We start from the raw sequence: 56077 nt of genomic DNA, 5'->3' as shown, positions 1-56077 counted from the left end.
GTCTTCATCTTGCCGCACAGGAAATTACCGCCAAAACCCAGTCGCAGGATTTTGCCCGCAACCGTCAAATTCATAACTGCTGGCTGATTACTCACGCCGGTAAGGAATAAGTTTTATGTCACTGATCAGTATTCATGGTGCTTACCTGTCATTCAGCGATGCACCGCTGTTGGATAACACTGAGCTGCATATCGAAGAAAATGAGCGAGTCTGTCTGGTTGGCCGTAACGGCGCGGGCAAATCCACGTTGATGAAAATCATCAACCGTGAGCAGCCGCTGGACGACGGCAGAATTATTTATGAGCAGGATCTGGTGGTGGCGCGTCTGCAACAGGATCCACCGCGTAATGTGGCGGGGTCTGTTTACGACTTCGTGGCGGAAGGTGTGGAAGAGCAGGCTGAACACCTGAAGGCATATCATGCCATTTCACATCTGGTGATGGAGGATCCCAGCGATAAAAATCTCAATGAGATGGGACGTCTGCAAAGCATCCTCGATCACCAGAACCTGTGGCAGCTGGAAACGCGCATCCAGGACGTGCTCAAGCAGATTGGCCTTGATGGCGATGTGGCGCTCTCCTCACTGTCCGGCGGCTGGCTGCGTAAAGCGGCGCTGGGTCGGGCATTGGTCAGCAATCCGCGTGTGCTGATGCTGGATGAACCAACCAACCATCTGGATATCGAAACCATCGACTGGCTGGAAGGGTTCCTGAAAACCTTCCAGGGCAGCATTATCTTTATTTCCCACGACCGTTCGTTTATCCGCAACATGGCTACCCGCATTGTCGATCTCGATCGCGGCAAGCTGGTCTCCTGGCCGGGTAACTACGATCAGTATCTGCTGGGCAAAGAAGAAGCGCTGCGCGTGGAAGAGATGCAGAATGCTGAATTCGACCGCAAACTGGCTCAGGAAGAAGTGTGGATCCGCCAGGGTATCAAAGCACGTCGTACCCGTAACGAAGGGCGCGTTCGTGCTCTGAAGGCCCTGCGCCGCGAGCGTTCAGAACGCCGTGAAGTGATGGGCAAAGCCAACATGCAAGTGGAAGAAGCAAGCCGCTCCGGAAAAATCGTCTTCGAACTGGAAAACGTCTGCTACGGTGTGGGCGGTAAACAGCTGGTTCGTGACTTCACCTCTCAGGTTCAGCGCGGCGACAAGATCGCCCTGATTGGCCCGAACGGCTGCGGCAAAACCACCTTGCTGAAGCTGATGCTCGATCAGCTTAAACCAGACAGTGGCCGCGTTCATATCGGTACCAAGCTGGAAGTGGCTTATTTCGATCAGCATCGCGCCGAGCTGGATCCGGACCGTACGGTGATGGATAACCTCGCCGAAGGCAAACAGGAAGTGATGGTCAACGGTAAGCCGCGCCACGTGCTGGGCTATCTTCAGGAGTTCCTGTTCCATCCAAAACGGGCTATGACGCCGGTGCGGGCACTGTCCGGTGGTGAGCGAAACCGCCTGCTGCTGGCACGTCTGTTCCTGAAGCCAAGCAACCTGCTGATCCTCGATGAACCAACCAACGATCTGGACGTGGAAACGCTGGAGCTGTTGGAGGAACTGATCGACGGCTATCAGGGTACGGTACTGCTGGTGAGCCACGATCGTCAGTTCGTTGACAACACCGTTACCGAATGCTGGATCTTTGAAGGCAACGGCGAAATCGGTGCCTTTGTTGGTGGCTATCACGATGCGCAGTTGCAGCGTGCGGCCTACAGGCAGACCCGCCACGCAGCGAAAACCAGCAGCTCTCCGGTCCGTCAGGAAAGTGTAAAAAACGAGCCGACAAAACGCCCTGCTGCCAGGATGAGCTACAACCTGCAGCGCGAGCTGGAACAGTTGCCGGAAAAAATGGAAGCGCTGGAAGCTCAGCTCGCTTCACTACAGGCTAAAGTGGCGGATGCGACATTTTTCAGCCAACCTCATGAAGAGACCCAGCCGGTTCTGGATGCGATGGCGCAGGCAGAGCAGGATTTGGAAGTCGCCTTTGAACGCTGGGAATATCTGGAATCTCTGAAGAACGGTTAATGAGGTAATTTATGTGTTCATCGCAGCAGGCCGATCAATGGATGCTTTGCCCGAAGTGTGACCTGATGACACAGTTGCCGGAACTGTCGGCGGGCAACAAAGCCAGCTGCCCGCGCTGTGAAACAACGCTGGTGTCCAGCTGGCATGAGCCGCAAAAGCGGCCCACCGGTTATGCGCTGGCAGCGTTGTTTATGCTGGTTCTGGCGAACCTGTTTCCCTTCGTGAATATGCACGTGGCAGGGTTGAGCAGTGAAATAACGCTGATGCGCATTCCTCAGGTGATGGTGTCTGAGGATTACAACAGCCTGGCGACGCTGTTCATGCTGTTTGTACAGGGCGTGCCTGCGGTCTGCATGGTGGTGATCCTGCTGCTGGTTAATCCCGTGCGAATGCCGTTGCCGCTGAAGCGCAACATGGCGCGGGTGTTGTTCCAGATTAAAAGCTGGGGGATGGCGGAAATCTTTCTCGCCGGGGTACTGGTCAGCTTCGTTAAGCTGATGGCCTACGGCGACATTGGCATTGGCACCAGTTTTGTTCCCTGGTGTCTTTTCTGTATGCTGCAGGTGCGTGCATTTCAGTGCGTGGACCGTCGCTGGCTGTGGGCTCGCATTGCGCCGGTGCCAACTTTACCAGCCCGCCCGGTCCCGGCAATCAGTGGCCTGCGCCAGGGCCTGCGCTCCTGCCATTGCTGTACGGCAGTGCTGGCCGCTGACCAGTTCACCTGTCCGCGTTGCGGCACCGGTGGTTACGTCCGTCGTCGCCACAGCCTGCAGTGGACGCTGGCGCTGCTGCTGACCTCCTTCCTGTTATATATCCCCGCCAACCTGATGCCGATTATGATCACTGAAGCGCTAGGGACTAAAATCACCTCAACCATTATGGCTGGGGTGGTTTTGCTGTGGAGTGAAGGTTCCTATCCGGTGGCGCTGGTGATCTTTATCGCCAGTATTATGGTGCCTTCGCTAAAAATGCTGGCGATTGGCTGGCTGTGCTGGGACGCCAACGGCAAGGGCAAGCCTCATCAGGACAGTGAGAGGATGCACAAAATTTATGAGGTGGTGGAGTTTGTTGGCCGCTGGTCAATGATTGATGTCTTTGTTATCGCGGTCCTCTCTGCGCTGGTGCGCATGGGGCAGTTGATGAGTATTTATCCCGCAACGGGAGCGTTGCTGTTTGCCATGGTGGTGATCCTGACCATGTTTGCTGCCATGACATTCGACCCCCGTCTGACCTGGGATCGTGTACGTGAAAAGAGTATTGAGGAGCCGAGCATTGAAGGAAAATAATCACGGCGTGGCGACGGTTGATCAAATCAAACGCTGGTCACCTGTCTGGATCATTCCCATTGTCACCGTGCTGATCGGTGCATGGATACTGTTTTATCACTTCAGCCATCAGGGCCCCGAGGTCACGCTGATCACCACCAATGCCGAAGGTATTGAGGGAGGTAAAACCGCCATTAAAAGCCGCAGCGTGGATGTTGGGGTCGTTGAGAGCGCGGTGCTGACCGATGATCTGCACCATGTGGAGATCAAAGCCCGCCTGAATTCCGGTATGGAGAAGCTGCTGAAGGGGGACAGTGCCTTTTGGGTGGTTAAACCGGCGATCGGCCGTGAAGGCGTGACCGGACTGGGCACTTTGCTCTCCGGAGCTTACATCGAGCTGCAGCCGGGCAACAAAGGCGAAAAGCCTGAACATTACAGCCTGCTGGATGCGCCGCCGCTCGCGCCACCAGACGCGAAGGGTATCCGTATTACGCTGGACAGCGCCAAAGCCGGTCAGCTGAATCCTGGCGATCCGGTCCTGTTCCGTGGCTACCGCGTGGGTTCTGTCGAGACCAGTAATTTTGATGCTGATAAACGCATGATGACCTATCAGCTGTTTGTGACCGCCCCTTATGACCGACTGGTTACCACTAATGTCCGCTTCTGGAAAGACAGCGGAATAGCTGTAGATATGTCGGCCTCGGGCATGCGTGTTGAAATGGGGTCGCTGACTACGCTGTTCAGCGGTGGGGTAAGCTTTGATGTGCCGGATGGCTGGGCTCTGGGGCAGCTGGCGGAGAACAAAGCCGAATACAAGCTGTTCGACGATCAGCGCAGCATTCAGGATTCGTTGTACACCGTGCACAAAGACTTCCTGATGTTCTTCAGCGATTCAATCCGTGGCCTGCAGCCTGGCGCACCGGTTGAATTCCGCGGCATCCGTCTGGGCACCGTGGCTGCCGTTCCGTTCCAGTCGAAAGATGTGGCTCAGCGGTTGAATAACGATTACCGCATTCCGGTACTGATCCGCATTGAACCAGACCGCTTCGAAAGCATGCTGGGCAAGGACTTCAATATCGAGCAGCACCTGAAAGACGGCATCAAATCGGGACTGCGTGCCTCGCTGAAGTCGGCTAATCTCCTGACCGGCTCGTTGTACGTCGATCTCGATTTCCATGACAATGCCAGGCCTTATACCGGCCCGGCAGAGTTCGCTGGTTATGAGTTGATCCCGACCACCAGTGGCGGGCTGGCCCAGATCCAGCAGAAACTGATGGAAACGCTGGATAAGATCAACAGTATGCCGCTGAATCCGATGATCAATCAGGCCACCGGAACGCTGAAAGAGAGCCAGACTACGCTGCGTAACTTGCAGAAAACGCTGGATAACATCAATCAGATCACCGGTAGCCAGCAGATGCAACAGTTGCCGGCGGATATGCAGAAAACCCTGCGCGAGCTGAACAGCAGCATGAAGGCCTTCCAGCCCGGCTCTCCAGCCTACAGCAAAATGGTGGGTGATATGCAGCGCCTGGATCAGGTGCTGCGTGAACTGCAACCCGTACTGAAAACGCTCAACAACAAGAGCAATGCGCTGGTGTTTGAGGCGAAACCCGGACAGGATCCACAGCCTAAGAGGGCGAAACAATGATGAAATGGATACCCATTGCGCTGGCTCTGGCCGTGACGGCTTGTAGCACTACGCCAGAAACAACTTACTATCAGCTGCCCGCTGCAGAAAAAAGCTCTGCGGCTGCGGCCAGCAGCTCTGATGCACTGCGCCCGGCGGTGTTCGTACAGCATGTCTCGGTGCCCGACTATCTGGCGGGCAACGGCCTGGTCTATCAGAGCAGTGACGTGAAGTATGTGATTGCCAGCAATAATCTGTGGGCCAGCCCGCTGGATCAGCAGCTGCAACAGACGCTGGTGGCGGATCTGAGTGATGCGCTGCCGGGCTGGCTGGTTTCCGCATCGCCACTGGGCGCACAGCAGGATACGCTGAACGTCAACGTGACTGGCTTCCACGGGCGTTATGACGGCCAGGCAGTGATCAGCGGTGCCTGGGTGCTTGAACATCAGGGGCAGATTATTAAGCGTTCATTTGCACTGACGTTGCCACAAACGGAAGATGGTTACGATGCGTTAGTTAGAACGCTGGCTAAAGGTTGGCAGCAGGAAGCCCGGCAGATGGCCGATGCGATCCGCAGTAAAAGTTAATAAAAATTAATATAAAGAGCTAAGCCCTTGATTGTCGCAAAATCAGATTTATGCGCAATCAGGGGTTTTTTTTGACATTACAGCGGGTTATTCATCATCTTTTGGGTTTTTTGGGCGAAAAAGCACCCGCATATTCTCACGGTAATATGACATTGGCGTGAAATTTGCGGATTGATTTTTAGCCCGGATGGCGTTAGAAATTGAAGTGTGGTTGCAAACAATGCAATCACTGATTTCTTTCCACCAGATTCCACCTGACCTGAAGAGGGGATTACAGGCATGATGAAGAGACAGAAACGAGATCGACTCGAACGGGCACATTCCAGAGGTTATCAGGCCGGTATTACCGGACGTTCGAAAGAAATGTGTCCCTATCAAATGATAGACGCGAGGTCTCACTGGTTGGGAGGTTGGCGACAAGCCATGGAGGACAGGACGGTTAGCGTATAACCCGATTGTTCACGTTATATAATCTGAACATCCGGTTCGTGAAAACAGCACTATCAGGTTTGTGAAACTGGATAACTCAGATTTTAAAAGGAAGAACCTCCGCCGAAGCGGAGGTTTCCGTTTTAAGGGAGGCTTAAAAAGCAGTGGTGTCTTTGAACAGACCTACTTTCAGGTCGGTCGCGGTATAGATCACATGACCGTCCACCAGCACTTCACCGTCTGCCACACCCATCACCAGCTTGCGATTGATCACACGCTTGAAGTGAATGCGGTAAGAAACTTTTTTCGCGGTTGGCAGAACCTGGCCAGTGAATTTCACTTCACCCACACCCAGTGCACGGCCTTTGCCTTCTGCGCCTAACCAGCCCAGATAGAACCCAACCAGCTGCCACATGGCATCCAGACCCAGACAGCCTGGCATTACCGGGTCGCCGATAAAATGACAGCTAAAGAACCACAGGTCCGGATTGATATCCAGCTCGGCTTCAACAAAACCTTTGCCGTAGTTACCGCCGTCTTCGGTCATTTTCACCACGCGGTCCATCATCAACATGTTTCCGGACGGCAACGGTGGGCCTTCAGCACCAAACAGTTCACCACGGCCGGAGGCAATGAGGTCTTCTTTTGTATAGGATTCGCGTTTATCTACCATGTTCTCAATAAGCCTTATTTTAATGAATCACGAAGATTAGCTAACAGGTGTAAGCTGAACAAGTCCGATCAGCTCTGGTTGAACCAGTTAAGCCAGCGCAGCGGCCACGGACGCTGACGCCCGTCCTGCTGATTAATTTGCGCAATGCGCTCCTGTATTGAGCGTAGCAGACAGGCCGCATTTTCCTTTTCCCATTCTTCACCGGTCAGCAAGGGCAATGCTTCATCCACGCTGCTGACTGCCCAGAGGTTGAATTTGCCTTCACGCACCGCATCCACCACTTCCTGCTGTAGCGAGAGATGGCGCACATTGGCAACAGGGATAATGACGCCCTGGTTGCCGGTCAGATTGCGCTGGTTACAGATGTGGAAAAAGCCTTCAATTTTTTCGTTCAGCCCGCCAACCGGCTGCACGCGACCAAACTGGTCGACCGATCCGGTCACGGCGATTTGCTGATTGATCGGCTGGCTGGCCAGCGCGCTGATCAGCGCACAAAGCTCGGCGAGGGAAGCGCTGTCGCCATCCACTTCGGAATAGGATTGCTCAAACACCAGAGAGGCGGAAAAGGGCAGCTGCTGTTCCAGTTCCAGTTCGGCGATCAGCCAGGCCTGCATGATCATCATGCCTTTGGCGTGAATATTGCCCCCCAGCTCGGCTTTGCGCTCAACATCAGTGAACTCGCCGTCGCCGACATGCACCACGCAACTAATACGGGAAGGTTCGCCAAAGGCACGCGGATGGCCAGGGAATTCGATAACTGACAGCGCATTGATCTGCCCGATCATTTCTCCTTCGGTTTCAATCAGGATCTGGTCGAGCAGGATTTCATCGCGTACTCGCTCAGCCAGGAAACCTTCCCGCCATTCGCGGGTTTCCAGCGCACTTTGCAGATGTTCACCGCTGATGTTTTCATCCGGGCTGTACATCACTGCATCCTGCAGCTGGCGTGTAATCCATGCAGGGCAGAGCGGCAGCGTATCCTGATCGCCGGTATAGCGAACCGCTTCACGGATCAGCACCGGCCAGAAATCGTCGGCAATCGCTTCAATACCTTCACTGGTAGCCAGAGTGCGAACCCATTTTACCCACAGGCTGAACTCTTCTGCGTCGACAATCTGGATGTTTTCTTCGAACTCTGAGTAGAGCGCCAGTGCTGAAAGCTCCGGCTCTATTTCCTGGAAGTCGGCCAGCGCGTCGCGCTCGCCGGTCAGGATCAAACGGAACTGGAGTGGCATGGCAGGGATCGCCACAGGCAAAGGTCGCGTTTCATCCGGGGAGTACCAGTCAAACTGCTGAGTGGTGAGGATTTTCCTCATTCGCAGCCACAACAACGGCTGTGCCAGCAGGGTGCGCAGGGAGAGGATCAGCGTACCGCCGTTGGCCTGATGTACCAATCCGGGTTGCAGCGTCAGGGTATTGTTATACCAGCGCACACAGCCGAACAGCTGCTCTGTCTCAATCCAGTCCGCACAATGAATGCCGCCAACGCTGGCGAAATTATCGTGCCCAGACTCAGCGGGACGCCAGCTTATCGACAAACCTTCGATCAGGTAGTGACCGCCATGCAGTTCTGCTTCATCCTCAGCAGTGATGCTGGCGAGCTGGTCCTGAAGTAAAGCGAGATATTCAGCGTTTTCAGCCGTTTTAATCAGCATCAGGGGCAATTTAGCCGGCGTTTGCTGCAGCAGATTCAGCCCGTTGAACAGGCGTGACTGCACTGCGGCAAAGCAACTGGAATCGTCTTCAGGTACCTGAGAGAAAAGGGACTGAACGCTGTCGGTATCGGGCTGTAGGGCGCGCCATTCTAGTCGGTTGTTGGTCAAAGTTATCGTATTTTTCTGAAATGAGTAAAAGCGGCATTATACAAGATTTCAGCCTGTTAAGCACCGTAGACATGCACTTCACCCCGGTCAGAGGTCGAGATTGCGATAACAACCCCGTTTTCTATGCGGCAGGGCTAAAAAAAGCTGTTATTCTAAACGGGTTATATGAAAAGCATGAGATTCCGATGAAATATCAGCAACTGGAAAATCTTGAAAGCGGGTGGAAATGGAAGTACCTGGTTAAAAAACACCGGGAAGGTGAAGCGATCACGCGCTATCTGGAATTCAGCGCGGCACAGGTTGCCGTGGATGAACTGCTGTCGATGGAGAATCGTCCGGTAGACGTGCTGCAGTGGATATCGCGTCATATCAATCCGGCGCTGGAAAACCGGATGAAGCAGACCATTCGGGCCCGACGTAAACGCCATTTTAATGCTGAACATCAGCACACGCGCAAAAAGTCGATCGACCTTGAGTATTTGGTATGGCAACGCCTGGCTGGTCTGGCGCAGCGCCGCAACAGCACTTTATCAGAAACGATCGTACAGTTGATTGAAGATGCAGAGCGCAAAGAACAATATGCCAGCCAGATGTCCTCGCTGAAGCAGGATCTTAAGGCCATTTTAGGCAAGCCGGACTGACGGGAAGGGCAGAAACGTAAGACAAAAAAGAGTTTATCGGGCTGTATCAGTCAAAGAAAAACCCCACCGGAGCGGGGTTTTTTTATCAAAGCGAAACTTAACCCTGAGGCTGAGTTACAACGTCTTTGATACCTTTAACCTGAATTTCTACACGACGATCCGGTGCCAGGCAATCGATCAGGGCTTTACGGCCTTTCACGCTGTCACAGGTGTTGCCGGTAACTGGGTTAGATTCACCCATACCACGTGCAGAGATTTTGCTGGAAGGGATGCCTTTAGAAACGAGGTAGTCAACTACAGACTGAGCACGTTTTTCAGACAGCTTCTGGTTGTACTGCTCTGAACCGATACGGTCAGTGAAGCCCAGAACAACTACGTTGCCGTCTTTAGGATCCAGGGAGCTCAGCTGGGTGTACAGCTGATCCAGAGCCTGCTGACCTTCTGGCTTAAGAGTTGCCTTGTTGAAGGTGAACAGCACGTCAGATTTCAGAGTGAAACGCTTGGTTTCAACAACTGGAGCTGGCGCTGGAGCCGGAGCTGGTGCTGGAGCAGCAGCTTCGTCCTGACCGAAGCGATAAGAAACGCCCACGCTCAGCATGCCGTTATCCGGACGGGTACCAACGGTGTTTGCATCACCGATGTTGTTAACCCACTGGTAGTCCAGACGGGTAGCCCAGTTTTTGGTCAGCGCATATTCAACACCAACTGCAGCCAGTGGAGAAACACCGGTGTCGTGGTCGCTGATGCGGCCAGTAGTTGGGTTAGTCTGCGTTGAGTCTGCACGCCATACCATGCCGCCCAGACGAGTGTACACGTCCAGATCGTCCATGATTGGGTAGCTCAGTTTAGCAGCCAGCTGAACGCCCTGTGCTTTAAATGCGCCGTTAGTCACGGTGCCTTTGTTAGGCATGCGACCCAGCCAGTCATAACCCAGTTCAAAGCCCAGGTACTGGTTAGCCTGGTAGCCACCGAAGGCACCGGCACCCAGCTGGCTTTCATGAGTTGGACCGTTGTTGTTCTCATAACCGTTACCGTAGTAACCAGTGTCATGGTACTGAGACCAGCCCAGTTTTGCACCGGTATACCAGGTGTTATCTTTAGGGGCGGCCTGCGCTACGGTAGCGAAGCCAGCCAGTGCCACTGCAATTGCGATAGCTGTCTTTTTCATTTTTGCGCCTCGTTATCATCCAAATAGGCAATGAGCTTTCATTAGCTCTTTGATTAATCCTTCGCCGGGTTATGACGCTCGATTATGGCTCATCCAAAAAAGGGAGGTTATTGAGCACCCTGGCGACGTAAAGTCTACAACGTACTAGCAAACTTACAAGTATGATGTGACGCACGTCAGCAAAAAAACAGGCATTCGTACACAATTTTACACATTTGCGGACAGGTTATGTGTAGAAACAGTGTGGTAAAAACGCTTCTAAACCATTGTCCCACCACGTCATAGCATAATCAGATGGTTATCGCGGCTTGCCAGGAAAATCCTTATGAGATTATTCCTATTTTTACTTAATGATACAAACTAGACTGAATTTTTAGGCCGCTGAAGGGTCTGGCTGAAGTGATATTGACCGGATCGGGACGCATTATCAGTCCTAACGCCTGTCCACAGGAAGCTGCTTCCTGGAGTCGGCGGCGATCTTTTTCGGTGACTTCTCCTGGTAACCAACCTAACACCACACTGTAATTCCCTGTCTGCAAAGCTTTGATCATGGCTTCAACGGTGGTTATCGCCCCGGAAGATTGCACCTGCATAACTTTATCCAGTGGTAAACCAGATTGCAGCAGCCAGCTGCGGCTCAACTTCTGCTGCGGAGTCAGCCACAGCTGCCAGCGTGACTGAGTGCCCAACTGCTGTAAAAGGGGCAGCAGCAGCATCTGGGTCATGCCGGGTTGATTCTCACTGTAGATCAGCTCACTAATAAGTCCAGCCGCATGGGTTTTCTGTGGGGCAGCACAGGATGAGGCCGGACGAAAACTGGCGTTAACAGATTGAGATTTAAGAAAATGAGTTTGCATAATGGCGTCGCTCGCAGGTCACTGTATGGATATACAGTATAAGCCTGTTGAGTAAAGATCAACCTTATTTTTTTGGGAACGTCTCGCAAATTCACAATGTAAGGGGCCGTAACACCATTTATTCATTGAACCTGTTACGGCGATTGCCTATTTTCCCTGTGCTGACAGGGTGCTTCAGGGACATTATCAGGTTAAGGAAATTTTTATGGATGACTCAAAGAACAGGATCGCCAGCACCATAGCCAAGCTGGCACAACTGGGTGAAATCGATTGTCGTAGCCAGTTTGGAGGGTACAGCCTTTCGGTGGAGCGCGTGGTCTTCGCATTGGTTGCAGAAGGGGAATTATATTTACGGGCCTGTGAGGAAGTCAGACCCTATCTGACCGAAAGGAAAATGAAAGCTTTTACTTTTAACAGAGGAGGGATCCCGGTTGAACTCAATTATTTTCGCGTTGATGAATCTTTGTGGCAGGAAACCCAACAACTGGTGGCGCTTTCACAACTTTGTCTGACGGGCGCGCGGCAGCAGCGGGTAAACCGCTATGAGAACCGCCGGTTGAAAGATTTGCCTAACCTGACGATGCGGCTTGAAGTCCTGTTGCGGCATGTGGGGATCTGTTCGGTGAGGATGCTGAAAGAACAGGGAGCCAAACGTAGCTGGCTGAAGTTGCATGCCAGGAATAAAAACCTCGGCATCAACGTTTTGTTTGCGCTGGAGGGGGCGATTCTGGGGCAGCACCATGAAGCGCTGCCGCAGGCTTTAAAAGCGGAGCTTCGCCACTGGTACAGCGAAACTCTGCAGTTAAAGAATTACGTTGAAAAGCTGAGGACTACTCTGTAGAGACCTGATGTTTCAGCTGCGCTATTTCTGGCAGCAGCGCGACCAGCAAGCCGACCTGCTGCAGCACAAGCGGTTCTTTTGTGTCCGGGTCGGCTTCAATCGCTTCAATACGCTCAGAGAGGTTGTTGAGCAGTCGTTGTGCCTTCGCCTCATCAACCAGTTCAATATGCAGGATGTCATCAACGTAGCAAACGGCATCGTCCATCAGTTGCAGCATCGCCGGGCTGCTAATCCTCTCGCGGTGAGCACCCAGCGCTGAAATGTAGCTCAGAAAAGAGTGGTTCAGGGAGAGCAGGCGAAAAGCATCTTCCCTAAGCGCGGCGCTGACATGTTTTTCGGCAGAGAGGTTTGAAACCACCGAAGCCAGTTCTGCATCACCGTTATGCGCGTCACGCCGGGCAACGCGATAGTCCAGCCGGTTATCTTTCCCCTGGTGATACTGGACAAGAATGGCATCCAGATAGCGGCAGTTGGCATTCAGCGTGCGCTCTGCCACGAGTGACAGGCGGCGGAAGCGCCAGTCTGGCCAGATAAAGGCGACGGCCAGCCAGGCAATGCCACAACCTATCAGCGTATCGATAATCCTCGGGAGCGCCACTTCAAAGCCTTCACCCAGCAGGTTAAAGCAGCACAGGACCAGCAGCGTGATAAACAGCGTGGCATTGGCATAGCGGGACTGACGAAAAGCGAAAAACAGAACGCCACTGAGCACAATCATCACCAGCTGGCCCTCAACTGAGGGGACCAGCCACAGCAGCGGCAGGCCAATCACGATGCCGGCCAGCGTACCGGCTATACGCAGCGCCAGCCGTCTTTTGGTGGCATTATAATTAGGCTGACAGACAAACAGGCTGGTCAGCAAAATCCAGTAGCCATGCTCCAGCCCGGTCAGCTGTATAAAGGTATATCCGGCACACAGCAGCAGAGACATACGCACTGCGTGACGAAACAGGGCGGACTCCGGGGAGAGGTGACGGCTGATCCGCAGCCGAATATCGGCCCAGCCGGTCAATCCTTCACTGGATAATGTTTGATCGTTGCTGCTCTCTTCCAGGCTCTGTTCCGATTCGATGGTGGCGAGCTGGGCATCAATAGCCTTCAGGTTATTCAGCAAATAATTCATTGCTTTTAAGTCACTGCTGCCCGGCTGGGCGGCATTCAGACGATCCAGCGCGGCATGAAGATGCACGAAGGCCCGTTCGAAGCGGGCATCATGCTGCCAGGGCTCACGCAGCAGAATGCCGTTTGCCAGCTGCTGACAGGCTTTGGCCTGTAGCGAGAGTAAACGCTGAAAGCGAAACAGAATATCGCTGTAGCGGTATTCCCGGCGCAGGGCATGATACTGGGCATGAGAGGAACTGGCCCGCTCGTGAATATCCTGCGCCACAAAGTAATAATGAAGGGTCCGGCGAGTGCCGCGTTGCCCACGGTCGCCGCGCAGACGGGACTGAATAGAATTTTTTGCCTGATTTAGCGTGGCGACCAGTTGACTGTTAGCCATCGCTACTTCAATCAGCGCAGCATTATCCTGCTCTTCTGTATCAGGATCGAACAGACCTGCCTTGGCTTCCAGATAAACGGCCAGTTTCTCAAAACAACGGGCGATGTTTTCCTGCAGCGGGCGGATCGGAAAAATAACGTGCCCGGTCAGCGTCAGAAGGTTATACCAGACTGCACCCACCAGCAGCAGTGAAGGCTGCAGATACCATTGTGGGAACAGGCCGATGCCCAGCAGGGTATAAATGGCAATCAGTAGTGCACCAAAGGCAATGGTGGCATATCGTTGCCCTAACGCGCCAAGCAGAATAAAACACCAGGTTGACACAGCCAGCCCGACTGTGAACAGCCACGGGTAAGGATAAAGAAGCTCGATTGAAACCGAGGCCACGCAGAAACAGACGAGAGTGATCAGCAAGTTGCGCAGCCTGCCGCTTAAACGGTCATCCAGATCCGCCAGCGCAGCGGCCACCACGCCCAGCGTTAACGGGATGGTCCAGGTAATCTGCCCCAGCCACCAGGGCACACCGGCAGTGCCCGCCAGCGCAATTAAAATACGCAGGTTATACAGCAGGGCGCTGTTATAAGCGTAGCGGCGCAGGCCGGGCGTCAGCGTCAGGCGCATCAGGTTCAGCTAAACCGGCCGCGGGCATTGGCTTCGCGAGCGGCTTTTGCCACCTCAACGCTGACCACGCGACGACCTACCGGCCACAGAGCAATCGCCGCAATTTTGAAGTTCGCAATCCCGGTGGGGATACCAATGATGGTAATGCACTGGGCAATCCCGGTCATGATGTGCATGATGCACAGCCACCAGCCGAAAAAGATCAGCCATAAAATATTCAGCAGCGTGCCGCCTGAATTCATCAGCGCATTTTTTTTGCCCGGATAAAGCTCATCGACGTGGATGGCTTCATTGCCGTAAGGCAGCAGCGAAAGCTTAGTGATCTCCCAGCAGGAGCGGGTTAATGGCAAAGTGAAGATAAAAATGATGCTGACCAGTGTTGCCACCAGCCAGGAAAAAGTGGTGAGAAAACCACCCAAAACGAAATTCAGAACGTTTAAAACAGTACGCATCGGATAGTTTCCCTCGCGGTCAGCTGTACGAACAGGTCAATTCGTTGATTGTACCGCGTTTTAAGGCTGGAGCGGTACAGTCTCGCCAGTTAAACTACTGCCTGATGATCATCGCACCTGGGGAAGGTAATGGAACTGAAAGCAACGTCGCTGGGCAGGCATCTGGCGCAACATCCCTATAACCGGGTGAGGTTGCTGTCCGCTGGCGTCGAAGTCAGTGGGGAAAAGCATGAATACCTTATTCCATTTAATCAACTTTTAGCCATCAAATGTAAGCGCGGCCTGGTCTGGGGCGAGCTGGAATTTACCCTGCCCGATGAGAAAGTCGTCCGCCTGCACGGCACGGAATGGCAGGAGACCCAGCGTTTCTTCCATTATCTGCAGCAGGCCTGGCAAAGCTGGAGTGAAGAGATGAGCGCGGTTACCGCCACGGTGCTGGATGAGCAGGTGGCGAAAATCCGCGAGTTCGAACAGCAGGATAAATGGCTGAAGCGCAGCGATATGGCAGGCTGGCGCAAAGCCATCCATGAAGCATTTGCAGCTCAGCCTTTGCCGGTGCCGCGGCTGGAAGAATTTGATAACTGTCAGGAAGCTTATCACTTTTGCCTGCAGTGGCTGGATAACAGTGACGCTCAGCGCCAGAAACGCAATGCACAGTGGTCGGAGAAAATGCTGAAACAGTATGCCGACTTCTTCAATACCGTTGAAACGTCCCCTCTTAATCCTTCTCAGGCGAAAGCCGTGGTCAACGGAGAAGAGGCATTGCTGGTGCTGGCCGGTGCAGGAAGCGGTAAAACATCGGTGCTGGTTGCACGAGCTGGCTGGTTGCTGATGCGTAAACAGGCGGCACCGGAACAGATCCTGCTGCTGGCATTTGGTCGCCAGGCGGCAGAGGAGATGAACGATCGCATCAAAGAACGGCTGAATACGGAGGGTATTCAGGCCCGTACGTTCCACTCTCTGGCTCTTAACATCATCCAGCAGGGCAGCAACAAATCCCCTGCTATCAGTAAACTGGAAACGGATACCACCCTACGCCATAAGCTGTTGATTGACGTCTGGCGGCAGCAATGCAGCGAGAAAAAAGCCCACGCCAACGGCTGGCGTCAATGGCTCAATGACGAACTGGAGTGGGCGCTGGACGAAGGTGATTACTGGAAAGATGACCGGCTGGCTGGCCGTCTGGCAAGCCGCCTTGAACGCTGGCTGGGGCTGATGCGCATGCACGGCGGGGCTCAGGCGGCAATGATTGAATCCGCTCCGGAAGACGTTCGTGACCTGTTTTCAAAACGGGTTAAATTGATGGCACCGTTGATGAAAGCGTGGAAGAGTGCGTTGAAAGAAGAGGGGGCAGTCGATTTCTCCGGGCTGATCCATCAGGCAGTGAATATTCTGGATAAAGGCCGGTTTATCACGCCCTGGAAGCATATTCTGGTGGATGAGTTTCAGGACATCTCGCCACAGCGAGCGGCATTACTGGCCGCGCTGAGAAGGCAAAATAAGCTAACCTCGCTGTTTGCGGTAGGGGATGACTGGCAGGCCATTTACCGCTTCAGCGGCGCGGAAATGAGCCTGACCACGGCGTTCCATCACCATTTTGGTGAAGGCGACCGTTGCGTGCTGGATACGACCTATCGTTTCAACGACCGTATTGGTGAAATTGCCAATAAGTTTGTGCAGAGTAATCCGCACCAGTTAAAAAAACCGCTCAACAGCCTGAGCAAGGGAAATAAAAAATCCGTTTCGCTGATGCCTGAAACACAGCTTGAAGCCTTGCTGAACAAAATCAGCGGCTATGCAACGGCTGACGAACGGATCCTGCTGCTGTCCCGGTACCATCATTTGCGTCCGGAGCTGCTGGATAAGGCCAAAACGCGCTGGCCAAAACTGAAAATCGATTTCGCGACCATCCATGCCAGTAAAGGGCAGCAGGCAGATTACGTGGTGTTAATGGGGTTGCAGGACGGCAAAGACGGTTTCCCGGCGGCGGCGAGAGAGTCGGTGATGGAACAGGCTTTGTTACCGCAGCCGGAGGATTTTACCGATGCGGAAGAGCGGCGGCTGGCCTATGTGGCCATCACCCGCGCGAAACAGCAGGTATGGATGCTTTTCGATCCTGAAAATCCTTCGGTATTTGTGGAGGAGTTTAAGCGGATGGGCGTGCCGGTACTGCGGAAGCCGTAAAAAACATGAGCGTGAGGGAACACACTCAGTCAGATTACTGCAGGCGCTCCTGCAAATAGCGCTGGTAGTCAGGGATGATAATGTCCACCGGCTGCGAAAACATCGGCGAATGGATAATAAAATCAGCGGTTGAACGGTTGGTGGCAACCGGAATATTCCAGACGGTCGCCAGACGCAGCAACGCTTTGACATCCGGATCGTGCGGGACGGCATTCAGCGGATCCCAGAAGAAAAACAGCACATCAATTTTTCCTTCCGAAATCAGTGCGCCCACCTGCTGGTCGCCGCCCATCGGACCACTCAACATTGCGGTTACCGGCAGTCCGGTGGCTCGCTGGATCAGATTACCTGTGGTACCTGTTGCATACAGCGTATGAGCTTTTAACACCTCTTTATGGGTTTCCACCCACTGCATCAGCGATGTTTTGCAGTGGTCATGCGCAACCAGCGCGATATGTTTTTTTTCCTGAATTTTACGGGTGGTTTGATCCATTCCGGCTTCCTGGTTCTGCGTCAGATAAGGGTTAGGTCAGTGAGGTAAAACGTACCGAGTGTAGGCTGACGGCATAAAGACATCAACTGGTACGCAGCGCCCGTAGCAACATCACCAGTCGCTGACGTGTGGCGGAGTCAACCTGCTGATACCACAGCTGCAGTACCCGACTGCCGGAGTGGCTTCCATTTGCTGCGTCACTGGCATAATCCAGCGCGTTAATGTCCGCCGGTAAGTTACTGGTAGTATGAGGCTGGGCAAAGCGGGGTACTGAGGCGACGTTACTTTTCATGTTGTAGGCCACCATCGCCTGTTCGTAGTTCTCACCCGATACGGTTAACAGGCGATCCTGCTGGTTTTCAATCAGCTGATGATGTTCATCGTAGAGCTGAAATTCCGGACGCTTGTCAAACATTTTACCCTGCTGAGCAGTGGTCAGTTCCGGAAGGGTAATAGTGATGGATTGTGCCTGAGCTTTGAAGGTGACGATCAACGGGGTGGAAACCCATGATGAGGCCATCTGCGGGCTGATTTTCAGGTTTTTTTCCACGCGAAATAGCACCTGATGCTGACCGCGATCGAGTTCAAGCCCGTCGGCACCTTTCAGTAAAGAGCCGGAAATTTTACGTCCATCCAGCACTAACAGGTCAATATCAGGCGACAGTTTCAGGGTGGTTGCCTGAGCAGAGGCCGCAACCAGCAGGGTGAACAGTCCTGTTATGACCAGACGCAGCTTCATTTTTTCTCCAGATGCACGGGAACGCAAAAATACCGAATGTATCAAAGTCTTTCAGTATGGCAGCATATTAACATTTTAACATATTTATTCGTGCTATATCTCCGCATTCTCCCTGATTGTCGCCGGGTTATTTTCCAGTTGTTCTGCCAGCGTTTAAAATAGGGTATCTGACTGATAAGGAGAGGCCTGTGCAAGATCAAAAAATTGCCGATGTGTTGACATCAACCCGCCATATTGCTCTGGTGGGAGCCAGTGAAAAACCCGCCCGGGCCAGCTATGGCGTGATGGCGTACCTGCTTGAGCAGGGCTATAAAGTGACGCCAGTCAGCCCAAAACTGGCCGGGCAGACGCTGCTGGGGCAGCAGGTGTATGCGACTCTGGAGGCGATTCCGGAGCCAGTGGATATGGTGGACGTTTTCCGCAATGCTGAGGCTGCATATGGTGTGGCACAGGAGGCAATTGCCATCGGTGCGAAATCTTTATGGCTGCAACTTGGAGTAATTAACGAACAGGCGGCCGTTCTGGCTGGAGAAGCCGGGTTGACCGTGGTGATGGATCGCTGTCCTAAGATTGAAATTCCGCGGCTTGGGCTGCAAAAGAACTAAAAAAACCCCGCATTGGCGGGGTTTTTTACTAATTTCTCAGGCGCGGTGCCTGAAGCTGTTCGCGAATCGAGGCGGCCAGCTCGTCCATCGAAGGCTGTTCCGGGTGGTCGCCCGGTAATTCCCACGAAAGTTGGGCTTCTGCCAGATAGGTATGCACCGTATCGCCGTCTTCATCTTCCATCACGACATGATACCAGGGAGCAGACCTAAACGATTCGCTACCGGCTGCTTCTTCGACATCCGGATCGTCTAATGAGTATTCCGGATCAACATCTACCACCACGCCAAGAAAACCGAGCAGCTTATGCCGCACCTGTTGGCCGAGTCCAAACTTGCTGGCAATCATCGTGACCTCCTGAGAAACTTTGCCCTGCTACCAAAATGGGGGCAGGGAAAGGGTTTTCAAGTCACAGAACGCGGCAGGCAAAACCTTTCAGGTACATACCTTCCGGGTAGCTGGCGATCACCGGGTGATCGGCGGCCTGCCGGAACTGCTCTATAAATTGTACATCACGCTGTGCATCAAGTGCGGCATCCGCGATGATTTTCTGGAATAAATCCGTTGGCATCAGGCCGGAACAGGAGAACGTCAGCAGCATCCCACCAGGATTGAGCAGCTGCATCGCCAGCATATTAATGTCTTTATAGCCTCTGCACGCACCGGTCAGTTGATTTTTGTTTTCAACGAATTTCGGCGGATCCATTACGATGAGATCGAACTTCTCTCCGTTATCACGATAGCGGCGTAGCAGTTTAAAGACATCGTCTCGCAGGAATTCAGCTTTTGACACATCCAGCCCGTTCAGCTCGACGTTCTGCCGGGCGATATCCAGTGCCGCCTGCGAAGTATCCACGCTGATCACCTGCTTACAGTTACCCATCAGGGCCGAAACCGCAAAGCCACCGGTGTAGGAGAAGCAGTTCAGCACCCGGCCACCTGTTGCGTAGCGGCGGGTGGCAAGACGGCTGTCACGCTGATCAAGGTAGTAACCGGTTTTATGGCCGGTCTGAATATCTACCAGCAACTTCATGCCGTGTTCGGTGATCGGCAGCAGTTCCGGCGGTGTTTCACCCAGCACCACGCCTTGTGTTAACTCAAGGCCTTCTTTTTTACGCACGGCTACGTCGGAGCGATCGTAAATGGCGCATTCCGGAAAGCATTGCTGCAGGGCGGTAATCAGGGTCGCACGCTGAAATTCCGCGCCTGCAGAGAGCAGTTGCAGCACCAGGAAGTTGCCGAAGCGGTCAATGGTGATCCCCGGCAGGCCGTCAGATTCTCCGGCAATCAGGCGGTAGCTGTCTAAATCGTCACGCTGGACCAGCCAGTCGCGCAGCTGCTGTGCCGCCTGCAGGCGTCTGACGAAAAAGTCGATATCAATGGACTCATCCTGCTGCCAGCTCCAGACGCGGGCGCGGATTTGGGACTCCGGGGACCAGGCGGCACGCGCCAGCCAGTTACCAAAGCTGTCGCAGACGTCAATGGTTTCACCCGACCGGGCTTTTCCTTCCATCCGGGCAACGGCACCGGAAAAGACCCAGGGATGGCGGCGGAGCAGAGACTTCTCACGCCCTTTGGCAAGAATCAAACGAACAGTCATATTTGCTATGCTTACAGTCAGAAAATCAGGCGTCATTGTCCGGTGACCGCCGCAAAATTGCAATCTGCGTCTCTGCAGGAGGGGAAAAATGGCAACTATCTGTACCCGAGCCTGGGTTCACGGTCTGGTTCAGGGCGTGGGCTTTCGTTACAGCACCCAACACGAAGCTAAGGCGCGAGGGCTGAAAGGGTATGCCCGTAATCTGCATGACGGCAGCGTGGAGGTGCTGGCATACGGTGAGGAAAGTGATGTGGAAGCGCTGATGCAGTGGCTGAAGGCGGGAGGGCCGCGCAGTGCCAGAGTGGACAAAGTGCTGGCCGAACCTTTTCAGCCGCGGGAAGAGCCGAAGGGCTTTACTACGGGGTAGCGCCCGGGGCCACGTTTCAGCCCGTTGTAAGGCTGAGTGGCAAGGGGCAGATAACTACGGGATGTGATGGTTACAGGCATTTTGCCGGTTTGGGCAGGCCAGCTATTTTGGTGGCCTGTTTGGCTGGCCCTTTGGGAAACAGGCGGAACAGATAGCGGCTGTTGCCTTTCTCTTCGCCATATTTCTTTGCCATGGCTTTCACCAGCATGCGCACGGCTGGAGAGGTATTGAATTCAAGGTAAAATTCACGCACAAAATGCACCACTTCCCAGTGTGCTTCACTCAGCGTGATGTCTTCCTCTTCGGCCAGCAGCGGGGCGATGCTCTCACTCCAGTCAGCGGTTGACTTCAGATAGCCCTGCGCATCGCGCTCAATCTCTTTACCTTCGAACAGCACCGTATTGCCTCACTCTTCAATAATGGGCTGCAGTTTAGCAAAATTTACCTCTGGCTGGCACGTCGGCAATTTTCCGTCAGGCAAAAAAAAGCCCCGCAATGCGGGGCTTTCATTTAGAGGCCCTGCAATCAGTTACTGCGTGATGACATCCCCAGGATGCTCAGCAGGCTGACGAAGATATTATAGATAGAGACATACAGGCTGACGGTGGCGCGGATGTAGTTAGTCTCGCCGCCGTGGATGATGTTGCTGGTTTCCCACAGGATTGCTCCCGAGGAGAACAGGACGAACATCACGCTGATTGCCAGATGCAGGGCCGGGATCTGCAGGAACATATTGGCCACCACGGCGACCAGCAGCACCACAAAACCTGCCATCATCATCCCGCCCAGGAAAGACATATCCTTACGGGTAGTCAGTACATAGGCCGAACAGCAGAAGAACACCAATGCGGTACCGCCCAGCGCAAGGCCGATCACATCTCCCATCCCTGCAGAGAGCAGGCTGTTGAGAATAGGACCCAGGCAATAACCCAGGAAACCGGTAAAGGCGAACGCGGCCAGAATGCCGGTCGGGCTGTCAGCCAGGCGATAGGTCAGGAACATCAGACCATAAAAACCGACCAGCATCAGGATAAATCCCGGAGCCGGCAGGGCGAAGACGGTACTCAGCGTCGCGGTTACAGCGGAGAAGGCCAGCGTTAACCCCAGCAGGAAATAGGTATTACGCAGAACCTTGTGGGTGGAAATTAACGAACTTTGCCGTGCGCTTGTTACGATGCGATCCATAAAAAAGGCCTCTCAGGGTCACCAAATTAACAGTGAGAATAGGGATCCCACCGAAACGGGGGAAGGCGTTTTACCCTTCTTTACGCGATAACCTGCTGTTTCTGTGAACGGGATGGTGAATATAACGACAAATAAGCGGCGATCGGCTGTTTTTACGGCAGTTGAATCAAAACCCACTTTACATCGCCAGGGAGGATGTTTATAGTGCGCCTCATTGCGGAGGGGTGGCCGAGTGGCTGAAGGCACCGGTCTTGAAAACCGGCGACGGGAAACCGTTCGAGAGTTCGAATCTCTCCTCCTCCACCATCAAATTCAACGGGTCAGCTCAGGCTGGCCCGTTTTGCTTTCTGACTTTCCTCTTCAGGTTCAGGCGTCTTCTTCTGACAATCGATCAGAGTATTCCAAAAAACATCTTGTTTCTTTTCAATCTCCTGATGCGTCTGAACCGCAAAAGCGATAGTCTGCTATATTGTCAACACGAATGATAAGGCCCTGTCCGGCCCTTTTCCCTGGAGCATTGTGGCGAGTATCATCTGCGCTGTTATGAAATTTTGCCAGCTGCATCGCCTTTTCCCGGCCGGGTGATTTACCCTTGAATCAATGGAAAAAACACATGATTAAAAAGTTTAGTCTCTGCGCGTTAGCGGTCTGCTCAGCAGTGAGTGGAATTTCAGCTTATGCGGCCGATGACAATTATCAGCTTGAACAAGTGTTAATGATGAGTCGTCATAACCTTCGTGCGCCGCTGGCCGACAATGGTAGCGCGCTGGCTCAGTCCACTAAAAAAGCCTGGCCGCAATGGGATGTGCCGGGAGGACAGCTGACGACCAAGGGAGGAATACTGGAAGTCTACATGGGTCACTATACCCGTGAATGGCTGGCACAGCAGGGCCTGGTGAAAGAGGGCGAATGTCCGGCCAGCGATGACATCTATGCCTATGCAAACAGCCTGCAGCGTACCGTTGCCACCGCGCAGTACTTTATTACCGGTGCGTTCCCGGGCTGTGATATTCCAGTTTCCCATCAGGATGAAATGGGTGCCATGGACCCGGTGTTCAATCCGGTGATCACCGACGGCAGCGAAGCATTTAACAAGCAGGCGCTGACCGCAATGAACAGCGCGGGCGAGAAGCTGACGCTGAAGCCGGCTTTCCAGCGTCTGGAAAAAATCATCGATTACAAGAATTCTCCGGCCTGTAATGGCAAGAAAGAGTGCGATCTCTCCAGCGACAATCAGAACAAATTCTCTGCAGATAATGGCAAAGAGCCCGGCGTGTCCGGCCCGCTGAAGGTGGGTAACTCGCTGGTGGATGCTTTCACCCTGCAATATTACGAAGGGATGCCGCTGGATCAGGTCGCCTGGGGACAAATCAAAACGCCTGAGCAGTGGAAAGAGCTGTCAGCAATCAAAAATGCCTATCAAGACACGCTGTTTACTTCTCCGGACGTGGCACGTGACGTGGCCGCTCCGCTGGTGGACTATATCCGCAGCATGCTGGTCGATGAAGATAAAGCCAATGCGCCGAAAGTGACGCTGATGGTGGGACATGACTCAAATATTGCGTCGCTGCTGACCGCGCTGGATTTCAAACCTTACACGCTGCCAGAGCAGAATGAGCGCACGCCGATTGGCGGGATGATTCAGTTCCAGCGCTGGCACGACAAGAAAAACAATCAGGAACTGGTGAAGGTGGAATACGTTTACCAGAGTGCCGATCAGCTGCGTAACGCAACGCCGCTGTCACTGGCTACGCCACCGAAGCGAGTGATGCTGGAAATGAACGGCTGTAAGACTGATGCTAACGGCTTCTGCCCTTGGGATCAGTTTACTCAGGTACTGAACAAGGCGATCCAGGGAACGCCGATGGCTGTTGCCCAGCCTGAAGCTGCCGCACCAGCGCCAGCACCTGAGGCCACGGCTCCAGCACCGGCCGCTGCTGGCGGCAAACCAGCAGACAAAGTGGCTGCTGATAAGGCCGCTGCCGATCAGGCTGCTGCCGACAAAGCTGCGCAGGCGAAGGCTTCGGCCGATAAGGCCGCTGAAGATAAAGCAGCAGCGGATAAAGCCGCAAAAGAGAAGGCCGCCGCCGACAAAGCCGCTGCTGACCAGGCAGCCAAAGAGAAGGCAGCTAAAGATAAAGCTGAGAAAGAGACAGCAGAGAGCAAAAACAATGCACCGCAGGCAGAGAAACCACAGGGCGCAAATGCTACCGGCGATGCGGATAAAACTCCGGCCTCTAACGGCTAAAGAAAATCACCCTGACAGCAATTGCTGAACAAAACTAACCGCTCCTGCCCGGGAGCGGTTTTTTTACTTTGCCTCCTGGAAAACCGCCGCTTTCAGCAGAATATTCCCTCCTGGCTACCCTGGATGAATCGGAATAGTAATCAAAAATCCTCGCAAAGTTCTGCAGGTTGCTGTATTTCCAGCGATCGCTGACAGAACGACCCAGGAACTGAAGCCTCAGCAGAAGGTCATCCGGACGCCTGGCGTAGAGAACGTTCTGCAACTCGACGGGAAAGATCTGCCGCTGACTTCGCTGGTTGAGCGTTTACGCCAGCAACAAAAAGGCGATGAAAAGATCACCATCATTGTTAACAATGACAAGGGTGTGCCAGTGGGGCGCCTGGTGGAAGTGATGAACAGATTGCGCCAGGGAAGTTTCTTCTCCATATCCATTGCCATCCGCAAGCGCTGATATGTTCCTGCTCTTTGGCATCTGTCATCTGCTGAGCTGGCTGCCGGTACTGGTGGTGGTGCTGGGGATTTGGCAGCTCAGTAAGCAGGCACCGCTGAAAATTCAGCCTTACTATGATCAAAGCACACTGGAACTGGTGCTCGCTGGAACATATTTATGAAACGGGATTGTTAATCCACAGCGTCAGGTATGTGCATTTTCCTGAGGCCAGCAGCGGGCCGATTCCTTACGTCCGGGTGTTGCACAGTAAAGTGATGACGCTGGATGGCAGTCACAGCTGGATCGGCTGTTTCTCCAACTCTGGCAAAGCGACTATGCGCATGTGCTGGGGCAGGAGACGGAACCTGCCAACCATGCGCCCACGCCATGACATAAAAAAAGCGGAGCTGAATGCTCCGCTTCTTTTTTACTGGAGGCTTAGCTGGTGCTGACCACCACCAGTTTCTGGTTCACAAACTCTTTGATCCCCAGATCGGAAAGCTCGCGGCCATAGCCGGAACGTTTCACGCCACCAAAGGGCAGCTCCGCTGAGGTGTCGCTGGCTGAGTTGATATAAACCATGCCGGTTTCAATGCGCGAAGCGAGTTTCTTGCCGCGCTCAATATCGCGGGTAAAGACAGCGCCGCCGAGGCCATAATGTGAGTCATTGGCCAGTTTCACCACCTCATCATCATTTTTGACCACGTAAACCTGTGCTACCGGGCCGAAAAACTCTTCGAAGTAAGCCGGGTTATCACGGGTAATGCCCGACAGAATGGTCGGCTGGTAGAAGCAGCCTTCGCCTTCTACCACTTTGCCACCAATATGCAGTTTCGCGCCTTTAGCCACGGCATTCTCAACCTGTTTCACCAACGTATCGCGGGCTGAGGAGGAGGAGAGCGGGCCGAGCGTGGTGCTCTCGATCAGCGGATCGCCAATCTTCACTTCACGAAACGCCTGGGTGAATTTCTCCAGGAAGGCGTCGGCCACTTTTTCGTGCACGATAAAGCGTTTGGCAGCGGTGCAGACCTGGCCGCAGTTACTCAGGCGCGCGCCAACGCCAGCCTTAACGGCTTTATCCAGATCGCTGTCATCCAACACCACAAATACGTCGTTGCCGCCGAGTTCGAGGGTGGTTTTCTTCAGGTATTTACCGGCCTGTTGGGCGACTGCGCTACCGGCTCGTTCAGAACCTGTCAGCGCAGCCCCCTGAACCCGGTCGTCGGCAATCAGCGAAGCTACCTGTTCGTTGCTGATAAACAGATTGGTCCAGGCTCCTTCAGGTGCCCCGGCCTCGGTCACCAGTTCTTCGAAGAGCGTGGCGCAGTGAGGCACGTTAGCGGCATGTTTTGCCAGTACGGGGTTACCGGCCGCAAGGTTAGGGGCCAGAACGCGCATCAGCTGATAGAACGGAAAGTTCCACGGTTCGACGGCAACCAGCACACCGATAGGGTGATTCTCGACCCAGGCTTCACCCAGCTCGCTGGGGTAAGGGGTGGGTGCCAGAAAACGTTCGGCATTTTCAGCATAGTAGCGGGCAATCTGTGAACAGATTTTCACTTCGCCCCGGCTCTGGTTAATCAGTTTACCCATTTCCACACTGGCGGCTTTCGCCAGCTCTTCCACGCGACCGTCAATCAGATCCGCCAGCTTTTTAAGCACCTGCACACGCGGCTGAATCGGGCCTTTCGACCAGTTGGAATGGTAGAGATTATCAGCGAGAGTCAGTGCCTGCTCAACCTGCTGATCGTTATGATTGGTCCAGGATTTAATCAGCTTATTCGTGGCGGGATTGATTGTCTGATAAGACATACGGCTCTCCTTTTCGGGTAATCTGCCTGGCAGTCAGGCGATGAACGTGGTTAAAGCGTAGTAGACAAACTGCTGGTTTCACAACGTTATCAGTTTGGCGAGAAATGCAGTTTTAAGGACTTTAAACAACAAAAAGGGCGGAAATTTCCGCCCGATTTACTGAATTCGCCTGCTAGACGTTTTTTCGCTCGACAACTTTGTTGTCCCAGGTCAGCACATCTTTATCGGTTTTGTCGAAGGCCCGCAGTAAAACTTCATCGCTGCCTTGTTGCTCCCAGATACCTTCAGCCAGTCTCTCGTCGTAATTCGCCACTTCAAATATGGCTTCAGCGATTTCGGGGGAGGTGGCTCGCAGGCTGGCCCATTCTCCCACGTGATGTGCTTTAGATTGTTGAGTTGCCATAATGGTCTCCTGTAAGTTGAGATTATCCGTTCAGTCTGACCGCCAGCCCGGCGACATACTCACCCTGATAACGGGCGATATTCAGCTCTTCTTCACTGGGTTGACGCGATCCGTCGCCACCCGCAATGGTGGTGGCACCGTAAGGCGTTCCACCGCGCACCTGCGAGATATCAAATAATTCTTTGGTGCCATAACCAATTGGCACGATGACCATGCCGTGGTGGGCCAGAGTGGTCCAGGTTGAGGTGATAGTCTGCTCCTGTCCGCCGCCGGTACCGGTCGAGGAGAATACGCTCGCCAGCTTGCCGTATAGCGCACCCGAAGCCCACAGACCGCCAGTACGATCCAGGAAATTACGCATCTGCCCGGCCATGTTGCCGAAGCGGGTTGGGGTACCCAGCAAAATAGCATCGTACTGGGCTAACTCATCCGGCGTGGCAACCGCTGCTGCCTGAGCGGTTTTACCGCCGACCTGAGCGAAGCGTTCTGCGTCCATCGTTTCCGGCACGCGCTTGATGGTAACCTCGGCACCACTGACGCGCTTTGCCCCTTCGGCAACCGCATTCGCCATGGTCTCTATGTGTCCGTACATGGAATAGTAAAGCACTAAAATCTTAGCCATCTGTCACTCCCTGATTGGGTTTACTGGTTTTCGTCTGAAAAAACCGGCTGCAGACTGGCGTTCGCAGCCAGCCTTCTGAGTATAGTTGAGGCTGGCTCAGGCTGCCTGGCAGAGGCATTATTGTTGCTAAAAAAGCGCCGGTGACGGCTTTTTTTACTGGTTGATACATTAATATTGATAATGAAGCTTCTCAGGCATTTCAGCCCCAAAAAGACCGGGGCCGTTCACGTTTTTCAGAAATCACTCCCGCTCACCAGCTGATAATCTATGCTTAATAACGCGACAGGGGGCTAAGTGTCCCAATAAAGTCGCGGTGGTAAGCCGCTGGCTACCGCGTTAATGCAGTATGATGGCTTAACTATTCGGAGGTAAGAAATGGCAGAACATCGTGGTGGATCTGGAAATTTCGCTGAAGACCGTAAAAGAGCATCAGAAGCAGGCCGCAAAGGCGGTAAAGCCAGCGGAGGGAATTTTAAAAATGACCCTCAGCGTGCCTCGCAGGCTGGTGAAAAGGGAGGACGCAACAGCCGTGGCAGTCGGGCTAAAACTGACTGACTGGTGAGTTCGTCCCTGAACCGCCGGGATTGTCCCGGCGGTCATCTCTGAGTTGACCCCGGCAGCCTCTCCCTGCAAACTGGCACCAAATTTTGATTCGGGCCTGCTATGTCCTCCTTCTTCTCCCGCTATAAATTCGCCTTTAATGCCCAGGAACTGGTTCTGGTGTTGATCACCATGGTCTGGGGTGGCACTTTCCTGGCTGTTCACCATGCAATGACGGTTAGTGGGCCTTTCTTCTTCGTGGGGAGTCGTTTTGCCATGGCGGCGCTGATGCTGGGCGTGATTTCATGGCGCTCACTGAGTGGACTGAACTGGGCTGAAATCAAAGCCGGAACCCTGATCGGCATTGCCATCGCCTGTGGTTATGGTTTGCAAACTTACGGGATGCAGACCATTTCCAGCAGTAAATCCGCTTTTATCACCGCCCTGTACGTCCCACTGGTGCCGCTGCTGCAATGGCTTTTTCTCGGCCGTCTGCCAGGGCTGATGTCGTGGATTGGCGTGGGGCTGGCTTTTGCCGGTCTGATGCTGATCGCCGGGCCTGATGGCGATACTCTGGCTTTTAACGCCGGAGAGATAGCCACGCTGGTCAGCACGCTGGCGATTGCCGCAGAAATCATCCTGATTGGTGCCAGCGCCGGGAAAGTGGATGTGAAACGAGTGACCATTGTTCAGCTCGCGGTGGCATCTCTTGTGGCGTTTCTGCTGATGGTTCCCAATGGGGAGTCCGTGCCGCCATTTTCACCTTATCTGCTGTTCAGCGCGATGGGCCTGGGCATTGCCAGCGCGGTGATTCAGGTGACGATGAACTGGGCGCAGCGCAGCGTTTCGCCCACCCGCGCCACGGTCATCTACGCCGGAGAGCCGGTCTGGGCAGGTATCGTCGGCCGTCTGGCCGGGGAGCGCTTACCGGGGCTGGCGTTAATTGGCGGGGCGCTGATTGTGGCAGGGGTACTGGTCAGCGAGCTTAAGCTTAAAAGGAAAAAAAAAGCGAAGGAGATCCCTTCGCCTGATGAAGCCGGTGCGGGTTAACTGTCCTGACGGATCTTGCTGCCCGCCAGAGCGGTTGCCCGACGATGGGTGAGAATGGCATTAAGAATAATCGCGCCAAACGTCGCCGTACCGATCCCGCCCATGGTGAAACTGCCGATCTTCAGTGCAAAGTCCCCGGCGCCCAGTACCAGAGTAACTGCCACCATAATCAGATTACTGTTTTGCCCCAGGTCCACGTTGTTCTGTACCCAGATACGAGCGCCCGCCACTGCAATCAGTCCGAAGACCACGATGGAGGCACCGCCAATCACCGGGCCGGGAATGGTATGGATTAGCGCACCAAATTTAGGCGAAAAGCCCAGTAGAATGGCGATGGCTGCCGCCGCCACAAATGCCAGCGTGGAGTAAACTTTGGTGACCGCCATCACGCCGATATTCTCGGCATAGGTGGTCACGCCGCTGCCACCGAACCCTCCCGACAACATGGTGGCCAGGCCGTCGCCGACAAAGGCGCGTCCCATATAAGGGTCGAGAGTCCTGCCGGTCATTCCCGCCACGGCTTTAATATGGCCGAGGTTTTCGGCTACCAGAATGACTGCCACCGGAGCCATCATAAACATTGCATGACTGTCGAAAATCGGGCTGGTGGCGGTCGGCAGGCCGAACCACGCAGCCTGAGAGATCAGGTTCAAATCAACGGGTTTGCCCAGACCGAGGCCGTTGGTCAGCAGGGCATAGATTGCGCAGGCGGCGATCAGGCCGATGAGGATCAGCAGACGTTGCACCATTCCGCGAGTAAACACGGCGACCAGCCCAATACAGACCACAGTCATCACCGCTATCCAGCTGTCAAACACCGAGCCGGATACGCCATGCACCGCAATCGGGGCGAGATTCAGGCCAATCGCCATGACAACTGCGCCGGTCACCGCTGGCGGCATCAGCTTTTCAATCCAGCGGGTGCCTGCCTTCATCACCACTAAGCCAATCATGGTGTACACCAGGCCACAGGCAATAATCCCGCCCAGCGCCACGTTGAGATGTGGGTTCAGCCCCTGACCGTTAAAACCGGTTACTGCTATCACCACGCCAACAAAAGCCGCGCTGGAACCGAGATAACTGGGGACGCGCCCGCCAGTAATGACAAAAAACAGCAGCGTACCGATCCCGGACATCAGGATCGAAAGATTAGGATCGAGACCCATCAATAACGGCATCAGCACTGTGGCACCAAACATTGCCACTGCGTGCTGCAGCCCCATAACCATTGTCTGACCCAGCGGTAACGTTTCGTCAGGTGCTACTATGCCCTGCGCTGACGCGGTCTTTTTACGCCATTGGGGAAACCAGGAACTGGCCATCGTCTTCTCCTTACTCCAGTGAACAGGCATCGGTAACGGAAAGATCCCACCAGCCGTCAGGGGTGCGTGGGGCGTTATACAGGGTTTCTGACACCAGGATGTTCAGGACGGCTGTCATAACGACTCCGGTTGGGGATGGCTGGCTGAGTCTCAGCCAGCCAGGACAGTAAAATCCGGTTAAAAGTGCTGCTGTCCGTCACGCTCATCGCGTGCCCGCCCCAGACCATTTTTTTCAGGGTTGAATTGGGCAGCGCGTCATACAGCGTTTCCGAACAGGTCCAGGGAACCAGCAAATCATCCTGCGAGCAGACCAGCAGCACCGGCTGGGTGATATCGCCTGCCTGCGGCGTAAAATCACACTGCATCAGCGCATGCAGGCGACGCAGCAAATTCTCCATTCCCTGGAAGTGAGCGGTATGCAGGGCGTCTTCCGCCTCAATCCGCGCCTGATTTTCGGCAAGCCAGTCGGCCGGATAGAGAAACAGCGGCTGTGCCCGTACATAGGCTTCGATCCCCACGTTGAGCAGCAGCTCCTGACGCACGGTGAAGCAACGGCGGGTATGGGCGTTCAGGCGCAACCAGCCGTTAACAATCACCAGCCCGGTCACCCTGTCGGGAAAATCCAGCGCCATCTGCATCGCCACCATTCCGCCCAACGCATGGCCCACGACCGTATACTGTTCGATACCAAGTTCTGCCATCGCAGCCGCCAGTTCAGCAGCCATATCACACATGCTGTAACCCTCAGGCAGGGCATCAGGGCTACGCCCGGTTCCGCGCTGGTCATAAACCACCACGCGATACTGATTGCGCAGCTCGTTGATCTGCGGCAACCAGAAAGAGGCCGAACCACCTAATCCGGCGGAGAGAACCAGCGTTATGGCCTCCGGATGCTGCAAGCCTGACAGTTCAATGTGCATACTGTTCTCCGTTACTTGCCGATATGCGCGACGGTGGCAATCTCAATCAGCGCGTCTGGCTTCACCAGGCCGCACTGAATGCAGAACCGGGCTGGTTTATCACCGGGAAAATAGTCGGCATAGACCGAGTTCACGGCGGCGTAATTGCTCCAGTCAGTCAGAAAGACCGAGTTAAATGTGACGTCATCCATCGTGCCACCGGCTGTCTCAATCACGCTTTTGATCGTTTCCAGCACGTGGCGGGTCTGGGCGGCGGCGTCACCGACGTGCACCACGTTATTGTCTTTATCAAATGGCAGTGTGCCGGAGACATAAACCACCCCATCAGCCAGCGTGCCCGGAACAAAAGGCGCAATGGGAATGCTGGTGCCCGGCGGGGTAATAATTGTTTTTGGCATCGGATTCTCTCCAGTCAGACAGGCAGTTTTTATGCCGTTTGTTGCAGCGTGGCGCTTTCCATTTGCAGGGCAGTGCAGAACGTTGTCACGTCTGATACCCAGCCGAAGAAGGTTTCAATATTAAAAATCGCCGCCTGTTGGGCAAAGGCTGGGCCAGCCTGATAGGTGGCGTCTTCCAGCACGATGCCAAAATATTCCAGGAAGAACCCGTCACGCAGGGTGGACTCCACACAGACATTGGTGGCGATACCGGTAAAAATCAGGTGGCGGATGCCACGGCTGCGTAACATGCTGTCGAGTGGGGTATTAAAAAAACCGCTGTAGCGGGGTTTCGGCAACACAATATCCCCTGGTTGCGGCTGAAGCTGGTCAACGAGGTCATAATCCCAGCCGCCTTTGGAGAGCAGCTTGCCTTCCAGTTCAGGCCGGGCGCGCATGGTTTTCAGCGCGTTTGATTTGCGCCAGTTTGGTGAGCCAGGGCCGCCTGCCTCAACGTACTGGTCGTCCCAGCCGTTCTGGAACCAGATGATCTGGATCCCCGCTTCGCGTGCAGCCTTCACCGCGATATTGATTTTATCGATCACCGGAAGGGTGGCTGAAACGTCAAATCCGGCCAGGTCCAGGTAACCTCCGGTGGTGGCATAGGCATTCTGCATATCCACCACGATCAGGGCTGTCTGCTCTGGCGGGAAGGCTATGGCCTCCGGGCGGGCGCTAAGGGTTACGTTGTTTTTGCTGGATGCGGTGGTGCACACTACGGTTTCTCTGCTGTTCATCAGGCAACCTCCTTCGCGGCTTCAATGGTATCAATACGGCACTTCATCAGCGGCTGGATGCGCTCGCCGAAGTTTTCAATTCCCTGCAGGAAATCATCAAAAGTCAGCAGTACGCCATGAGTCCCTTCGACCGTGTCGACTTCATCCAGCATCCGGGCAACGTTAGCGTAAGAACCAACCAGCGTGCCCATATTGATATTCACTGCCGAGGTGGGATCGGCCATCTGACGCACATTGGTATCGCTGCCGGAACGTTTATCCTGCTGGCTTTGCGTGGTCAGCCAGGCTAATGCTTCGTCGTCCGCCCCCTCTTTGTAATGCTCCCATTTAGCGCGGGCTGCCTCGTCGGTTTCATCGGCAATGATCATAAACAGCACGTATGAACCAACATCACGCCCGGCCTCTTCGGCGGCTTTTTTCATCCTTGTGGCAGTTGGTGCGAAAGCGGTTGGTGTGTTCACGCCCTTACCAAAGCAGAAGTTGTAATCCGCGTGTTTTGCTGAGAAGGCCATCCCGGCATCACTTTGCCCGGCGCAAATGACCTTCATTGGCTGTTGCGGCTGCGGGCTGAGCCGGCAATCGTTCATGGTAAAGAACTCGCCTTTCAGATCGGACTTGCCCGTGCCCCACAGATCGCGCAGCACGGTGACATATTCAGTCAGGTAGTCGTAGCGGCGGGAGAAGTAGTCATCGCCAGGCCACATTCCCATCTGGTCATACTCAGGCTTCTGCCAGCCGGTAACGAGGTTTACACCGAAGCGGCCGCCAGAAATGGAGTCCACCGTCGAGGCCATGCGGGCAACAATCGCCGGGGGAAGCGTGAGGGTGGCGGCGGTGGCATAAATTTCAATGCGTGAGGTGACGGCAGCCAGACCGGCCATCAGAGTGAAAGATTCCAGGTTATGGTCCCAGAATTCAGTTTTACCGCCAAAGCCGCGCAGCTTAATCATCGACAGGGCAAAATCGAAGTGATAATGCTCGGCCTTCAGCACGATAGCTTTGTTCAGCTCAAAGGTTGGCATGTACTGAGGGGCGTGGGTGGAAATCAGCCAGCCGTTGTTGCCGATCGGGATAAATACACCAATTTTCATAGGGATACCTTAATGTCTGACAGGGTTATCATTCCCGCGCTGCGGTGCATCCTGCGAGTCCCTTAAGGGCGGCGCTCAAAGGTATAATTGCAAGGGCTGTGCCAGGAAACAAAAAAAGGTTGATATTCATATAGTTGAATAATTTGTGTTAAAATAATGTGGAGTGCATGGTCTGAAACAGACCATTTGGTAAAAAATATGTGCACAAAAAGCAGGCGGGCATGTTCAATAAAAGTGCACAAGCCGGTACGGGAAGGTTTGATATACTCCCTGCCTCCCACATGGATCATGGAGTCACGGTGAATTCATCAGATAAGACAGTGAAGGCGCCAACCCGGCGTTCACGGGCTGTGGCCGCCAAGCGAACCGCGATCCTGAACGCCGCACTTGAGCTTTTTTCACAGTATGGCGTCCACGGCACCAGTCTGGATAAAGTGGCTGAGGGCGCGGATGTATCAAAAACCAATTTGCTCTATTACTTTCCTTCGAAAGAAGCGTTGTATATTGCGGTGCTCAAAAATATTCTTGATGTCTGGCTGGCCCCACTTCGGGCGCTGCGAAACGATCAGCAGCCGCTGGAGGCGATACGAGACTATATCCGTCTCAAGCTGGAGGTTTCACGCGATCATCCCCAGGCCTCAAGGTTGTTCTGCATGGAGATGTTGCAGGGTGCGCCGTTGCTGAAAGGGGAGCTCGAAGGCGATCTCAGGGAGCTGGTTGATGAAAAGTCGGCGGTGATTGAGAGCTGGATTAAGGCCGGGAAACTGGCGGCGGTGGAACCGCACCATCTGATCTTTATGTTATGGGCCACCACCCAGCACTACGCTGACTTTGCCAGTCAGGTTGAGGCGGTAACCGGTCAGACACTCAGTGATGAAGGATTCTTTCAGCAGACGGTGGAAAATGTCCAGCGTATGGTCATTGAAGGGATTCGGGTGCGCTGAACAGCCTGAGCCGCTCAGCGCATCCTGTTGCGACTATCTGGCTGCCTTTCTCTGCCGCAGCCACCAGCCGATGCCCAGCATGATAAACCACAGCGGCGTCACCATCAGTGCCTGACGGGTGTCCTCTTCCAGCGAGAGCAGTACCAGCACAAAGGCAAAGAAGGCAATACAAATCCAGCACATGAATTTGCCCAGCGGCATCTTGTAAACCGACTCTGCGTGCAGCTGAGGGCGCTGCTTGCGGTAGGCCAGGTAGGAGCAGAGGATGATCGTCCAGACAAACATAAACAGAATGGCTGAGACGGTGGTCACCAGGGTGAACACTTTCATCACGTTCGGGATCAGATAAATCAGCGCCACGCCTGCCAGTAGGCACAGGCAGGAGAAGAACAGCCCTGTGGTGGGGACGGCACGGCCGGAAAGCATACCGAAGCGGCGATGAGCCACACCCTGCTGTGCCAGACCGTACAGCATCCGGCTGGTGGAAAAAATACCGCTGTTAGCCGAGGACGCTGCCGAAGTCAGTACCACAAAGTTGACGATGCTGGCGGCGGCTGGCAGGCCAATCAACACAAACATCTCAACGAATGGGCTGCGGTCAGCCACGACCTGATCCCACGGCGTCACGGCCATGATCACCAGCAGGGCGAAGACGTAAAACATAATGATGCGCAGTGGGATGGCATTGATGGCACGTGGAAGCACCTTTTTCGGGTCATGCGTCTCCGCCGCTGCGGTACCGACCAGCTCAATGCCCACAAACGCAAACACCGCAATCTGGAAACCGGCAAAGAAACCGCTCAGCCCTTTAGGGAACATGCCGCCGTGATCCCAGATATTGTTGATGGCAGCCGTACCGCCGCCCGGAGAAGGGTAGTGCATGGCAACCAGTACAATACCGGTGGCAATCAGCGCCACGATGGCGACAATTTTGATGATTGCAAACCAGAACTCCATTTCACCGAACAGCTTCACCGTGGCGATATTCAACGACAGGAAAACCACGATGCACAGCAGGGCGCTCATCCAGATTGAGAAGTCCGGGAACCACAGCTGAAAGTAGGAGCTGATCGCCACCACGTCGGCAATGCCCGTGACCACCCAGCAGAACCAGTAGGTCCAGCCGGTAAAGTAGCCCGCCCACGGGCCGAGCAGATCGGCAGCGAAATCGCTGAATGATTTATACTCGAGGTTCGACAGCAGCAGCTCGCCCATGGCGCGCATAACGAAAAACAGCATAAAACCGATGATCATATAAACAAAGATGATCGAGGGGCCAGCCAGGCTGATGGTTTTGCCGGAGCCCATAAACAGCCCTGTGCCGATGGCACCACCAATGGCGATCAGCTGGATATGTCGGTTGTGGAGATTACGCCGGAGCTCGCCCGGTGCCTCTTCGCTCAGGGGCGTTGCTTTTGATTGGTCAACCATAACGGTATACCTGTCCTTAACTTGATGTTGTGTCAGCTCTGCAGGCTGTTATTTAATCTGGTAAAAACCCATGTTTGCAGCCATAAGATAGTGTAAATGTACGGCTGACAGCTAACTCTTTTTCACAAGCGTGAGGGATATCCGGACCGATCGCGCAAAAACGCCTCTACACTTTGATTTCACATACCGGGCGGAAGGTTTCGCTGGTGGGCAACCCGCGTTGGGTAAAGGGGGATGAATGAAAGGAGGGATTGTGTTTGCTGCGGTAATCTTGTTGATACTGGCGGTCGTACCCTGGCTGGAAAAGAACCTTCCCCCGCAATGGAATCCCTTCACGCCTCTGCAGGTCACTGATGCTCCCACTCTGGTCACCCGTTACAAGCTGAAGAAGCTGGACCGGGATCCTGCCGCCTGTCTGACCGTGTTGAAAATCGCGCAACAGCAGGGTTATCTGCGCTTCACCCAGCCAACCCCGGTTAGCGGAACCTGTCCGCTGCCAGCGCCTGTACGGGTGGAAAACTTTGGCGATGTTCGTTTGAATTCCAGCTTTCTTGCCAGCTGTCCGCTGGCACTCAGCACCACAATGTTTGTGGTGCAGTCTGCTAAACCGCTGGCTGAAGCAGAGCTGGCTTCACCGCTGGCGCGGATCGATCATCTGGGCAGCTATGCCTGCAGAAATATTTACCACCGGGCAGAAGGGCGCCTCAGTGAGCATGCTACTGCGGATGCGCTGGATATTGCCGGATTCAGGCTGAAAAATGGTGAACAGATTAACGTATTGAAAGAGTGGTCACGGCAGCAACCTCAGGGACACTGGCTGCAGCAGGTTTTCCGACAGAGCTGCCGGTATTATGGCAATTCCCTGGGGCCTGAATACAACAGCGCACACGCTAACCACTTCCACCTGGGTATGCGTGGCTTTGGCGTCTGCCGCTAGAAAGCTGGCTTAATGCCCCGTTGCAGCAGGAATTTATTGGCTGGCCAGGCAAAAACGAAGCCAGTGATCAGCGCCAGCTGCATCATAAACCAGAAGTGCAGCATCAGCGGTTCGATTTGGTTGTGCAAAATAAAGCGAAACGCCAGTAACATATAGAGATACATCCCGGCCTGATAAACAATCAGTGAAAAAATATCACTTTTGATTGCCCGCCAGAAAGCACGAAATATTGAAATCCCTTCTATTTGCCGTAGCGCAAAAAACTGCAGCATTACCCCGAAAAGTAATGACAATACCAGAGAAATAACGGCATGAGTCAGGATTACGGAATGAAAGGGAAGGGTATTCATCAGTGAAATGGTCGGAATGGCAATGATGTCACCCAGCACACAGCCCGCCGCACAGAGGCTGGTAGAGGAAAACAGTTGCCGGAGGGCGGGCGGTTGGGAACCTCTTCTGCTCAGCAGAGGGGAAGCCGAACGGTTTTTACGGGCGAAAAACCACCAGGCCAGCCAGCCGAAAAAGGGCATATACAGGCCGGTCACCGGCCATACCAGGTTCATGATCCTCACGGGCTGGGGATAACGGATAAGATCTTTCAGGATCATCAGCGAGGTGCAGACACCCAGAAGAATGAACAACATTGCCAGTCTGTCTAACATCACTATTTCCTTATCGGGATAATGATCAGAGGGAGAAGCCTTTTGATTTATATTACTAATTCAGTAAGTTAGATTATGGTTCAGAGATAATAAATTACCAGTTATCTGGCAACACATTTTTGTCCTTGTACACGCAGCTTGTGATGAGAAAAAGCCGCGCATTAATTATGGGTAATGAGTGTTTAGTACAGGATTGCTGAACAATGATAAAAAACCCAAATCTACTATTTTTACTGATAAAACTAATTAAAATCAACAAGTTGTTAGATTTTACCGCAACATCTCCTCTGAGTGACATAAAATAATGACGGTTTTAGTGCAAAAAAATAGCCGCCCAACAGATCCGGGATGCTATCAAAATTATTGAATGCGCTTAGGAAAAATCCTATTCTAAAGACCGACGTTCCCGCTGTTCTGTCTGTGGCATAACGCAGCCAAACCGGGAAAAGCAGTACTGCGATCGATGCTCTTTTACAAATCATTCAGACTGAGAAATTATTCAGCAGAAGATTTTTATGAGGGACGAGTAAAAAAAAGGTGTTTTTCTTGTTATTATCCCGATACGGAAACATAACAGTCGCTATTAATTTTTTTGCTCGTTATCATTCATTTTTTTCCTCATTAACAATCAATATTATTATCAGGATGTGGCTTCGCTCCCCATCCCCGTGAGGCGTTAATGACTGCTGAGAACTATTTCAGTTGGCGCAATGAAATGCATTCTGCTTTCCATCAGGTAACTGAAACTGCAGATATAACCCGTCTTATTGAACGGCAAACGATTAAACTGGGATTAGAATTTTATGCATTGTATGTTCGTCATCCAGTGCCGTTCACCCGACCGGGGATATTTATCTACAGTAATTACCCAAAAAAGTGGGTACGAACCTGGCAGAAAGAGAATTTTGCTGAGATAGACCCAATCATCAAATATTGCCAGATTCCGGGGACGCTGCTGCTATGGAACGACCCGATTGTCACCGAGGGACGCCGGGTGTTCGAGGCGGCAAAGGAGCATGGCATTCGCGCAGGTTTTTCGTACTCGATGATGGTGAAAAATCGGGCCATTGGGATATTATCAATGGCTTCAGGGAAGTCATTTGAAAAGATAGCGTTAACTCAGGAGTGTCACCTCAGGCTACAGTATTTAACGGATCTAACCTTAGAGGCATTACAACGTGTAAAAGATATTTCGATGTTGGTGATGAACATGGATTTAACCCAGCGAGAACTTGAAATTCTCAAATGGACTGCCGAAGGAAAAACGTCGGCTGAAATATCCCTGATCCTCTCTATCTCAGAAAATACCGTTAATTTTCACCAAAAAAATATGCAAAAGAGGTTAAATGCACCAAATAAAACCCAGGTGGCCTCTTACGCCGCAGCAATCGGCTTACTCTGAGTAAGTTACAACTACCAAATTTGGTAGTTTCCGATTACTAACTGGTTGTCTACCCTGCGCCCAGGGTAACAACCCTGATCGAGCCGTGAGGAGCGGCATCACGAGGGAATGCGACAGGGGATCAATGATGAAGATTATCCAGACCAAGCTTAAGGATATGCCATCCTCTTTGCTGGCAGAATTGGGAAGTTATCGCTACAACGTCTTTGCCCGTGGTGAAGGCTGGTCCATTCCGCCTCGTTTGAGTACGCCGGGCCAGGAATACGATCGCTTTGACCGCTCTGATGTTATCTGGCTGATTGCCTGGAGTGCACAGCAGGGGATTTGTGGCTGTGCACGCCTGATGCAATGGGAAAATCCGGAGACAGATGCAGGCAGTGAAAGCGCGGTCGGCCGCCAGTTGTCAGATAACTCGCTTCCCGTCTGGGAGATGTCGCGTTTTTCTGCCCGACTCGATGTTGATCCGGAACTGCCGCTGAGCATTCTCTGGCACAGTGTACAGCTGGCGGAGCAGTCAGGAATTGACTTTCTCTATAGCGCGGCCACGCCGATGCTTGAACAGATGTTCGGGCAGCACCTGGTGGCTTATGAGCCGCTAACGGCCGGGGTTATCCAGTCCGAAGATAATCTCTTTGCGGTGCGCATTCCGGTAAAGCAGCCTAACCTGGCGGCTAAATTCCGTGGTGCTCGTCGTTTCAGTCCGGAGGAAGTGTTGCCAACGCTTGGAGTGTCCGTCAGCTGGAGCGCCCGGGGACGCTAACTGTGTAATTTTGCCCACAGTGTGATGAGCAGCCATGCTGCAATGCACCAACACGCCACGGCGCTGCCCAGCGCCAGAGGTAGCTTCATCATTCCAACAAAGTACCAGAGTGAAAGAAGATAGATAAAGTAGGGGATAATCGCCCACATGCCGAACAGGATGGTGGTGCGTAATGCTTCAATTCCCCGGTCACTCGCGACAATATAATGGGCAATCAGCGCAAAGGTCGGGAAAAGCGGCAGCAGGCCGGCAATGTAATAGTTGCGGGTTTTTGAAAGGATGCCGATCAGTACCACGACCAGCGCACCCAGTACTGCTTTGAAAAGTAAGCCCATTGTTCCGTTCAGTGTCAGCCAAAACCTGAGCTTGTTACAACCCTGAAGGAAATGCAATGGGCAGGGGGGGAATTACTGACGATAGGCCTGTTTGATCTGACCAATAGTGCTGCTAAATACGTCCGCCTGCTGACGATCGGTCAGTTGGGCAATGTATTTTTCCATATTGATGATGACTTTACCGGCATCAGCCTGCCCCATACCCTTAAGCATAAATGTTACCAGGGCCTTCATGCAGGCCATCTCTTCGGCCAGGGTTTGCGTCTCTTTGCTGGTTGAAAAGTCAGTATCGCTCATGTTTTCTCCTTATTTTTACTCATCATTTCAGTCAGCGCCGCAGCGCCCTGAAGGCTATTCTTTAGTAACAAGTATATCACACAACCATTACCCGCATGCCAGTTCTGGTATGTGGTGGGGTAAGGCTTTTCTGTAAGACAATGACGTTTTTTTTCTGTTCTAACACCGGTGAAAAAGAGGTAAGATCGGCAGTCTGAATACCATTCTGAACGTCCCTGGTATTACCCATTTGGAGAGACCTGTTTGATAAGCGTTCTTCTTGTTGATGACCACGAACTGGTGCGCGCAGGCATTCGCCGCATACTGGAAGACATCAAAGGTTTTCAGGTTGTTGGTGAAGCTAACTGTGGCGAAGACGCGGTGAAATGGTGCCGGACCAACAGTACAGACGTGGTGCTGATGGATATGAACATGCCGGGAATCGGCGGTCTTGAGGCTACGCGCAAGATTATCCGTTACAGCCCGCATATCCGCATCATTATGCTGACGATCCATACCGAAAATCCCCTGCCAGCGCGGGTTATGCAGGCGGGCGCTTCCGGCTACCTGAGCAAAGGCGCGGCTCCGCAAGAGGTGGTCAATGCCATCCGACAGGTGCATTCCGGCCAGCGATATATCGCCTCGGATATTGCGCAGCAGATGGCACTGAGCCAGATCGAGCCGCAGAAAACAGACTCGCCTTTTGACAGTTTGTCGGAACGTGAACTACAGATTATGCTGATGATCACCAAGGGGCAGAAAGTGGCGGAAATTTCCGAACAGCTTAACCTGAGCCCGAAAACTGTTAACAGCTATCGTTACCGTATGTTCAGCAAACTTAATATCAGCGGCGACGTTGAGTTAACGCACCTGGCCATCCGGCATGGCCTGTTCAATGCGGAGTCGTTAACCAGTAGTGAATGACGTTTTTGATGCAAAATCTTTCCTGAAATCGGTGACCAGCCAGCCAGGCGTCTATCGCATGTATGATGCTGGCGGGACGGTCATCTATGTCGGCAAAGCCAAAGATCTGAAAAAGCGCCTCTCCAGCTACTTCCGTGGCAATCCCGGCAGCCGTAAAACTGAAGCGTTGGTGGACAGCATCCGCCAGATTGACGTGACGGTCACGCATACCGAGACGGAAGCGCTGCTGCTTGAGCACAACTATATTAAGCTGTATCAGCCGCGTTACAACGTGCTGCTGCGTGATGATAAATCCTATCCCTATATTTTTCTCAGTGCCGATGCTCATCCCCGGCTGGCAAGTCATCGCGGTGCCAAGCACGCGAAAGGCGAATATTTCGGGCCTTTCCCGAATGGCTATGCCGTCCGTGAGACGCTGTCGCTGCTGCAGAAGATTTTCCCGGTGCGCCAGTGCGAAAACAGTGTTTATCGCAACCGCTCGCGTCCCTGCCTGCAATATCAGATTGGCCGCTGCCTTGGCCCTTGTGTCGCCGGGTTGGTGACAGAAGAAGAGTATGCTCAGCAGATTGACTACGTGCGCCTGTTTCTCTCTGGTAAGGATGATCAGGTGTTGAATCAGCTGGTCGCCCGGATGGAAGTCGCCAGTCAGGCGCTGAAATTTGAAGAGGCGGCCCGGCTGCGTGACCAGATTCAGGCGGTCAGACGGGTAACGGAACGTCAGTTTGTCTCGAATAACGGCGACGATCTGGATGTGATAGGTGTGGCGTTTGAATCCGGTATGGCCTGCCTGCATGTGCTGTTTATCCGTCAGGGAAAAGTACTGGGCAGCCGCAGCTATTTCCCGAAAGTGCCGGGAGGCACTGAGCTGGCTGAAGTGGTTCAGACCTTCGTCGGACAGTTTTACCTGCAGGGCAGCCAGGCGCGAACGTTGCCCAGCGATATTCTTCTCGACTTTACGCTGCCGGAAAAAGACCTGCTGGCAGAATCACTGACCGGAATGGCCGGACGGCGCGTGACTCTTCAAAGCAAACCTCGCGGCGACCGTGCGCGTTATCTGAAGCTGGCCCGGACGAATGCCAGCACTGCGCTGGTTAGCCGGTTGTCGCAACAATCGACTATTCATCAGCGCCTGCAGGCCCTGGCAGAACTGCTGGATCTGCCAGCCATTAACCGCATGGAATGTTTTGATATCAGCCACACAATGGGTGAGCAAACGGTGGCTTCCTGCGTGGTATTTGACAGTAACGGACCATTGCGTGCGGAATACCGTCGTTACAATATCACCGGCATCACCGGAGGGGACGACTACGCGGCAATGAATCAGGTGCTGCGCCGTCGCTACGGCAAGGATCTGATTGAGAGTAAGGTTCCGGATGTCATCCTGATTGACGGCGGTAAAGGTCAGTTGGCACAGGCGAAAAACGTCTTTGCCGATCTGGATGTCAGTTGGGACAAAGATCGACCAATACTGCTCGGCGTGGCCAAAGGCACCGACCGTAAAGCCGGACTGGAAACGCTGTTTTTCGAGCCGGAAGGGGAGGGTTTCTCGTTGCCTCCAGACTCCCCGGCGCTGCATGTTATCCAGCATATTCGTGATGACTCTCACAATCATGCGATAACAGGTCACCGTAATAAGCGGGCAAAAGTGAAGAACACCAGCGCACTGGAAACCATTGAAGGAATAGGGCCAAAAAGGCGTCAGATGCTTCTTAAATACATGGGAGGCCTGCAACCGCTGATGAGTGCTTCTGTAGAGGAAATCGCGAAAGTCCCTGGGATCTCCCTCCTCCTTGCGGAGAAAATCTTTTATTCGCTGAAACACTAAGCATTGCAACGCCCACGGCATTGTAGGAACATAGGGACAAATTCTACTCTGCCCAGACAGTTAGCGTACCTATGCATTTTAACATTCCGACGTTACTTACCCTGTTTCGTGTCGTTCTGATCCCGTTCTTTGTACTGGCTTTTTACCTGCCATTTGAATGGGCTCCCCTTGTTTGTGCGCTGATTTTTATCTTTGCGGCCATTACGGACTGGTTCGACGGTTATCTGGCCCGGCGCTGGAAGCAGACCACCCGTTTTGGGGCGTTTCTCGATCCGGTAGCCGATAAAGTGATGGTAGCGATGGCGCTGGTGCTGGTGGCAGAGTATTTCCACTCCTGGTGGATTACCTTACCGGCTGCCACCATGATCGCCCGTGAAATTATCATCTCGGCGCTACGTGAATGGATGGCTGAAATTGGCAAACGCAGCAGCGTGGCCGTCAGCTGGATTGGTAAAGTCAAAACCACCGCGCAGATGCTGTCATTGTTTGCTCTGTTATGGCGTCCGGATACTACCGTAGTGGCTATCGGCGTGGTGGCGTTGTATATCGCGGCAGTGCTGACTTTCTGGTCAATGTTCCAGTATCTGAATGCCTCGCGCGGCGATTTGTTTGAACAGTGATCGATGCGATTCAAAAAGCAGCAAACAGACGAAAAGTGAGGATAATTGTGTTGACTCATTTCTCCAGGTCAGTAGAATGCAACGCATCGAAAGGCAGCTGAGCTGTCAGAAGATAGGTAAATCAGCAACTTCTGTGAAGTTGCCCTGATAAAAGCGGGAATAGCTCAGTTGGTAGAGCACGACCTTGCCAAGGTCGGGGTCGCGAGTTCGAGTCTCGTTTCCCGCTCCAAAAAAGAAAATCACTTCCTCAGCCAGATGATTTATCCACAGCGATAACTCAGCTGCGTTTCGCTTTTTCCGCTGTTTTCCAAATGTTCTTTAACAGAGTTATCCACAGCATCGTCCGGCGCGCGTCAAAGAGTCCTGAGACATAAAACTGCAGGGTTATCTCATAACCTGCTGTTATTTATACTTATTATAATATTTCAAATTGTTATCTGGATCGCTTGTGCTTTCTGTGACACTTGAATGACAACAACTTTTTATTTTTATGCACAGCGTGTGGAAAACTGACTGCCAGCCTCAAATAATGCTGACTGTACACTTAAGCATCACGGGGTAATCCTTTTTCAATCGCCCTTACCAGACGTTTCTGCTGTCCACTCTGCACCTCAATCGCATTTTCAGCCCGCTTCACCTGCTGACGAGCCAGCGCCCAGTGAATATGTTCATCCAGCATCTCGTTTTCGCCCAGCCTGGTGCCCAGTGCTTCAACATTTTCGACTGACCATGGAGCATTGCCCAGGGCTACTGCGATGTTTCGCAGCCAGCGCAGATGTCCAATGCGACGAATGGCTGAACCTTCTGTCACGCGCAGGAACTTCGCTTCATCCCACGCAAAGAGCTCAACCAGCGGTGGTGCGTGAAGCACCGCTCGCGGGCTGAAGTCTTCCTCATCGGTCAACTGGCCGTAGCGGTTCCACGGGCAGATCAGCTGGCAGTCATCGCAGCCATAGATACGGTTGCCAATCAGCGGTCGAAACTCTTCCGGGATAGCGCCTTCCAGCTCGATGGTCAGATAAGAAATGCAGCGTCGTGCATCCACGATATAAGGTTCAACGATTGCGCCTGTCGGGCAGGTGGTGATACAAGCGACGCAGCGACCGCATTGCTCCTGCTGTGGGCTGTCGATGGGCAACGGGAGGTTGATCAACAGTTCGCCAAGAAAAAACCACGAACCCGCTTCGCGGTTAAGCACCAGCGAATGTTTACCGGTCCAGCCCAGGCCTGCTTTGACGGCCAGCGGCCTTTCCATTACCGGTGCAGAGTCGACAAAAGGGCGAAATTCCGCTGTTTCACAGCGCTCACGGATCAGGTCTCCGAGCTTTTTCAGGCGATTGCGTAATACTTTGTGGTAATCACGTCCCAGCGCATAACGGCTAACATAACCCAGCTGAGGATTTTTTAAGGTCGTGGCAAAGGCGGCTTTAGCGGGCAGATAATTCATCCGGACGCTGATGACACGCAGCGTACCGGGCAGCAACTCATGAGGGCGGGCGCGCATCATTCCGTGGCGTGCCATCCAGTCCATCTCGCCATGATACTGCTTGTCCAGCCACTCCTGCAGGCGCGGCTCTTCCAGGCTTAAATCGGTATCACAGATACCGACCTGCTGAAAACCGAGGTCCTGGCCCCACTGTTTAATATCCAGAGCAAGTTGATGGAGATCGAGAGGATGCGACATGAATAACCTGAGCCAGCGAAATAACCCGGCAAGTTTACCCTATTCTGTCTGGCCTGTAGAGGCGATGGCTCAACTTGAGCGTGAGGGGGCCGATGCGCTTGGTATTACTCTCTTCGAACTGATGCAGCGTGCCGGTGAGGCGGTATTCAGCCGCCTGCGTTCGCTCTGGCCGGATACGCAACACTGGTTGATCCTCTGCGGGCACGGCAATAACGGCGGCGATGGGTTTATCGTGGCGCGGCTGGCGCAGTCCGCCGGATTGACGGTCACGGTGATTGCCTGTGAGGGGGCCAGGCCTTTGCCTGAAGAGGCACAACAGGCACGTGAAGCCTGGCTGGCCGCGGGAGGAGTGATCCACGATCCGTCCATACACTGGCCCGATCAGGTGGAGGTGATTGTCGATGCGCTACTGGGTACCGGCATGAGCCGGGCACCAGAGGCACATTACCAGCAGCTGATTGAACGGACGAACGCCCACCCGGCCGCCGTGTTTGCCGTAGATATCCCTTCCGGGTTAGTGGCTGCTAACGGCACGGCACCGGGTGTGGTGATCTCTGCCGACCATACGCTAACGTTTATCGCCCTGAAGCCTGGCCTGCTGACCGGTAAAGCACGAGATTATGTCGGTAAGCTGCATTATCACGCCCTGAGCCTCGATCCCTGGCTGGCGACTCAGACTGCGCCATTTGCCCGTTATGATGCTTCATACCTCTCTCACTGGTTAAAGCCACGCAGGCCCACCTCGCATAAAGGCGACCACGGCAAGTTAGTGATTATCGGCGGCGATCGTGGTACTGCAGGGGCAATTCGCATGGCCGGAGAGGCGGCTTTACGCGCCGGCGCAGGATTGGTGCGAGTACTCACTCACAAAGATAATGTTGCGCCATTGCTGACTGCCCGGCCTGAACTGATGGTACAGGAGCTGAGCAATCAGGCTATTGATGAGGCGCTGGAGTGGGCGGAGGTGATCGTTATCGGTCCTGGCCTGGGGCAGGGAGAATGGGGCAAAAAAGCCCTGCAGAGGGTAGAAAACTCTCAGAAACCGATGCTTTGGGATGCAGATGCGCTTAACCTGCTGGCAATCAGTCCCGATAAACGTCAAAATCGAATCATTACGCCTCATCCGGGTGAAGCGGCGCGACTGCTTAACGTGAAGACCAGCGAAATTGAGAGTGACCGCTTACATTCCGCTGAACGCCTGGCGAAACGCTATGGTGGCGTGGTGGTGCTGAAAGGGGCCGGTACGCTGATTGCCAGCGAAGAGGGAGAGCTGACATTTGCTGATGTGGGCAATGCCGGTATGGCGACAGGGGGCATGGGTGATGTACTCTCTGGCATCATTGGCAGCCTGTTGGGGCAGAAGCTCCCGTTATATGATGCTGCCTGTGCAGGATGTGTGGTGCACGGCGCGGCGGCCGAAGAAGTGTCTGAACGCCTTGGTACAAGAGGGATGTTAGCGACCGATCTTTTTTCCGGGCTGTATCTGTTTGTCAATCCTGAGATCCTGAATACAAAAGAATGAAGACCTGTGTAATTACATTGCCCGATGAGGCGGCAACCCTCGCATTGGGTGCCAGCCTGGCCCGCGCCAGCGAAAGCGCGGCAACGATCTATCTGTATGGCGATCTCGGTGCGGGGAAAACCACCTTCAGCCGGGGATTCCTGCAGGCGCTTGGGCATCTGGGCAACGTCAAAAGCCCGACTTACACGCTGGTCGAGCCCTATATTCTGCCGGAACGCCGGGTCTATCATTTTGATCTCTATCGCCTTGCCGATGCGGAAGAGCTTGAATTCATGGGCATTCGCGACTATTTCACCGAAGACAGCCTCTGCCTGGTCGAATGGCCTCAGCAGGGGACGGGCGTGCTGCCAACGCCTGATATTGAACTGCACCTCAGCTATCAGGGCCATGCGCGTCAGGCCGAACTGAAAGCCTGCTCAATTGCCGGTGAGGCCATGGTGCTGCAAGTTGCCACGGAAAAGGGTTGTAAATGATGTTGCGCATGAAGTTTGGTTTGTTACTGGCACTATTACTGACGACATTCTCCAGTCTTGCGGCCAATCTGTCGGACATCAACGTTTCTAACGGGGATGATAGAGCCACCGTGACGCTGAGCTTTGCCGGTCAGCCGGTTTACGGTTTCTTCCCGCTGCATAATCCTGAGCGTGTGGTGCTGGATATTCGCCAGAGTGGGGTGATCAAAGGATTGCCTCTGACCTTCAGCGGCGAGAATATCGTTAAGCGCATTCGCTCAAGTAAACCGAAAGACAACCAGAGCATTCGACTGGTGTTTGAGCTGACGCAGCCGGGTAAAACCCGCGCTGTGACGCAGCGTAACGGCAATGATTACAACGTGGTGTTTACCATTAACGGTACGCGCCCGGCTAAATCCTCTTCCCGACCTGCGGAAGTCAGCACGGCTTCGCGTTCTGCTCCTTCTTCCCCGGCGGAGAATCCTTTCAAGAATAATCCTGTGACTGCTGTCAGCAGCGGTAATGAGGTGGCTGCGCCGGGCCGCACTCCACGTTCGGCTAACGAAGCAGTGATTGTGGCGATCGATGCCGGCCACGGTGGTCAGGATCCCGGTGCGATCGGTGCTGGGGGGCTGAAAGAGAAAAACGTCACCATCTCTATTGCCCGCAAGCTGAAAGCCTTGCTGAATGACGATCCGATGTTTAAAGGGGTGATGACCCGTGACGGCGACTATTTTATTTCGGTAATGGGCCGCTCTGACGTGGCGCGAAAGCAAAACGCTAATCTGCTGGTCTCAATTCACGCGGATGCCGCACCGAACCGCAGCGCTTCTGGCGCATCGGTGTGGGTGCTTTCCAACCGTCGCGCCAACAGTGAGATGGCGGGTTGGCTGGAGCAGCACGAGAAACAGTCTGAGTTGCTGGGCGGGGCGGGCGATCTGCTGGCGAACAGCCAGGCTGACCCTTATCTCAGCCAGGCGGTACTCGATTTACAGTTCGGCCACTCCCAGCGAGTAGGTTATGACGTGGCGGTAAAAGTTATCGCCCAACTGCAGCGGGTGGGTTCGCTGCATAAACGCCGCCCGGAACACGCCAGCCTGGGTGTTCTGCGTTCGCCGGATATTCCTTCGCTGTTAGTGGAAACCGGTTTTATCAGTAATCCTTCGGAGGAGCGACTGCTTGGCAGTAGCGCATACCAGCAGAAGATTGCCGAGTCGATTTATAAAGGACTCCGTAACTACTTCCTGGCGCACCCGCTGCAATCGATCCCAAAGGAGGAAAACCGACCGTTGCAGTCCGCATCGGCGGTTAACGTTGAACCTAATCCGGCACCAGCCAATACCCAATATTCCGGGGCGGTGGCGCGTCATGTCGTCAAACGGGGTGAAACTCTGTCCGGTATTGCTGCAAACTATGGCGTCAGCATGGCAACTTTACGTTCCATGAATACGTTAAAAAAAGATGTAGTTTGGGTGGGGCAGCGCTTGAAAGTGCCCGCAGGCAACATCACATCAGCTGTCAGTGCGGCAAAACCGAAGAAGCCAGTCCGCCACAAGGTGGTTCGCGGTGATTCACTGACGGCGATTGCGGCCCACTACGGCGTGAGCCCGAAGGCGATACAGCAGGCGAATAATATGAAGTCGCAGAATGTGATGTTGGGCCAGACGCTAACCATCCCGGCATCTTAACCGTATTGGGTCGAATGGAAGGATTCTGATTATGCCGATTCAGGTGTTACCTCCGCAGCTCGCTAACCAGATTGCGGCGGGTGAAGTGGTGGAACGTCCGGCATCGGTGGTGAAAGAGCTGGTGGAAAACAGCCTTGACGCCGGGGCAACGCGAATTGATATCGAAATTGAAAAGGGTGGCGCAAAGCTGATCCGCATTCGCGATAACGGCTTTGGCATCGGTAAAGATGAGCTGGCCATGGCGCTGGCTCGTCATGCAACCAGTAAAATCACTACCCTGGACGACCTCGAAGCCATTATGAGTCTTGGCTTTCGTGGTGAGGCGCTGGCCAGTATCAGTTCGGTGTCGCGCCTGACGCTGACTTCCCGCACTGAAGCGCAAAATGAAGCCTGGCAGGCCTATGCTGAAGGGCGTGACATGGATGTGACGGTCAAACCGGCTGCCCATCCAGTGGGGACCACGCTGGAAGTGCTGGATCTGTTTTACAACACCCCGGCGCGGCGCAAATTCATGCGCACTGAAAAAACCGAATTCACCCATATCGACGAAATCATTCGCCGTATTGCTCTGGCTCGTTTTGATGTTGCTTTCTCGCTCAGCCATAACGGCAAGCTGATGCGCCAGTATCGTAGCGTCACCGAAAGTAGCCAGCGTGAGCGTCGTCTCGGCTCCATCTGCGGCACGGCTTTTCTCAGCCATGCGCTTTCGATCGAATGGCAGCATGGCGACCTGAGCCTGCGCGGCTGGGTAGCCGATCCCGCCGGTTCCCGCGCCATTACCGACCTGCAGTATTGCTACGTTAATGGCCGGATGATGCGTGACCGCCTGATCAATCATGCTATCCGTCAGGCCTATCAGGATAAACTGGGCGATGAACATCAGCCCGCCTATGTGCTGTATCTTACGATCGACCCGCATCAGGTAGACGTCAACGTGCATCCTGCCAAGCATGAAGTGCGTTTCCACCAGTCGCGGCTGGTACACGATTTTATCTATCAGGGCGTGATCAGCGTCCTGCAGGAAACCGGGACCGAAACGCTGCCTGCCATTGATGAAGCCCCGGCTGAGCGCTGGCAGCCTGAGAATCGCCAGGCGGCAGGCGGTAACCACTTCGCTTCTCCTGCACCGGCGAAGAGCCCGGCTGGCGGGGGCACTTCCCAGGCAGGCTGGCAGGCTAAAACGTCCGGTGGCGGCAGCGCTCCTCAGGCGAACTGGCAGCGGCAGGAGCCGTTGTACCAGAAGAAAGAGGGGGCAGCTTATCAGCAACTGATGAAGACGCCTGAACTGCCTCGCGCTCAGGAGCCGTCTGCTGGCCGGATCGGCGAAGCTACGGAACCGGAGTATCAAGCGCCGTTAATCGGCCACAGCCAGAGCTTCGGCCGGGTGCTGACGGTGGTGCAGGATAACTACGCGCTGGTCGAGGCAAAAGACCGCCTTGCCCTGATTGCTTTACCGGTGGCGGCGCGCTGGCTGAAGCAGGCGCAGCTGGATCCCGGTGAGGAAGGGCTGAAGCCGCAGCCGTTGCTGATCCCAGTGCGGATGAAGGTGGATAAACCGGAGCGTGAAGCGATCGGGCATCATGCCACCTTACTGGTTCAAATGGGGATTGAACTGCTTGCGGATGGTCATCATGTGACGCTGCGTGCCGTGCCTTTACCATTGCGCCAACAAAATTTACAAAACTTGATTCCAGAACTGTTAGGCTATCTCGCCCGGCAGCAGGATGTGTCGGCAACGCAGGTGGCGCAATGGTTAGCGCGCCATTCCGCAGTTGAACATCCGCACTGGAATCACTCGCAGGCGATAGCACTGCTGGCCGAGGTCGAAAGGCTCTGTCCGCAGCTGATTAAATCGCCACCTTCTGGATTTATGCAGCACGTCGATATTGAAATGGCGATGAACGCCCTGAAGCATGAGTGAAACTTCCAAGGCTGGCCGGCCAAAGGCTATTTTTTTGATGGGGCCAACGGCTTCCGGTAAAACTGCACTGGCCATTGCGTTACGCCAGCAGCTACCCGTTGAGTTGATTAGCGTAGACTCCGCCCTGATTTATCGGGGAATGGACATCGGAACCGCCAAGCCTTCTGCGGAAGAGCTGCGGCTTGCGCCCCATCGTTTGCTGGACATTCTCGACCCCTCTGAAGCCTGGTCGGCGGCGGAGTTCCGGCGGGATGCGTTGGCAGAAATGGCGGAAATCACCCAAAGTGGGCGAATTCCGTTGCTTGTTGGCGGCACCATGCTCTATTACAAGGCCTTGCTGGAAGGATTATCGCCGCTGCCCCCGGCGGATCCGGAAGTGCGTCAGCGTATTGAGCAAAGGGCGAGTGAAGAAGGTTGGGATGCCCTTCACCGTCAGTTATGTGAAATAGATCCCATTGCTGGAAATCGTATTCATCCGAATGATCCCCAGAGACTCTCGCGAGCACTGGAAGTTTTTTTTATTTCGGGTAAAACTTTAACGGAACTGACTAAAACGGCCGGTGAAGCACTGCCGTACGACGTTGTCCAGTTTGCGATTGCTCCTCAGCAGCGCGAACTTATTCATCAACGTATTGAGTTGCGTTTCCGGCAGATGTTAACGTCAGGGTTTGAAGCGGAGGCTCGGGCGCTTTTCGCACGAGGTGATTTGCATACGGATATGCCTTCCATTCGTTGTGTGGGTTATCGCCAGATGTGGTCATATCTTGCTGGCGAGATCGATTACGATGAAATGGTTTATCGGGGAATTTGCGCGACCCGGCAATTGGCTAAACGCCAGATGACCTGGCTTCGTGGCTGGGAAGGGGTTCACTGGCTGGATAGCGAACACCCGGAAGCTTCACTGGCTACGGTCCTTCAGGTTCTTAGTGCGAAGCCTGGGTGATTGTGTACAATTGGTGCGTTATCGTGCGCAAATTTTTACGCAGTATTTCAGGGCTCGGGCCCTTAAAGTAGTAAACAACAAGCATATAAGGAAAAGATAGAATGGCTAAGGGGCAATCATTGCAAGATCCGTTCTTGAACGCACTGCGTCGTGAACGTGTTCCGGTTTCGATTTATTTGGTTAACGGTATCAAACTGCAGGGTCAGATCGAGTCGTTTGATCAATTTGTTATTTTATTGAAGAACACAGTCAGCCAGATGGTGTACAAGCACGCTATCTCTACTGTTGTTCCGTCCCGTCCGGTCTCCCATCACAGCAACAACGCGGGTGGCGGAAGCAACAACTATCATCACGGTGGCAGCAATCAGGGGGCTTCTTCTCAGCCTCAGCAAGACGGTGAAGACGCAGAGTAATCACTGTTTTTTCAGGACGGGTCTCCGCTTGCTTTCCAGGCTCCCGTCCTGGTAATCCTCTTTTCGTCTGGTCTGGCCCATCAAAGTCAGGTGGGTGAGATGACGCTCTTAATACGCCGATTTAATGCGCATTTTGCATCTGATTTTGACGAAGTATGGCCACCGCGTAGCAGGTTTAACAAGGTTCTGAGAGGTTTTAAGTTTGTTTGACCGTTATGATGCCGGTGAGCATGCCGTACTGGTACACATCTATTTCTCTCAAGACAGAGATATGGAAGACCTGCAGGAATTTGAAGCCCTGGTGTCTTCTGCTGGTGTTGAAGCGCTGCGTGTTGTGACTGGCAGCCGTAAAGCGCCACATCCAAAATATTTTGTCGGCGAAGGGAAGGCAGTGGAAATTGCCGAAGCGGTGAAAGCCAGCGGTGCCTCCGTGGTGCTGTTCGATCACGCCCTGAGTCCGGCACAGGAACGTAATCTGGAAGCCCTGTGCGAGTGTCGCGTCATTGACCGCACCGGCCTGATTCTGGATATCTTCGCCCAGCGCGCGCGTACCCATGAAGGCAAATTACAGGTGGAACTGGCTCAGCTTCGCCATCTTGCCACGCGCCTGGTCCGTGGCTGGACGCACCTTGAACGCCAGAAGGGCGGTATTGGCCTGCGTGGCCCGGGTGAAACCCAGCTGGAAACCGACCGTCGTTTACTGCGCAACCGCATCACGCTGATCCTTTCCCGCCTTGAGCGAGTGGAAAAGCAGCGCGAGCAGGGACGCCAGGCCCGTAATAAAGCCGATGTGCCTACCGTGTCGCTGGTCGGCTATACCAACGCAGGTAAATCCACTCTGTTTAACCACCTGACATCTGCAGAAGTGTATGCTGCCGATCAGCTGTTTGCCACGCTGGACCCGACCTTGCGGCGGATCGACGTGGCCGATGTGGGTGAGGTGGTACTGGCTGATACCGTTGGTTTTATCCGCCATCTACCCCATGACCTGGTTGCTGCGTTTAAAGCCACGCTGCAGGAAACCCGCCAGGCCACGCTGTTGCTGCATGTGATTGACGCGGCTGACCTGCGCGTGGATGAGAATATTGAAGCGGTGGAAGAGGTTCTGGAAGAGATAGAATCTGACGAAATCCCCACCCTACATGTAATGAACAAGATTGATATGCTGGAGGATTTTGTCCCCAGAATCGATCGTGATGAAGAAAATCTGCCCGTGCGCGTCTGGCTCTCAGCGCAAACGGGCGAGGGCATTCCACTGCTGTTCCAGGCGCTGACTGAGCGGCTGGCAGGGGAAATTGCCGAATACGCTTTACGTCTGCCGCCTGAAGCGGGGCGGCTGCGCAGCCGGTTTTATCAGCTGCAGGCGATCGAAAAAGAGTGGAATGAAGACGACGGAAGCGTAGGTTTGGAAGTGCGCATGCCGATTGTTGACTGGCGCCGTCTGTGCAAACAGGAGCCGGGGCTGGTGGATTACATTGTTTAACTGATTTTTGCCTGACACGTATCCCGGCCTTGGGATAACACCGCACACACAATTAATGGAGTATAAACATGGCGTGGAATCAGCCCGGGAATAACGGACAGGACCGCGACCCGTGGGGAAGCAGCAATAATCAAGGCGGCAACTCTGGGGGAAATAAGGGAGGGCGCGATAAGGGGCCTCCTGATTTGGACGATATCTTTCGCAAGCTGAGCAAAAAGCTTGGCGTTTTTGGCGGTGGTAAAAACGATAACAGCGGCGGGCAGAAAACCCCGGGCAGCGGTGGTCGTCTGATCGGTATTGTCGCGGTTGCGGCGGTAGTGATTTGGGCCGGTAGCGGCTTCTACACCATTAAAGAAGCGGAACGAGGCGTGGTCACGCGCTTCGGTAAATTCAGTCACCTGGTTGAACCAGGTCTGAACTGGAAGCCGACCTTTATCGATCAGGTTCGTGCGGTGAACGTGGAGGCGGTGCGCGAGCTGTCGGCTTCCGGCACCATGCTGACTTCTGATGAGAACGTCGTGCGCGTTGAAATGAACGTACAGTACCGCGTAACCAATCCGGAGCGTTACCTGTTTGCTGTGACCAGCGCTGATGACAGCCTGCGTCAGGCAACCGACAGCGCATTGCGTGGCGTCATTGGTCGTTCCACCATGGATCGTATCCTGACTGAAGGACGTACTGTGGTGCGTAGCGAGACTCAGCGTGAGCTGGAAGAGACCATTCGTCCGTACGATATGGGTATCACTCTGCTGGACGTCAACTTCCAGACCGCACGTCCACCAGAGGACGTAAAGGCAGCATTTGATGATGCCATTGCCGCACGTGAAAACCGTGAGCAGTCGGTTCGTGAGGCAGAAGCTTATGCCAATGACCGTCTTCCACGTGCCCGTGGTGATGCGCAGGGTATTTTGGAACAAGCCCGTGCCTACAAATCACGTGTAACCCTTGAAGCACAGGGTGAAGTGGACAGCTTTGCCAGGATCCTGCCGGAATATAAAGCCGCACCACAAATCACCCGTGAGCGTCTGTATATCGAAACTATGGAACGTGTGCTCAGCCATACCCGCAAGGTGCTGGTTAACGACAAGGGCAACAACCTGATGGTGCTGCCCCTGGATCAGCTGATGCGTGGCCAGAGCGGTGCATCGACCAACAGTTCGCAGGACAGCAGCACAAATCTGCTTCGCCTGCCGCCAGCGACCGACAGCAATGAGCGCGCCAGCAGCAGTTCATCGTTCAGTCCGGACAACATTATGGACCAGCGCCGGGTGAATGCTCAGCGCAACGATACCCAGCGTCAGGGGAGGGAGTAACCGATGCGTAAACCACTGATCGTTGTAGTGATTGTTGTGCTGGTGGTGCTGTATGCGTCACTGTTTGTGGTGCAGGAAGGCCAGCGCGGCATTGTGATGCGCTTCGGCAAAGTTCTGCGCGATAGCGAGAATAAGCCGCTGGTGTACGCACCAGGTCTGCACTTCAAGATCCCATTCCTGGAGTCTGTGAAGTCGCTTGATGCCCGTATTCAGACCATGGATAACCAGGCCGATCGCTTCGTGACCAAAGAGAAGAAAGATCTGATCGTTGATTCCTATATCAAATGGCGCATCAGCGACTTCAGCCGTTACTACCTGGCAACAGGCGGTGGCGACGTTTCTCAGGCTGAAGTGCTGCTGAAGCGTAAATTCAGTGACCGTTTGCGTTCTGAAATTGGTCGTCTGGACGTGAAGGATATCGTTACTGATTCACGCGGTCGTCTGACTACGGATGTGCGTGACGCGCTGAATACCGGTAGTGCAGGTCAGGATGACGATGTTGCGACACCAGCAGCCGATGATGCTATTGCATCAGCAGCCGCCCGTGTTGAGCGTGAAACGACCAGCAATGAACCGGCGATTAACCCTAACAGTATGGCCGCGCTGGGTATTCAGGTGGTGGATGTGCGCATTAAGCAGATCAACCTGCCAACTGAAGTCTCCGATGCGATCTATGCCCGTATGCGAGCTGAGCGCGAATCTGTAGCCCGTAGCCAGCGTGCTCAGGGTGCTGAAGAAGCGGCGAAAGTCAGAGCGCAGGCAGACTATGAGGTTGAGCGTACGCTGGCAGAAGCTCGTCGTCAGGCGCTGATCACTCAGGGTGAAGGTGATGCTGAAGCTGCGAAACTTTACGCCGATGCTTTCAGCCAGGACCCGGACTTCTACGCCTTTATCCGCAGCCTTCGTGCCTACGATAACAGCTTTAAAAGTAACCAGGATGTAATGGTACTTAGCCCGGACAGCGATTTCTTCCGCTTTATGAAGTCGCCTTCTAACGCCCGGTAAATGCGTTAATCATGGCGACCGGAAGCAGAGACGCTTTCGGCTTAATGAGAGAGTGACTTCAACCCTGTAAGCGGTAAGCTTGCAGGGTTTTTTATGTGCTTTATGAATTTTTGTGATTATTTTAATTCCATCATTTCTTATAAAATTATAATGTTCTTTCTTATAAGGTAAGATTTGTCTGCATTTTTATTGGCGCCTTACATTCCATTGACGATGAATGCTCGTTTGTGTAGCCTGCTG

The 56077-nt window shown here is 53.8% G+C and carries 57 protein-coding genes and 2 tRNA genes (1 of these 59 only partly in view); 34 read left to right on the top strand and 25 right to left on the bottom strand.

Going from position 1 to position 56077, the window contains the following annotated elements; all coding sequences use genetic code 11:
* The 6 genes from rlmKL to rmf form a co-directional block, all read left to right on the top strand.
* Positions 1-110, top strand: the final stretch of a protein-coding gene (gene rlmKL / locus GSQ70_RS20675; RefSeq protein ID WP_158784271.1) for a bifunctional 23S rRNA (guanine(2069)-N(7))-methyltransferase RlmK/23S rRNA (guanine(2445)-N(2))-methyltransferase RlmL. 2005 nt of this gene lie to the left of the window's left edge; 110 of the gene's 2115 nt are visible here — the last part of the coding sequence; its start codon lies off the left edge, out of view; its stop codon occupies positions 108-110.
* A 5-nt stretch (positions 111-115) separates the two neighbouring features.
* A complete protein-coding gene (locus GSQ70_RS20670) occupies positions 116-2026 on the top strand; it encodes an ABC transporter ATP-binding protein (RefSeq protein WP_158784270.1) in 1911 nt (636 codons plus the stop codon).
* 11 nt (positions 2027-2037) lie between these two features.
* Complete coding sequence (gene pqiA / locus GSQ70_RS20665) at positions 2038-3312, top strand: membrane integrity-associated transporter subunit PqiA (protein ID WP_158784269.1); 1275 nt, start codon at positions 2038-2040, stop codon at positions 3310-3312.
* The gene (gene pqiB, locus GSQ70_RS20660; protein WP_158784268.1) at positions 3299-4942 is read left to right on the top strand and encodes an intermembrane transport protein PqiB; all 1644 of its coding nucleotides are present in this window, start codon (positions 3299-3301) and stop codon (positions 4940-4942) included. Before pqiA ends, pqiB begins: the two co-directional genes overlap by 14 nt.
* Positions 4939-5508, top strand: coding sequence for a membrane integrity-associated transporter subunit PqiC (gene pqiC, locus GSQ70_RS20655; RefSeq protein WP_158784267.1), 570 nt, complete (start codon positions 4939-4941; stop codon positions 5506-5508). The genes pqiB and pqiC overlap by 4 nt, the downstream gene beginning before the upstream one ends.
* Before the next feature lie 282 nt (positions 5509-5790).
* Positions 5791-5958: a ribosome modulation factor gene (rmf, locus tag GSQ70_RS20650; protein ID WP_158785402.1), complete on the top strand. Its 168-nt coding sequence runs from the start codon at positions 5791-5793 to the stop codon at positions 5956-5958.
* A 133-nt stretch (positions 5959-6091) separates the two neighbouring features.
* Here the strand turns inward: rmf and fabA are convergent, their stop codons facing one another.
* Together fabA and GSQ70_RS20640 are read right to left on the bottom strand one after the other, a co-directional pair.
* Positions 6092-6610 (bottom strand): bifunctional 3-hydroxydecanoyl-ACP dehydratase/trans-2-decenoyl-ACP isomerase, encoded by a 519-nt coding sequence (gene fabA, locus GSQ70_RS20645; RefSeq protein WP_158784266.1) that lies wholly within the window; start codon positions 6608-6610, stop codon positions 6092-6094.
* Between the two features lie 68 nt (positions 6611-6678).
* Positions 6679-8433, bottom strand: a complete 1755-nt coding sequence (locus GSQ70_RS20640) for a Lon protease family protein (protein WP_158784265.1) — start codon at positions 8431-8433, stop codon at positions 6679-6681.
* A 185-nt stretch (positions 8434-8618) separates the two neighbouring features.
* On the opposite strand from GSQ70_RS20640, the gene matP reads away from it, so the two are divergent.
* The gene (matP, locus tag GSQ70_RS20635) at positions 8619-9074 is read left to right on the top strand and encodes a macrodomain Ter protein MatP (RefSeq protein WP_158784264.1); all 456 of its coding nucleotides are present in this window, start codon (positions 8619-8621) and stop codon (positions 9072-9074) included.
* Positions 9075-9171: 97 nt separating this feature from the next.
* On the opposite strand, the gene ompA is transcribed toward matP, so the two are convergent.
* Together ompA and sulA are read right to left on the bottom strand one after the other, a co-directional pair.
* Entirely contained in the window at positions 9172-10242 is a 1071-nt protein-coding gene (ompA, locus tag GSQ70_RS20630) for a porin OmpA (RefSeq protein WP_158784263.1), read from the bottom strand.
* A gap of 347 nt (positions 10243-10589) precedes the next feature.
* Positions 10590-11099: an SOS-induced cell division inhibitor SulA gene (gene sulA, locus GSQ70_RS20625; protein WP_158784262.1), complete on the bottom strand. Its 510-nt coding sequence runs from the start codon at positions 11097-11099 to the stop codon at positions 10590-10592.
* Positions 11100-11304: 205 nt separating this feature from the next.
* Here sulA and GSQ70_RS20620 point away from each other — a divergent pair, with 205 nt between their 5' ends.
* Positions 11305-11940, top strand: a complete 636-nt coding sequence (locus GSQ70_RS20620; protein WP_158784261.1) for a TfoX/Sxy family DNA transformation protein — start codon at positions 11305-11307, stop codon at positions 11938-11940.
* Here GSQ70_RS20620 and yccS read toward each other — a convergent pair.
* Positions 11930-14062 carry a YccS family putative transporter gene (gene yccS / locus GSQ70_RS20615; RefSeq protein WP_158784260.1) on the bottom strand — a complete coding sequence of 711 codons (2133 nt, stop codon included), beginning with the start codon at positions 14060-14062 and terminating at the stop codon, positions 11930-11932. The genes GSQ70_RS20620 and yccS overlap by 11 nt on opposite strands.
* A gap of 5 nt (positions 14063-14067) precedes the next feature.
* Positions 14068-14514 (bottom strand): YccF domain-containing protein, encoded by a 447-nt coding sequence (locus tag GSQ70_RS20610; protein ID WP_158784259.1) that lies wholly within the window; start codon positions 14512-14514, stop codon positions 14068-14070.
* Between the two features lie 129 nt (positions 14515-14643).
* On the opposite strand from GSQ70_RS20610, the gene helD reads away from it, so the two are divergent.
* Complete coding sequence (gene helD / locus GSQ70_RS20605; protein WP_158784258.1) at positions 14644-16698, top strand: DNA helicase IV; 2055 nt, start codon at positions 14644-14646, stop codon at positions 16696-16698.
* Between the two features lie 34 nt (positions 16699-16732).
* Here the strand turns inward: helD and GSQ70_RS20600 are convergent, their stop codons facing one another.
* Together GSQ70_RS20600 and GSQ70_RS20595 are read right to left on the bottom strand one after the other, a co-directional pair.
* Positions 16733-17191 (bottom strand): methylglyoxal synthase, encoded by a 459-nt coding sequence (locus GSQ70_RS20600; protein ID WP_158784257.1) that lies wholly within the window; start codon positions 17189-17191, stop codon positions 16733-16735.
* Between the two features lie 82 nt (positions 17192-17273).
* Positions 17274-17930 (bottom strand): DUF2057 family protein, encoded by a 657-nt coding sequence (locus tag GSQ70_RS20595; RefSeq protein ID WP_158784256.1) that lies wholly within the window; start codon positions 17928-17930, stop codon positions 17274-17276.
* A gap of 188 nt (positions 17931-18118) precedes the next feature.
* Between GSQ70_RS20595 and GSQ70_RS20590 the strand changes: the two genes are divergently transcribed.
* Positions 18119-18535, top strand: a complete 417-nt coding sequence (locus tag GSQ70_RS20590) for a CoA-binding protein (protein ID WP_158784255.1) — start codon at positions 18119-18121, stop codon at positions 18533-18535.
* 28 nt (positions 18536-18563) lie between these two features.
* Here GSQ70_RS20590 and hspQ read toward each other — a convergent pair whose 3' ends face one another.
* The gene (gene hspQ, locus GSQ70_RS20585) at positions 18564-18881 is read right to left on the bottom strand and encodes a heat shock protein HspQ (protein WP_158784254.1); all 318 of its coding nucleotides are present in this window, start codon (positions 18879-18881) and stop codon (positions 18564-18566) included.
* A gap of 61 nt (positions 18882-18942) precedes the next feature.
* Complete coding sequence (gene rlmI, locus GSQ70_RS20580; protein ID WP_158784253.1) at positions 18943-20133, bottom strand: 23S rRNA (cytosine(1962)-C(5))-methyltransferase RlmI; 1191 nt, start codon at positions 20131-20133, stop codon at positions 18943-18945.
* Between the two features lie 88 nt (positions 20134-20221).
* On the opposite strand from rlmI, the gene yccX reads away from it, so the two are divergent.
* Entirely contained in the window at positions 20222-20500 is a 279-nt protein-coding gene (yccX, locus tag GSQ70_RS20575) for an acylphosphatase (RefSeq protein ID WP_158784252.1), read from the top strand.
* Positions 20501-20570: 70 nt separating this feature from the next.
* On the opposite strand, the gene tusE is transcribed toward yccX, so the two are convergent.
* Both tusE and yccA read right to left on the bottom strand, forming a co-directional pair.
* On the bottom strand, positions 20571-20897 hold the full coding sequence (tusE, locus tag GSQ70_RS20570) for a sulfurtransferase TusE (RefSeq protein ID WP_158784251.1): 327 nt from the start codon (positions 20895-20897) through the stop codon (positions 20571-20573).
* Positions 20898-21025: 128 nt separating this feature from the next.
* On the bottom strand, positions 21026-21685 hold the full coding sequence (yccA, locus tag GSQ70_RS20565) for an FtsH protease modulator YccA (RefSeq protein ID WP_158784250.1): 660 nt from the start codon (positions 21683-21685) through the stop codon (positions 21026-21028).
* Positions 21686-21903: 218 nt separating this feature from the next.
* Here yccA and GSQ70_RS20560 point away from each other — a divergent pair.
* The 4 genes from GSQ70_RS20560 to GSQ70_RS20545 all read left to right on the top strand — a co-directional run bounded on the left by GSQ70_RS20560 (position 21904) and on the right by GSQ70_RS20545 (position 24544).
* Positions 21904-21991 (top strand) — tRNA-Ser (locus GSQ70_RS20560).
* Positions 21992-22298: 307 nt separating this feature from the next.
* Positions 22299-23933: a bifunctional glucose-1-phosphatase/inositol phosphatase gene (agp, locus tag GSQ70_RS20555; RefSeq protein WP_158784249.1), complete on the top strand. Its 1635-nt coding sequence runs from the start codon at positions 22299-22301 to the stop codon at positions 23931-23933.
* A 127-nt stretch (positions 23934-24060) separates the two neighbouring features.
* Entirely contained in the window at positions 24061-24384 is a 324-nt protein-coding gene (locus tag GSQ70_RS20550) for a biopolymer transporter ExbD (RefSeq protein ID WP_158785401.1), read from the top strand.
* Between the two features lies 1 nt (position 24385).
* Complete coding sequence (locus GSQ70_RS20545) at positions 24386-24544, top strand: hypothetical protein (protein ID WP_158784248.1); 159 nt, start codon at positions 24386-24388, stop codon at positions 24542-24544.
* A 257-nt stretch (positions 24545-24801) separates the two neighbouring features.
* Here GSQ70_RS20545 and GSQ70_RS20540 read toward each other — a convergent pair whose 3' ends face one another.
* From GSQ70_RS20540 to wrbA, 3 genes are all read right to left on the bottom strand, one after another.
* Positions 24802-26175 carry an NAD-dependent succinate-semialdehyde dehydrogenase gene (locus tag GSQ70_RS20540; RefSeq protein ID WP_158784247.1) on the bottom strand — a complete coding sequence of 458 codons (1374 nt, stop codon included), beginning with the start codon at positions 26173-26175 and terminating at the stop codon, positions 24802-24804.
* A 172-nt stretch (positions 26176-26347) separates the two neighbouring features.
* Complete coding sequence (locus GSQ70_RS20535; protein WP_158784246.1) at positions 26348-26578, bottom strand: YccJ family protein; 231 nt, start codon at positions 26576-26578, stop codon at positions 26348-26350.
* A gap of 22 nt (positions 26579-26600) precedes the next feature.
* Positions 26601-27200 (bottom strand): NAD(P)H:quinone oxidoreductase, encoded by a 600-nt coding sequence (gene wrbA / locus GSQ70_RS20530; protein WP_158784245.1) that lies wholly within the window; start codon positions 27198-27200, stop codon positions 26601-26603.
* 375 nt (positions 27201-27575) lie between these two features.
* On the opposite strand from wrbA, the gene GSQ70_RS20525 reads away from it, so the two are divergent.
* Both GSQ70_RS20525 and GSQ70_RS20520 read left to right on the top strand, forming a co-directional pair.
* On the top strand, positions 27576-27755 hold the full coding sequence (locus GSQ70_RS20525) for a general stress protein (protein ID WP_158784244.1): 180 nt from the start codon (positions 27576-27578) through the stop codon (positions 27753-27755).
* Between the two features lie 108 nt (positions 27756-27863).
* Positions 27864-28790 carry a DMT family transporter gene (locus tag GSQ70_RS20520; RefSeq protein WP_158784243.1) on the top strand — a complete coding sequence of 309 codons (927 nt, stop codon included), beginning with the start codon at positions 27864-27866 and terminating at the stop codon, positions 28788-28790.
* Here the strand turns inward: GSQ70_RS20520 and rutG are convergent.
* The 5 genes from rutG to rutA all read right to left on the bottom strand — a co-directional run bounded on the left by rutG (position 28787) and on the right by rutA (position 33297).
* The gene (gene rutG / locus GSQ70_RS20515) at positions 28787-30112 is read right to left on the bottom strand and encodes a pyrimidine utilization transport protein G (RefSeq protein WP_158784242.1); all 1326 of its coding nucleotides are present in this window, start codon (positions 30110-30112) and stop codon (positions 28787-28789) included. The two genes, GSQ70_RS20520 and rutG, sit on opposite strands and share 4 nt — an antisense overlap.
* Before the next feature lie 74 nt (positions 30113-30186).
* On the bottom strand, positions 30187-31032 hold the full coding sequence (gene rutD, locus GSQ70_RS20510) for a pyrimidine utilization protein D (RefSeq protein ID WP_158784241.1): 846 nt from the start codon (positions 31030-31032) through the stop codon (positions 30187-30189).
* 11 nt (positions 31033-31043) lie between these two features.
* Entirely contained in the window at positions 31044-31430 is a 387-nt protein-coding gene (gene rutC, locus GSQ70_RS20505; RefSeq protein ID WP_158784240.1) for a pyrimidine utilization protein C, read from the bottom strand.
* Between the two features lie 29 nt (positions 31431-31459).
* Positions 31460-32206, bottom strand: a complete 747-nt coding sequence (rutB, locus tag GSQ70_RS20500) for a pyrimidine utilization protein B (protein WP_158784239.1) — start codon at positions 32204-32206, stop codon at positions 31460-31462.
* Positions 32206-33297: a pyrimidine utilization protein A gene (rutA, locus tag GSQ70_RS20495; protein WP_158784238.1), complete on the bottom strand. Its 1092-nt coding sequence runs from the start codon at positions 33295-33297 to the stop codon at positions 32206-32208. The genes rutB and rutA overlap by 1 nt, the downstream gene beginning before the upstream one ends.
* A gap of 281 nt (positions 33298-33578) precedes the next feature.
* On the opposite strand from rutA, the gene rutR reads away from it, so the two are divergent.
* Entirely contained in the window at positions 33579-34241 is a 663-nt protein-coding gene (gene rutR, locus GSQ70_RS20490) for an HTH-type transcriptional regulator RutR (RefSeq protein ID WP_158784237.1), read from the top strand.
* A gap of 33 nt (positions 34242-34274) precedes the next feature.
* On the opposite strand, the gene cycA is transcribed toward rutR, so the two are convergent.
* Positions 34275-35672, bottom strand: a complete 1398-nt coding sequence (gene cycA, locus GSQ70_RS20485; protein ID WP_158784236.1) for a D-serine/D-alanine/glycine transporter — start codon at positions 35670-35672, stop codon at positions 34275-34277.
* Between the two features lie 238 nt (positions 35673-35910).
* On the opposite strand from cycA, the gene GSQ70_RS20480 reads away from it, so the two are divergent.
* Positions 35911-36609 carry an extensin family protein gene (locus GSQ70_RS20480; protein ID WP_158784235.1) on the top strand — a complete coding sequence of 233 codons (699 nt, stop codon included), beginning with the start codon at positions 35911-35913 and terminating at the stop codon, positions 36607-36609.
* On the opposite strand, the gene GSQ70_RS20475 is transcribed toward GSQ70_RS20480, so the two are convergent.
* Positions 36606-37271: a DUF4396 domain-containing protein gene (locus GSQ70_RS20475; protein ID WP_158784234.1), complete on the bottom strand. Its 666-nt coding sequence runs from the start codon at positions 37269-37271 to the stop codon at positions 36606-36608. The genes GSQ70_RS20480 and GSQ70_RS20475 overlap by 4 nt on opposite strands.
* A 679-nt stretch (positions 37272-37950) precedes the next feature.
* Between GSQ70_RS20475 and sdiA the strand changes: the two genes are divergently transcribed.
* Together sdiA and GSQ70_RS20465 are read left to right on the top strand one after the other, a co-directional pair.
* Positions 37951-38673 carry a transcriptional regulator SdiA gene (gene sdiA / locus GSQ70_RS20470; RefSeq protein WP_158784233.1) on the top strand — a complete coding sequence of 241 codons (723 nt, stop codon included), beginning with the start codon at positions 37951-37953 and terminating at the stop codon, positions 38671-38673.
* Between the two features lie 127 nt (positions 38674-38800).
* Complete coding sequence (locus GSQ70_RS20465) at positions 38801-39433, top strand: acyl-homoserine-lactone synthase (protein WP_158785400.1); 633 nt, start codon at positions 38801-38803, stop codon at positions 39431-39433.
* On the opposite strand, the gene GSQ70_RS20460 is transcribed toward GSQ70_RS20465, so the two are convergent.
* Together GSQ70_RS20460 and GSQ70_RS20455 are read right to left on the bottom strand one after the other, a co-directional pair.
* Positions 39430-39768 (bottom strand): GlpM family protein, encoded by a 339-nt coding sequence (locus GSQ70_RS20460; RefSeq protein ID WP_158784232.1) that lies wholly within the window; start codon positions 39766-39768, stop codon positions 39430-39432. The two genes, GSQ70_RS20465 and GSQ70_RS20460, sit on opposite strands and share 4 nt — an antisense overlap.
* Before the next feature lie 72 nt (positions 39769-39840).
* On the bottom strand, positions 39841-40065 hold the full coding sequence (locus tag GSQ70_RS20455; RefSeq protein WP_158784231.1) for a DUF2594 family protein: 225 nt from the start codon (positions 40063-40065) through the stop codon (positions 39841-39843).
* A gap of 243 nt (positions 40066-40308) precedes the next feature.
* Between GSQ70_RS20455 and uvrY the strand changes: the two genes are divergently transcribed.
* From uvrY to GSQ70_RS20435, 4 genes are all read left to right on the top strand, one after another.
* Positions 40309-40968, top strand: a complete 660-nt coding sequence (gene uvrY, locus GSQ70_RS20450) for a UvrY/SirA/GacA family response regulator transcription factor (RefSeq protein ID WP_158784230.1) — start codon at positions 40309-40311, stop codon at positions 40966-40968.
* Entirely contained in the window at positions 40961-42793 is a 1833-nt protein-coding gene (gene uvrC / locus GSQ70_RS20445; RefSeq protein WP_158784229.1) for an excinuclease ABC subunit UvrC, read from the top strand. The genes uvrY and uvrC overlap by 8 nt, the downstream gene beginning before the upstream one ends.
* A gap of 71 nt (positions 42794-42864) precedes the next feature.
* Positions 42865-43413, top strand: a complete 549-nt coding sequence (gene pgsA / locus GSQ70_RS20440) for a CDP-diacylglycerol--glycerol-3-phosphate 3-phosphatidyltransferase (RefSeq protein WP_158784228.1) — start codon at positions 42865-42867, stop codon at positions 43411-43413.
* Between the two features lie 153 nt (positions 43414-43566).
* Positions 43567-43642: transfer RNA gene (locus GSQ70_RS20435), tRNA-Gly, on the top strand.
* Between the two features lie 315 nt (positions 43643-43957).
* Here the strand turns inward: GSQ70_RS20435 and queG are convergent.
* Positions 43958-45097 carry a tRNA epoxyqueuosine(34) reductase QueG gene (gene queG, locus GSQ70_RS20430; RefSeq protein WP_158784227.1) on the bottom strand — a complete coding sequence of 380 codons (1140 nt, stop codon included), beginning with the start codon at positions 45095-45097 and terminating at the stop codon, positions 43958-43960.
* Here queG and nnr point away from each other — a divergent pair.
* The 9 genes from nnr (at position 45096) to hflC (ending at position 55837) form a co-directional block, all read left to right on the top strand.
* Positions 45096-46619: a bifunctional ADP-dependent NAD(P)H-hydrate dehydratase/NAD(P)H-hydrate epimerase gene (gene nnr, locus GSQ70_RS20425; RefSeq protein WP_158784226.1), complete on the top strand. Its 1524-nt coding sequence runs from the start codon at positions 45096-45098 to the stop codon at positions 46617-46619. The two genes, queG and nnr, sit on opposite strands and share 2 nt — an antisense overlap.
* Complete coding sequence (gene tsaE / locus GSQ70_RS20420; RefSeq protein WP_158784225.1) at positions 46616-47092, top strand: tRNA (adenosine(37)-N6)-threonylcarbamoyltransferase complex ATPase subunit type 1 TsaE; 477 nt, start codon at positions 46616-46618, stop codon at positions 47090-47092. Before nnr ends, tsaE begins: the two co-directional genes overlap by 4 nt.
* Positions 47089-48759 (top strand): N-acetylmuramoyl-L-alanine amidase AmiB, encoded by a 1671-nt coding sequence (gene amiB, locus GSQ70_RS20415; protein WP_158784224.1) that lies wholly within the window; start codon positions 47089-47091, stop codon positions 48757-48759. The genes tsaE and amiB overlap by 4 nt, the downstream gene beginning before the upstream one ends.
* A 31-nt stretch (positions 48760-48790) precedes the next feature.
* Entirely contained in the window at positions 48791-50680 is a 1890-nt protein-coding gene (mutL, locus tag GSQ70_RS20410) for a DNA mismatch repair endonuclease MutL (protein ID WP_158784223.1), read from the top strand.
* Positions 50673-51623, top strand: coding sequence for a tRNA (adenosine(37)-N6)-dimethylallyltransferase MiaA (miaA, locus tag GSQ70_RS20405; RefSeq protein WP_158784222.1), 951 nt, complete (start codon positions 50673-50675; stop codon positions 51621-51623). The genes mutL and miaA overlap by 8 nt, the downstream gene beginning before the upstream one ends.
* A gap of 101 nt (positions 51624-51724) precedes the next feature.
* Positions 51725-52036 carry an RNA chaperone Hfq gene (gene hfq, locus GSQ70_RS20400; protein WP_034939922.1) on the top strand — a complete coding sequence of 104 codons (312 nt, stop codon included), beginning with the start codon at positions 51725-51727 and terminating at the stop codon, positions 52034-52036.
* 202 nt (positions 52037-52238) lie between these two features.
* Positions 52239-53519 carry a ribosome rescue GTPase HflX gene (hflX, locus tag GSQ70_RS20395; protein ID WP_158784221.1) on the top strand — a complete coding sequence of 427 codons (1281 nt, stop codon included), beginning with the start codon at positions 52239-52241 and terminating at the stop codon, positions 53517-53519.
* 68 nt (positions 53520-53587) lie between these two features.
* The gene (gene hflK, locus GSQ70_RS20390; protein ID WP_158784220.1) at positions 53588-54832 is read left to right on the top strand and encodes an FtsH protease activity modulator HflK; all 1245 of its coding nucleotides are present in this window, start codon (positions 53588-53590) and stop codon (positions 54830-54832) included.
* Positions 54833-54835: 3 nt separating this feature from the next.
* Complete coding sequence (gene hflC, locus GSQ70_RS20385; RefSeq protein ID WP_158784219.1) at positions 54836-55837, top strand: protease modulator HflC; 1002 nt, start codon at positions 54836-54838, stop codon at positions 55835-55837.
* Positions 55838-56077 lie beyond the last annotated feature (240 nt).

The organism is Pantoea sp. BAV 3049 (assembly GCF_009765445.1).
Taxonomy (GTDB): domain Bacteria; phylum Pseudomonadota; class Gammaproteobacteria; order Enterobacterales; family Enterobacteriaceae; genus Erwinia.
Note: the sequence above shows the minus strand (reverse complement) of the source record. Positions and strands in the feature narration are given on the sequence as shown.

Coding starts and splice junctions, on each gene's coding strand:
- GSQ70_RS20670 (WP_158784270.1), top strand. CDS start 116: ATGTCACTGATCAGTATTCATGGTGCTTACCTGTCATTCAGCGATGCA.
- pqiA (WP_158784269.1), top strand. CDS start 2,038: ATGTGTTCATCGCAGCAGGCCGATCAATGGATGCTTTGCCCGAAGTGT.
- pqiC (WP_158784267.1), top strand. CDS start 4,939: ATGATGAAATGGATACCCATTGCGCTGGCTCTGGCCGTGACGGCTTGT.
- rmf (WP_158785402.1), top strand. CDS start 5,791: ATGAAGAGACAGAAACGAGATCGACTCGAACGGGCACATTCCAGAGGT.
- fabA (WP_158784266.1), bottom strand. CDS start 6,610: ATGGTAGATAAACGCGAATCCTATACAAAAGAAGACCTCATTGCCTCC.
- matP (WP_158784264.1), top strand. CDS start 8,619: ATGAAATATCAGCAACTGGAAAATCTTGAAAGCGGGTGGAAATGGAAG.
- ompA (WP_158784263.1), bottom strand. CDS start 10,242: ATGAAAAAGACAGCTATCGCAATTGCAGTGGCACTGGCTGGCTTCGCT.
- sulA (WP_158784262.1), bottom strand. CDS start 11,099: ATGCAAACTCATTTTCTTAAATCTCAATCTGTTAACGCCAGTTTTCGT.
- GSQ70_RS20620 (WP_158784261.1), top strand. CDS start 11,305: ATGGATGACTCAAAGAACAGGATCGCCAGCACCATAGCCAAGCTGGCA.
- yccS (WP_158784260.1), bottom strand. CDS start 14,062: ATGCGCCTGACGCTGACGCCCGGCCTGCGCCGCTACGCTTATAACAGC.
- GSQ70_RS20610 (WP_158784259.1), bottom strand. CDS start 14,514: ATGCGTACTGTTTTAAACGTTCTGAATTTCGTTTTGGGTGGTTTTCTC.
- helD (WP_158784258.1), top strand. CDS start 14,644: ATGGAACTGAAAGCAACGTCGCTGGGCAGGCATCTGGCGCAACATCCC.
- GSQ70_RS20600 (WP_158784257.1), bottom strand. CDS start 17,191: ATGGATCAAACCACCCGTAAAATTCAGGAAAAAAAACATATCGCGCTG.
- GSQ70_RS20595 (WP_158784256.1), bottom strand. CDS start 17,930: ATGAAGCTGCGTCTGGTCATAACAGGACTGTTCACCCTGCTGGTTGCG.
- hspQ (WP_158784254.1), bottom strand. CDS start 18,881: ATGATTGCCAGCAAGTTTGGACTCGGCCAACAGGTGCGGCATAAGCTG.
- rlmI (WP_158784253.1), bottom strand. CDS start 20,133: ATGACTGTTCGTTTGATTCTTGCCAAAGGGCGTGAGAAGTCTCTGCTC.
- yccX (WP_158784252.1), top strand. CDS start 20,222: ATGGCAACTATCTGTACCCGAGCCTGGGTTCACGGTCTGGTTCAGGGC.
- yccA (WP_158784250.1), bottom strand. CDS start 21,685: ATGGATCGCATCGTAACAAGCGCACGGCAAAGTTCGTTAATTTCCACC.
- agp (WP_158784249.1), top strand. CDS start 22,299: ATGATTAAAAAGTTTAGTCTCTGCGCGTTAGCGGTCTGCTCAGCAGTG.
- GSQ70_RS20545 (WP_158784248.1), top strand. CDS start 24,386: ATGTTCCTGCTCTTTGGCATCTGTCATCTGCTGAGCTGGCTGCCGGTA.
- GSQ70_RS20540 (WP_158784247.1), bottom strand. CDS start 26,175: ATGTCTTATCAGACAATCAATCCCGCCACGAATAAGCTGATTAAATCC.
- GSQ70_RS20535 (WP_158784246.1), bottom strand. CDS start 26,578: ATGGCAACTCAACAATCTAAAGCACATCACGTGGGAGAATGGGCCAGC.
- wrbA (WP_158784245.1), bottom strand. CDS start 27,200: ATGGCTAAGATTTTAGTGCTTTACTATTCCATGTACGGACACATAGAG.
- GSQ70_RS20525 (WP_158784244.1), top strand. CDS start 27,576: ATGGCAGAACATCGTGGTGGATCTGGAAATTTCGCTGAAGACCGTAAA.
- GSQ70_RS20520 (WP_158784243.1), top strand. CDS start 27,864: ATGTCCTCCTTCTTCTCCCGCTATAAATTCGCCTTTAATGCCCAGGAA.
- rutG (WP_158784242.1), bottom strand. CDS start 30,112: ATGGCCAGTTCCTGGTTTCCCCAATGGCGTAAAAAGACCGCGTCAGCG.
- rutD (WP_158784241.1), bottom strand. CDS start 31,032: ATGCACATTGAACTGTCAGGCTTGCAGCATCCGGAGGCCATAACGCTG.
- rutC (WP_158784240.1), bottom strand. CDS start 31,430: ATGCCAAAAACAATTATTACCCCGCCGGGCACCAGCATTCCCATTGCG.
- rutB (WP_158784239.1), bottom strand. CDS start 32,206: ATGAACAGCAGAGAAACCGTAGTGTGCACCACCGCATCCAGCAAAAAC.
- rutA (WP_158784238.1), bottom strand. CDS start 33,297: ATGAAAATTGGTGTATTTATCCCGATCGGCAACAACGGCTGGCTGATT.
- rutR (WP_158784237.1), top strand. CDS start 33,579: ATGGATCATGGAGTCACGGTGAATTCATCAGATAAGACAGTGAAGGCG.
- cycA (WP_158784236.1), bottom strand. CDS start 35,672: ATGGTTGACCAATCAAAAGCAACGCCCCTGAGCGAAGAGGCACCGGGC.
- GSQ70_RS20480 (WP_158784235.1), top strand. CDS start 35,911: ATGAAAGGAGGGATTGTGTTTGCTGCGGTAATCTTGTTGATACTGGCG.
- GSQ70_RS20475 (WP_158784234.1), bottom strand. CDS start 37,271: ATGTTAGACAGACTGGCAATGTTGTTCATTCTTCTGGGTGTCTGCACC.
- sdiA (WP_158784233.1), top strand. CDS start 37,951: ATGACTGCTGAGAACTATTTCAGTTGGCGCAATGAAATGCATTCTGCT.
- GSQ70_RS20465 (WP_158785400.1), top strand. CDS start 38,801: ATGAAGATTATCCAGACCAAGCTTAAGGATATGCCATCCTCTTTGCTG.
- GSQ70_RS20460 (WP_158784232.1), bottom strand. CDS start 39,768: ATGGGCTTACTTTTCAAAGCAGTACTGGGTGCGCTGGTCGTGGTACTG.
- GSQ70_RS20455 (WP_158784231.1), bottom strand. CDS start 40,065: ATGAGCGATACTGACTTTTCAACCAGCAAAGAGACGCAAACCCTGGCC.
- pgsA (WP_158784228.1), top strand. CDS start 42,865: ATGCATTTTAACATTCCGACGTTACTTACCCTGTTTCGTGTCGTTCTG.
- nnr (WP_158784226.1), top strand. CDS start 45,096: ATGAATAACCTGAGCCAGCGAAATAACCCGGCAAGTTTACCCTATTCT.
- queG (WP_158784227.1), bottom strand. CDS start 45,097: ATGTCGCATCCTCTCGATCTCCATCAACTTGCTCTGGATATTAAACAG.
- tsaE (WP_158784225.1), top strand. CDS start 46,616: ATGAAGACCTGTGTAATTACATTGCCCGATGAGGCGGCAACCCTCGCA.
- amiB (WP_158784224.1), top strand. CDS start 47,089: ATGATGTTGCGCATGAAGTTTGGTTTGTTACTGGCACTATTACTGACG.
- mutL (WP_158784223.1), top strand. CDS start 48,791: ATGCCGATTCAGGTGTTACCTCCGCAGCTCGCTAACCAGATTGCGGCG.
- miaA (WP_158784222.1), top strand. CDS start 50,673: ATGAGTGAAACTTCCAAGGCTGGCCGGCCAAAGGCTATTTTTTTGATG.
- hfq (WP_034939922.1), top strand. CDS start 51,725: ATGGCTAAGGGGCAATCATTGCAAGATCCGTTCTTGAACGCACTGCGT.
- hflK (WP_158784220.1), top strand. CDS start 53,588: ATGGCGTGGAATCAGCCCGGGAATAACGGACAGGACCGCGACCCGTGG.
- hflC (WP_158784219.1), top strand. CDS start 54,836: ATGCGTAAACCACTGATCGTTGTAGTGATTGTTGTGCTGGTGGTGCTG.